The sequence below is a fragment of the Sphingobacterium bovisgrunnientis genome, assembly GCF_009829085.1.
Lineage (GTDB): Bacteria > Bacteroidota > Bacteroidia > Sphingobacteriales > Sphingobacteriaceae > Sphingobacterium > Sphingobacterium bovisgrunnientis.
Genome location: NZ_WUQY01000022.1, coordinates 1 through 57,671, shown reverse-complemented (window position 1 = coordinate 57,671; position 57,671 = coordinate 1). Strand labels below are relative to the sequence as shown.

Annotated in this window: 58 protein-coding genes (1 of these 58 running past the window's edge); 37 read left to right on the top strand and 21 right to left on the bottom strand. The window is 34.8% G+C overall.

Features of this window, described 5'->3' with window-relative positions; genetic code table 11:
• The 8 genes from nusA to GOQ16_RS11400 form a co-directional block, all read left to right on the top strand.
• A protein-coding gene (nusA, locus tag GOQ16_RS11435; protein WP_160069407.1) for a transcription termination factor NusA crosses the window boundary here: on the top strand, positions 1 to 235 show its 3' end. The gene continues 1,007 nt to the left of window position 1, outside the view; only the last 235 of its 1,242 coding nucleotides appear in the window; its start codon lies off the left edge, out of view; its stop codon occupies positions 233 to 235.
• Positions 236 to 342: 107 nt separating this feature from the next.
• Complete coding sequence (infB, locus tag GOQ16_RS11430) at positions 343 to 3,432, top strand: translation initiation factor IF-2 (protein ID WP_160069406.1); 3,090 nt, start codon at positions 343 to 345, stop codon at positions 3,430 to 3,432.
• Between the two features lie 85 nt (positions 3,433 to 3,517).
• Complete coding sequence (locus GOQ16_RS11425; RefSeq protein ID WP_160069405.1) at positions 3,518 to 4,564, top strand: ferredoxin--NADP reductase; 1,047 nt, start codon at positions 3,518 to 3,520, stop codon at positions 4,562 to 4,564.
• A 16-nt stretch (positions 4,565 to 4,580) separates the two neighbouring features.
• Entirely contained in the window at positions 4,581 to 6,251 is a 1,671-nt protein-coding gene (locus GOQ16_RS11420) for a PNGase F N-terminal domain-containing protein (RefSeq protein WP_160069404.1), read from the top strand.
• A 4-nt stretch (positions 6,252 to 6,255) separates the two neighbouring features.
• Positions 6,256 to 7,128: a hypothetical protein gene (locus GOQ16_RS11415; protein WP_160069403.1), complete on the top strand. Its 873-nt coding sequence runs from the start codon at positions 6,256 to 6,258 to the stop codon at positions 7,126 to 7,128.
• Between the two features lie 4 nt (positions 7,129 to 7,132).
• On the top strand, positions 7,133 to 7,939 hold the full coding sequence (locus GOQ16_RS11410) for an alpha/beta hydrolase (RefSeq protein ID WP_192922524.1): 807 nt from the start codon (positions 7,133 to 7,135) through the stop codon (positions 7,937 to 7,939).
• A gap of 17 nt (positions 7,940 to 7,956) precedes the next feature.
• A complete protein-coding gene (locus GOQ16_RS11405) occupies positions 7,957 to 10,281 on the top strand; it encodes a TonB-dependent receptor (protein WP_160069402.1) in 2,325 nt (774 codons plus the stop codon).
• A gap of 2 nt (positions 10,282 to 10,283) precedes the next feature.
• Positions 10,284 to 11,072: a DUF4249 family protein gene (locus GOQ16_RS11400; protein WP_160069401.1), complete on the top strand. Its 789-nt coding sequence runs from the start codon at positions 10,284 to 10,286 to the stop codon at positions 11,070 to 11,072.
• Here GOQ16_RS11400 and GOQ16_RS11395 read toward each other — a convergent pair.
• Entirely contained in the window at positions 11,069 to 11,677 is a 609-nt protein-coding gene (locus GOQ16_RS11395) for a polysaccharide deacetylase family protein (protein ID WP_160069400.1), read from the bottom strand. The genes GOQ16_RS11400 and GOQ16_RS11395 overlap by 4 nt on opposite strands.
• Positions 11,678 to 11,768: 91 nt before the next feature.
• Here GOQ16_RS11395 and GOQ16_RS11390 point away from each other — a divergent pair, with 91 nt between their 5' ends.
• The 3 genes from GOQ16_RS11390 to GOQ16_RS11380 are packed head-to-tail and all read left to right on the top strand — an operon-like array spanning position 11,769 to position 14,028.
• Positions 11,769 to 12,677, top strand: a complete 909-nt coding sequence (locus tag GOQ16_RS11390; RefSeq protein WP_160069399.1) for a ComEA family DNA-binding protein — start codon at positions 11,769 to 11,771, stop codon at positions 12,675 to 12,677.
• Between the two features lie 3 nt (positions 12,678 to 12,680).
• Positions 12,681 to 13,211 (top strand): adenine phosphoribosyltransferase, encoded by a 531-nt coding sequence (locus GOQ16_RS11385; protein ID WP_160069398.1) that lies wholly within the window; start codon positions 12,681 to 12,683, stop codon positions 13,209 to 13,211.
• Between the two features lie 22 nt (positions 13,212 to 13,233).
• A complete protein-coding gene (locus GOQ16_RS11380; RefSeq protein ID WP_160069397.1) occupies positions 13,234 to 14,028 on the top strand; it encodes a TerC family protein in 795 nt (264 codons plus the stop codon).
• Positions 14,029 to 14,087: 59 nt separating this feature from the next.
• On the opposite strand, the gene GOQ16_RS11375 is transcribed toward GOQ16_RS11380, so the two are convergent.
• Positions 14,088 to 15,497 carry an alkaline phosphatase gene (locus GOQ16_RS11375; protein WP_160069396.1) on the bottom strand — a complete coding sequence of 470 codons (1,410 nt, stop codon included), beginning with the start codon at positions 15,495 to 15,497 and terminating at the stop codon, positions 14,088 to 14,090.
• Between the two features lie 129 nt (positions 15,498 to 15,626).
• Between GOQ16_RS11375 and GOQ16_RS11370 the strand changes: the two genes are divergently transcribed.
• Positions 15,627 to 16,931 (top strand): OmpA family protein, encoded by a 1,305-nt coding sequence (locus GOQ16_RS11370; protein ID WP_160069395.1) that lies wholly within the window; start codon positions 15,627 to 15,629, stop codon positions 16,929 to 16,931.
• Between the two features lie 60 nt (positions 16,932 to 16,991).
• Complete coding sequence (locus GOQ16_RS11365; protein ID WP_160069394.1) at positions 16,992 to 17,300, top strand: hypothetical protein; 309 nt, start codon at positions 16,992 to 16,994, stop codon at positions 17,298 to 17,300.
• A gap of 2 nt (positions 17,301 to 17,302) precedes the next feature.
• On the opposite strand, the gene GOQ16_RS11360 is transcribed toward GOQ16_RS11365, so the two are convergent.
• The gene (locus GOQ16_RS11360; protein ID WP_160069393.1) at positions 17,303 to 17,836 is read right to left on the bottom strand and encodes a lipocalin family protein; all 534 of its coding nucleotides are present in this window, start codon (positions 17,834 to 17,836) and stop codon (positions 17,303 to 17,305) included.
• A gap of 78 nt (positions 17,837 to 17,914) precedes the next feature.
• Here GOQ16_RS11360 and GOQ16_RS11355 point away from each other — a divergent pair, with 78 nt between their 5' ends.
• The 5 genes from GOQ16_RS11355 to GOQ16_RS11335 all read left to right on the top strand — a co-directional run bounded on the left by GOQ16_RS11355 (position 17,915) and on the right by GOQ16_RS11335 (position 23,252).
• A complete protein-coding gene (locus GOQ16_RS11355) occupies positions 17,915 to 18,376 on the top strand; it encodes a DUF4268 domain-containing protein (protein ID WP_160069392.1) in 462 nt (153 codons plus the stop codon).
• A gap of 7 nt (positions 18,377 to 18,383) precedes the next feature.
• Positions 18,384 to 19,187, top strand: coding sequence for a S1/P1 nuclease (locus tag GOQ16_RS11350; protein WP_160069391.1), 804 nt, complete (start codon positions 18,384 to 18,386; stop codon positions 19,185 to 19,187).
• A 74-nt stretch (positions 19,188 to 19,261) separates the two neighbouring features.
• Positions 19,262 to 20,812: a glutamine-hydrolyzing GMP synthase gene (gene guaA / locus GOQ16_RS11345; RefSeq protein ID WP_160069390.1), complete on the top strand. Its 1,551-nt coding sequence runs from the start codon at positions 19,262 to 19,264 to the stop codon at positions 20,810 to 20,812.
• Positions 20,769 to 22,067, top strand: coding sequence for an ABC transporter substrate-binding protein (locus tag GOQ16_RS11340; protein WP_160069389.1), 1,299 nt, complete (start codon positions 20,769 to 20,771; stop codon positions 22,065 to 22,067). Before guaA ends, GOQ16_RS11340 begins: the two co-directional genes overlap by 44 nt.
• A 6-nt stretch (positions 22,068 to 22,073) precedes the next feature.
• Positions 22,074 to 23,252: an RsmB/NOP family class I SAM-dependent RNA methyltransferase gene (locus tag GOQ16_RS11335; RefSeq protein ID WP_160069388.1), complete on the top strand. Its 1,179-nt coding sequence runs from the start codon at positions 22,074 to 22,076 to the stop codon at positions 23,250 to 23,252.
• On the opposite strand, the gene GOQ16_RS11330 is transcribed toward GOQ16_RS11335, so the two are convergent.
• Positions 23,249 to 23,710, bottom strand: a complete 462-nt coding sequence (locus GOQ16_RS11330; protein WP_160069387.1) for a universal stress protein — start codon at positions 23,708 to 23,710, stop codon at positions 23,249 to 23,251. The two genes, GOQ16_RS11335 and GOQ16_RS11330, sit on opposite strands and share 4 nt — an antisense overlap.
• A gap of 85 nt (positions 23,711 to 23,795) precedes the next feature.
• Here GOQ16_RS11330 and GOQ16_RS11325 point away from each other — a divergent pair, with 85 nt between their 5' ends.
• From GOQ16_RS11325 to GOQ16_RS11305, 5 genes are all read left to right on the top strand, one after another.
• On the top strand, positions 23,796 to 24,545 hold the full coding sequence (locus GOQ16_RS11325) for a C40 family peptidase (RefSeq protein ID WP_160069386.1): 750 nt from the start codon (positions 23,796 to 23,798) through the stop codon (positions 24,543 to 24,545).
• Between the two features lie 11 nt (positions 24,546 to 24,556).
• The gene (locus GOQ16_RS11320) at positions 24,557 to 25,558 is read left to right on the top strand and encodes a tetratricopeptide repeat protein (protein WP_160069385.1); all 1,002 of its coding nucleotides are present in this window, start codon (positions 24,557 to 24,559) and stop codon (positions 25,556 to 25,558) included.
• 51 nt (positions 25,559 to 25,609) lie between these two features.
• Positions 25,610 to 25,969, top strand: a complete 360-nt coding sequence (locus tag GOQ16_RS11315; protein ID WP_160069384.1) for a YkvA family protein — start codon at positions 25,610 to 25,612, stop codon at positions 25,967 to 25,969.
• Positions 25,970 to 26,036: 67 nt separating this feature from the next.
• Positions 26,037 to 26,471: an FKBP-type peptidyl-prolyl cis-trans isomerase gene (locus GOQ16_RS11310; protein ID WP_160069383.1), complete on the top strand. Its 435-nt coding sequence runs from the start codon at positions 26,037 to 26,039 to the stop codon at positions 26,469 to 26,471.
• A gap of 1 nt (position 26,472) precedes the next feature.
• Positions 26,473 to 27,564, top strand: coding sequence for a serine hydrolase domain-containing protein (locus GOQ16_RS11305; RefSeq protein ID WP_160069382.1), 1,092 nt, complete (start codon positions 26,473 to 26,475; stop codon positions 27,562 to 27,564).
• 25 nt (positions 27,565 to 27,589) lie between these two features.
• Here the strand turns inward: GOQ16_RS11305 and GOQ16_RS11300 are convergent, their stop codons facing one another.
• The 6 genes from GOQ16_RS11300 to GOQ16_RS11275 all read right to left on the bottom strand — a co-directional run bounded on the left by GOQ16_RS11300 (position 27,590) and on the right by GOQ16_RS11275 (position 35,516).
• Positions 27,590 to 28,426, bottom strand: coding sequence for an MBL fold metallo-hydrolase (locus tag GOQ16_RS11300; RefSeq protein WP_160069381.1), 837 nt, complete (start codon positions 28,424 to 28,426; stop codon positions 27,590 to 27,592).
• A 54-nt stretch (positions 28,427 to 28,480) separates the two neighbouring features.
• Positions 28,481 to 29,488 carry an ATP-grasp domain-containing protein gene (locus GOQ16_RS11295; RefSeq protein WP_160069380.1) on the bottom strand — a complete coding sequence of 336 codons (1,008 nt, stop codon included), beginning with the start codon at positions 29,486 to 29,488 and terminating at the stop codon, positions 28,481 to 28,483.
• A gap of 4 nt (positions 29,489 to 29,492) precedes the next feature.
• Positions 29,493 to 31,319: a peptidase MATCAP family protein gene (locus GOQ16_RS11290; protein ID WP_240141021.1), complete on the bottom strand. Its 1,827-nt coding sequence runs from the start codon at positions 31,317 to 31,319 to the stop codon at positions 29,493 to 29,495.
• Positions 31,320 to 31,324: 5 nt separating this feature from the next.
• Positions 31,325 to 32,110 (bottom strand): N-formylglutamate amidohydrolase, encoded by a 786-nt coding sequence (locus GOQ16_RS11285; protein WP_160069379.1) that lies wholly within the window; start codon positions 32,108 to 32,110, stop codon positions 31,325 to 31,327.
• 74 nt (positions 32,111 to 32,184) lie between these two features.
• Positions 32,185 to 34,260, bottom strand: a complete 2,076-nt coding sequence (locus GOQ16_RS11280) for a TonB-dependent receptor (protein WP_160069378.1) — start codon at positions 34,258 to 34,260, stop codon at positions 32,185 to 32,187.
• A 14-nt stretch (positions 34,261 to 34,274) separates the two neighbouring features.
• Positions 34,275 to 35,516: a BamA/TamA family outer membrane protein gene (locus tag GOQ16_RS11275; RefSeq protein ID WP_240141020.1), complete on the bottom strand. Its 1,242-nt coding sequence runs from the start codon at positions 35,514 to 35,516 to the stop codon at positions 34,275 to 34,277.
• A 213-nt stretch (positions 35,517 to 35,729) separates the two neighbouring features.
• Here GOQ16_RS11275 and GOQ16_RS11270 point away from each other — a divergent pair, with 213 nt between their 5' ends.
• On the top strand, positions 35,730 to 36,011 hold the full coding sequence (locus tag GOQ16_RS11270; RefSeq protein WP_160069376.1) for a GNAT family N-acetyltransferase: 282 nt from the start codon (positions 35,730 to 35,732) through the stop codon (positions 36,009 to 36,011).
• Between the two features lie 74 nt (positions 36,012 to 36,085).
• On the opposite strand, the gene GOQ16_RS17925 is transcribed toward GOQ16_RS11270, so the two are convergent.
• Entirely contained in the window at positions 36,086 to 36,784 is a 699-nt protein-coding gene (locus GOQ16_RS17925; protein ID WP_160069375.1) for a LuxR C-terminal-related transcriptional regulator, read from the bottom strand.
• A gap of 285 nt (positions 36,785 to 37,069) precedes the next feature.
• Between GOQ16_RS17925 and GOQ16_RS11260 the strand changes: the two genes are divergently transcribed.
• The gene (locus GOQ16_RS11260; RefSeq protein WP_160069374.1) at positions 37,070 to 37,600 is read left to right on the top strand and encodes a DUF962 domain-containing protein; all 531 of its coding nucleotides are present in this window, start codon (positions 37,070 to 37,072) and stop codon (positions 37,598 to 37,600) included.
• Between the two features lie 81 nt (positions 37,601 to 37,681).
• Positions 37,682 to 38,275 (top strand): LURP-one-related family protein, encoded by a 594-nt coding sequence (locus GOQ16_RS11255; protein ID WP_160069373.1) that lies wholly within the window; start codon positions 37,682 to 37,684, stop codon positions 38,273 to 38,275.
• Here GOQ16_RS11255 and GOQ16_RS11250 read toward each other — a convergent pair.
• From GOQ16_RS11250 to GOQ16_RS11240, 3 genes are read right to left on the bottom strand one after another with little or no spacing between them, the layout of a single operon-like run.
• A complete protein-coding gene (locus GOQ16_RS11250) occupies positions 38,252 to 38,782 on the bottom strand; it encodes a GNAT family N-acetyltransferase (protein WP_160069372.1) in 531 nt (176 codons plus the stop codon). The two genes, GOQ16_RS11255 and GOQ16_RS11250, sit on opposite strands and share 24 nt — an antisense overlap.
• A complete protein-coding gene (locus GOQ16_RS11245) occupies positions 38,782 to 39,639 on the bottom strand; it encodes a prephenate dehydrogenase (protein ID WP_262886256.1) in 858 nt (285 codons plus the stop codon). The genes GOQ16_RS11250 and GOQ16_RS11245 overlap by 1 nt, the downstream gene beginning before the upstream one ends.
• A gap of 4 nt (positions 39,640 to 39,643) precedes the next feature.
• Entirely contained in the window at positions 39,644 to 40,804 is a 1,161-nt protein-coding gene (locus GOQ16_RS11240; RefSeq protein WP_160069370.1) for a pyridoxal phosphate-dependent aminotransferase, read from the bottom strand.
• 186 nt (positions 40,805 to 40,990) lie between these two features.
• Between GOQ16_RS11240 and GOQ16_RS11235 the strand changes: the two genes are divergently transcribed.
• The 4 genes from GOQ16_RS11235 (at position 40,991) to GOQ16_RS11220 (ending at position 45,466) form a co-directional block, all read left to right on the top strand.
• A complete protein-coding gene (locus GOQ16_RS11235; protein ID WP_160069369.1) occupies positions 40,991 to 42,829 on the top strand; it encodes an ABC transporter ATP-binding protein in 1,839 nt (612 codons plus the stop codon).
• Between the two features lie 61 nt (positions 42,830 to 42,890).
• Positions 42,891 to 44,084, top strand: a complete 1,194-nt coding sequence (gene mqnE / locus GOQ16_RS11230) for an aminofutalosine synthase MqnE (RefSeq protein ID WP_160069368.1) — start codon at positions 42,891 to 42,893, stop codon at positions 44,082 to 44,084.
• 15 nt (positions 44,085 to 44,099) lie between these two features.
• A complete protein-coding gene (locus GOQ16_RS11225; protein ID WP_160069367.1) occupies positions 44,100 to 44,723 on the top strand; it encodes a histidine phosphatase family protein in 624 nt (207 codons plus the stop codon).
• On the top strand, positions 44,720 to 45,466 hold the full coding sequence (locus GOQ16_RS11220; RefSeq protein WP_160069366.1) for a menaquinone biosynthetic enzyme MqnA/MqnD family protein: 747 nt from the start codon (positions 44,720 to 44,722) through the stop codon (positions 45,464 to 45,466). Before GOQ16_RS11225 ends, GOQ16_RS11220 begins: the two co-directional genes overlap by 4 nt.
• 4 nt (positions 45,467 to 45,470) lie before the next feature.
• Here GOQ16_RS11220 and GOQ16_RS11215 read toward each other — a convergent pair whose 3' ends face one another.
• Together GOQ16_RS11215 and GOQ16_RS11210 are read right to left on the bottom strand one after the other, a co-directional pair.
• Positions 45,471 to 45,716 (bottom strand): hypothetical protein, encoded by a 246-nt coding sequence (locus tag GOQ16_RS11215; protein ID WP_160069365.1) that lies wholly within the window; start codon positions 45,714 to 45,716, stop codon positions 45,471 to 45,473.
• Positions 45,717 to 45,725: 9 nt separating this feature from the next.
• Complete coding sequence (locus GOQ16_RS11210; RefSeq protein ID WP_160069364.1) at positions 45,726 to 46,577, bottom strand: universal stress protein; 852 nt, start codon at positions 46,575 to 46,577, stop codon at positions 45,726 to 45,728.
• A gap of 59 nt (positions 46,578 to 46,636) precedes the next feature.
• Here GOQ16_RS11210 and GOQ16_RS11205 point away from each other — a divergent pair, with 59 nt between their 5' ends.
• Entirely contained in the window at positions 46,637 to 47,392 is a 756-nt protein-coding gene (locus GOQ16_RS11205; RefSeq protein ID WP_240141019.1) for an RNA polymerase sigma factor, read from the top strand.
• A gap of 11 nt (positions 47,393 to 47,403) precedes the next feature.
• Complete coding sequence (locus GOQ16_RS11200; protein ID WP_160069363.1) at positions 47,404 to 48,741, top strand: hypothetical protein; 1,338 nt, start codon at positions 47,404 to 47,406, stop codon at positions 48,739 to 48,741.
• Positions 48,742 to 48,754: 13 nt separating this feature from the next.
• Here GOQ16_RS11200 and GOQ16_RS11195 read toward each other — a convergent pair whose 3' ends face one another.
• Both GOQ16_RS11195 and GOQ16_RS11190 read right to left on the bottom strand, forming a co-directional pair.
• On the bottom strand, positions 48,755 to 49,360 hold the full coding sequence (locus tag GOQ16_RS11195) for an HAD family hydrolase (protein WP_160069362.1): 606 nt from the start codon (positions 49,358 to 49,360) through the stop codon (positions 48,755 to 48,757).
• A gap of 56 nt (positions 49,361 to 49,416) precedes the next feature.
• Positions 49,417 to 50,607 carry a proline dehydrogenase family protein gene (locus GOQ16_RS11190; RefSeq protein WP_160069361.1) on the bottom strand — a complete coding sequence of 397 codons (1,191 nt, stop codon included), beginning with the start codon at positions 50,605 to 50,607 and terminating at the stop codon, positions 49,417 to 49,419.
• A 104-nt stretch (positions 50,608 to 50,711) separates the two neighbouring features.
• On the opposite strand from GOQ16_RS11190, the gene GOQ16_RS11185 reads away from it, so the two are divergent.
• The 5 genes from GOQ16_RS11185 to GOQ16_RS11165 all read left to right on the top strand — a co-directional run bounded on the left by GOQ16_RS11185 (position 50,712) and on the right by GOQ16_RS11165 (position 54,197).
• On the top strand, positions 50,712 to 50,918 hold the full coding sequence (locus GOQ16_RS11185) for an RNA-binding S4 domain-containing protein (RefSeq protein WP_160069360.1): 207 nt from the start codon (positions 50,712 to 50,714) through the stop codon (positions 50,916 to 50,918).
• A gap of 47 nt (positions 50,919 to 50,965) precedes the next feature.
• On the top strand, positions 50,966 to 52,033 hold the full coding sequence (gene aroB, locus GOQ16_RS11180; protein ID WP_160069359.1) for a 3-dehydroquinate synthase: 1,068 nt from the start codon (positions 50,966 to 50,968) through the stop codon (positions 52,031 to 52,033).
• Between the two features lie 18 nt (positions 52,034 to 52,051).
• On the top strand, positions 52,052 to 52,771 hold the full coding sequence (locus tag GOQ16_RS11175; RefSeq protein WP_160069358.1) for a ThuA domain-containing protein: 720 nt from the start codon (positions 52,052 to 52,054) through the stop codon (positions 52,769 to 52,771).
• Between the two features lie 11 nt (positions 52,772 to 52,782).
• Positions 52,783 to 53,190 (top strand): NUDIX domain-containing protein, encoded by a 408-nt coding sequence (locus GOQ16_RS11170; RefSeq protein WP_160069357.1) that lies wholly within the window; start codon positions 52,783 to 52,785, stop codon positions 53,188 to 53,190.
• A 173-nt stretch (positions 53,191 to 53,363) separates the two neighbouring features.
• The gene (locus tag GOQ16_RS11165; protein WP_160069356.1) at positions 53,364 to 54,197 is read left to right on the top strand and encodes an energy transducer TonB; all 834 of its coding nucleotides are present in this window, start codon (positions 53,364 to 53,366) and stop codon (positions 54,195 to 54,197) included.
• A 252-nt stretch (positions 54,198 to 54,449) separates the two neighbouring features.
• Here GOQ16_RS11165 and GOQ16_RS11160 read toward each other — a convergent pair whose 3' ends face one another.
• The 3 genes from GOQ16_RS11160 to GOQ16_RS11150 all read right to left on the bottom strand — a co-directional run bounded on the left by GOQ16_RS11160 (position 54,450) and on the right by GOQ16_RS11150 (position 57,541).
• Entirely contained in the window at positions 54,450 to 56,570 is a 2,121-nt protein-coding gene (locus GOQ16_RS11160) for a catalase (protein WP_160069355.1), read from the bottom strand.
• Positions 56,571 to 56,655: 85 nt separating this feature from the next.
• Positions 56,656 to 56,892, bottom strand: a complete 237-nt coding sequence (locus tag GOQ16_RS11155) for a hypothetical protein (protein WP_149914128.1) — start codon at positions 56,890 to 56,892, stop codon at positions 56,656 to 56,658.
• 97 nt (positions 56,893 to 56,989) lie between these two features.
• Positions 56,990 to 57,541 carry a lipocalin family protein gene (locus GOQ16_RS11150; RefSeq protein ID WP_160069354.1) on the bottom strand — a complete coding sequence of 184 codons (552 nt, stop codon included), beginning with the start codon at positions 57,539 to 57,541 and terminating at the stop codon, positions 56,990 to 56,992.
• Positions 57,542 to 57,671 lie beyond the last annotated feature (130 nt).

Below are 57,671 nucleotides of genomic sequence, written 5' to 3'. Positions count from 1 at the left end.
GACAGGTTATGAAATCGACGTATACCGCGAAAATGACGAAGTGGAGGAGGATGTGGATATCGAAGAATTCTCAGACGAAATCGACAGCTGGATCATTGATGAATTGAAGCGTGTAGGTTTGGATAGTGCAAAATCAGTTTTAGCATTGTCTCATGAGGAATTAGTACGTCGTACAGATTTAGAAGAAGACACAATACAAGAAATCGTTCGCATTTTAGCTACTGAGTTTGAATAAAACTCAGTAGTCAAAATATGTTACATAGAAAATGTAAATATTTGTTAAATGCGTGCGAAAAAATCATATTTTTGTAAAGAACAGAATTTTTAGAAGGTTAATATTAGATGACAGAAGGTAAAAGCATAAACTTACTTAAAGCAGCAAAAGAGCTTAATATTGGTATTGGTACTGCAGTTGATTATTTGAAGGAAAAGGGATTTGACGTAGAGGCAAAACCTACCACCAAATTAGCTGCGGATATGTACGATGTTCTTTTGCGTAAATTTCAGGGAGATAAAATCGCAAAGGATGAAGCTAAACAAATTGTAATTGGCAAGATTCGTCGTGAAGAAACTCCTTCATCAGGAAGTTCTGCTCCTTCCCAAGAGTCATCTACTTCAAAAAATGATGAAGTTGAAAAAGAAATTTTAATTAAAAGTCCTTTAGTAACTCCTCCAGCGGCTAGCAAAGAAGAGCCTGTGAAAGAAGAGAAAGAGGAATCAAATACCGGTTCTTTAAAAGTTGTTGGCAAAATTGATTTAGATAGTTTGAATAAACCAAAACCTAAAAAGGTAGAGGAACCTATCGCTCAGAAACCAGCAGAAACTCCAGTGACTCCAGTGGTAGAAAAAAAGGAAGAGCCTAAACCAGAACCTATCAAAGAAGAGGTGAAAGAAGAACCAAAAGTAGAGGTGAAACCTGTACCAGTTGAAAAAGTAGAGGTTGTAGCTCCTGTTAAGGAAGAGGTAAAGCCTGTACAAGAAGTTATGGCTCCAAAAGTAGAGTCAAAACCAGTGGAGAAACAAGAGCAAAAGCCGATAGCACAAGTACCAGTTACTCCTGTAGCGGCAGTAACTCCTCCTGTAAAGAAAGAACCTGTAGATGACGTAATTCGTGCGCGCTCAGAAAAATTAGAAGGTCCTAAAGTAATTGGTAAGATTGAATTACCAACTTTTAAACCTAAAGAAAAGCCTGTGGCGTCTTCTTCGAATTCGAATCAAGACAACAAACGTAAGCGTAAGCGTACGAATAAACCAGGTACTCCTGTATCTCCAAATGACCAAAACAACCAGCAAGGTGGTCAAAATAGACCGCAAGGAAGTGGTCCTTATGGTCAAAATAGACAACAAGGTGGTCAACAAGGACAGCCAGGTCAAAATAGACCAGGAGGTCCTCAACAAGGCGGTCCAAGAGGTAATAATAATAACATCAACCGTCCAGGAGGTAATAATCCTGCAAATAGAGGTAGATTTGATAACAGAGGAAAAGGCGGAAGAAATGACGCTCCAAAAGAAGAGTTATCAGAAAAACAAATTCAAGATCAAATCAAAGCTACACTTGCTCGTTTGAGTGGGGCTGGTAAGTCTGGTAAATTTGCGCAACGTGCAAAACTTCGTCGTCAAAAACGTGATGATATAGCACTTTCTGCAGAAGAGGCAGCAATGGAACAAGAATTAATGGCCAAAGTTTTGCGTGTAACGGAATTCGTTACGGCAAATGAATTAGCTAATTTAATGGATGTTCAAGTTACGCAGATTATCGCGACATGTATGAGTTTAGGTATGTTTGTGTCTATTAACCAACGTTTAGATGCAGAAACTTTAACTATCGTTGCTGATGAATTCGGGTATCAAGTTGAGTTTATTAAACCAGAAGATGAAGAAGTTGCTGAATTAGAAGAGGCGGATAGCGAAGAGAATTTAATTCCTCGTGCGCCAATTGTAACGGTAATGGGTCACGTCGATCACGGTAAAACGTCTTTACTAGATTACGTTCGTAAAGCAAACGTAACTAAAGGTGAAGCAGGTGGTATTACGCAGCATATTGGTGCTTATGCCGTGAAATTAGATGATGGTCGTAAAATCACTTTCTTAGATACTCCAGGTCACGAAGCCTTTACTGCGATGCGTGCTCGTGGTGCTAAAGTAACGGATATCGTTATTATAGTTATTGCTGCGGATGATGCTGTGATGCCTCAGACAAGAGAAGCAATTAATCACGCACAAGCTGCTGGTTCACCGATTGTATTTGCTTTCACTAAAGTAGATAAGCCAGGTGCAAATGCAGATAGAATACGTGAGCAATTATCAGCTATGAACATTTTAGTAGAAGATTGGGGTGGTAAATACCAAGCGCAAGAAATTTCTGCTAAGACAGGTGAAAACGTTGATTTATTATTAGAGAAAGTTTTATTAGAAGCTGAATTATTAGAATTAACAGCCGATCCTAAAAAACGTGCTGTAGGTTCAGTAATCGAGTCAGCTTTAGATAAAGGTCGTGGTATCGTGACTACAGTATTAGTTCAAGGTGGTACATTACGTGTGGGTGATGCTATTTTGGCAGGTTCACATTCAGGTAAGGTAAAAGCTTTAACAAATGAACGTGGCGAACGCGTGAAAGAAGCTGGTCCTTCGACACCAGTTCAGATCTTAGGTATGTCTGGAGCTCCGACAGCAGGTGATAAGCTTTATGTATTAGAAAGCGAATCTGAAGCACGTCAAGTAGCGAACAAACGTCTTCAATTACAACGTGAGCAAGGTATGCGTGCAACTAAGCACATTACTTTGGATGAGATCGGTCGTCGTCTTGCAATTGGTAACTTTAAGGAGTTGAATGTAATAGTGAAAGGTGATGTAGATGGTTCTATCGAAGCATTATCGGATTCATTATTGAAGCTTTCAACAGACGAAATTCAAGTAAATATTATTCACAAATCTGTGGGTGCTATTTCGGAATCGGATGTATTATTAGCTTCTGCATCAGATGCAATCATTATCGGTTTCCAAGTTCGTCCGACGCAAAATGCGCGTAAGCTAGCAGAAGCTGAACAAATTGATGTTCGTTTGTACTCAATCATTTACGATGCAATTGACGAATTGAAATCAGCGATGGAAGGTATGTTGGCTCCGAAATTTGAAGAAAAAATTGTTGGTGAGGTTGAAATTCGCGAAACTTTCAAAATTACTAAAGTGGGTACAATTGCCGGATGTATGGTTACAAGCGGAAAAATCACACGTCAAAATGATATCCGTATCATTCGCGATGGTGTCGTAATCCATACTGGTAAATTGGCTTCATTGAAGCGTTTCAAAGATGATGTGAAAGAAGTAACACACGGTTATGAATGTGGTTTGAACATCGATAAATTCAACGATATTCAAGTAGGCGATATCGTAGAAGCATACGAACAAGTAGAAGTAAAACGTAAGTTATAATCTTACACATAATATTATTGTAAAATCCTGACCCTGTGGTCAGGATTTTTTATTTGTCGATATATTTATTTTTATCTTTAAGTCTATGTATGAATTTAGCGTATCAGAGATAATCAGACAGCCAAACGATATTGTATCAATTCGTTTCAACGATCTTTCGGGTAAATATCCGACATATAAAGCGGGACAATTTCTGACTTTAAATTTTCAGTTTGGGGATAGGGAAGTTAGACGGTCTTATTCTTTCAGCAGTTCTCCTTCAGTGTATGAACCGTTAGAAATTACAGTGAAGCGCGTCGATAATGGAGAAATTTCACGATTGCTACATCACAAGCTCGAAATAAATGATATAATCGAAGTATTAGATCCACAAGGATTATTCACGTACGAACCTGAAGTGGATAGTAGTAGAACCGTTTTTCTTTTTGCAGCAGGAGTAGGTATTACACCACTTTATTCAATTTTGAAAACAGCTCTTGTAGAAGAAAAAAATAGTAAAGTCGTATTAATTTACAGCAATTCATCCAAAGAGAAAACTGTTTTTTACGATGAATTACTGGCATGGCAACAACGTTATCCTACACGTTTGCATATTGAATTCATTTGGTCAAATTCTAAAAATTTAGCACATGCGCGATTAAATAGAGAATATTTGATTGCATTAGTTGATCAACATTTACAGTCAGATCATTCACAAGCTCTATTTTATACGTGTGGTCCATTATTTTATATGGATTTAGTACGTTTTACACTTTTGGGTATGGGTTTTCCAGATGAAAATGTACGTAGAGAAACATTTCATTTTCCAGAAGAAGAGGAAGATGATGATGAACGGGAAGAAGAAATTGAGGACACTTCTGAATATAATGTTACCTTAAAATTCAATGGACAAGATTATAATTTATTGGTTCCTGCGAATCAAACTGTTTTAGATGTTGGCTTGTCTCACAAAATCAAATTACCTTATTCTTGTAAATCAGGTATGTGTAGCACCTGTATTTCACAAGTCGTAAAAGGCGGGGTAAAAATGGATTATAATGAAGTCTTGACGGATAATGAAGTAGAGCGCGGAAGATGTCTGATTTGCGTATCTCATCCCATTGAAGATGGAACAATAATTGAAGTCATGTAAACACATTAAAACCACTATGAAAAATTTTCTATTTATCTGTTTTTTAATATGTCTTGCAAACATTGGACAAGCGCAAGTTTACAAAATAACTTATCATACGATCCGCGGCGATCAAGTGGTTGAAACTAATCCAATCATAGTATTCGCAGATAAAAATAAAACTGTAATCACACGTGAAAGTATATTGAATAATAATTTCAGACAAACTGCTGAACAAAGTATTGTTGATTTACCTTCTAAAGTAATATATAGAAAATCAACTTTTCAAAACAGGAAGAGTATATATTCTGCAGATTCCTCCGCTTTTGATAGAAATATATTTACTGAGGCTAATGACCGAAAAGTCATTTTAGGACGAAATACTAAAAAAGCTACAACGTCTATTAATTCCAATGCAATTGAAATTTTTTATACAGCGGAACTACCGATCAAGGCTTCACCTAATGAAATTGGCATAGCAAAAGGTGTGGTACTGGAATATCGTAGAAATGGTAACAGCGGATTTATTGCAGCAAAAATCGAACAGATTAAAAATTTTCCAGCTGGATTTGAAATACCAAAACAAGATCACGTATTGGATATTTTAACATATAGAGATGAAGTTTGGAAAAGTAAATTTATTCAAGTTCCCATTTTTAGCCAAGAAAAAATCTGTTTTGATCCTGATAATTTAAAATCAGATTCTATTTTACGCTTTGCAGCTGGAACTGTCATTTTGAAAAAAATTAAAATACCAGAACTTCTGGAAGAAAGTCAAGCATTTATTGAATTGATTGAAAAATCAAATGGAGATGCATATGACCGTACTGGATCTGTGTTTATGATTGCAACAGATCAACTTGTTACATTTTTTGATGGTATGAAAAACGGGATGTCTACTTTGCCAAAGTATGATGTAGGCGATGGCAAAGATTATATAGGGATGGTACGCACAGATAATTTTTCTCCCGTATTTGAATTAATGCGATTCTTTACCCCTTTTGGTGTTTCTCACTTCAATGATAGATTGAGCTTAAAAGGTAAAACTTGGCAAGATTCAGTGACATATCGTCAAGATATATCCGAGTTTTTGAGCGTGATGTCAGGTAAAGAAGTATATATTGGAACTTATATTGGCAATTACGATAAGGGTGGTCATATCGTAAGTTTAGAGTTAACAATCCATCCAGGCAACTCAAATTATGCTAAAAAAACAGAAGCTCTATCATTGTTTAACACGACAAATGTAATGGAAATGGGAGGACAAACATACCCAACATTATTTGGATCTGATAAAGGTTTGGAATTTGAATTTGAACTAAAAGAAGATGTTAAAAATGCAAGATTGCGCTACATTACTACTGGTCATGGTGGTTGGTGGAATGGAGATGAATTTGTGCCGAAAGTGAATTCGATTTATTTAAACGATCAATTGAAATTTCAATTTACGCCTTGGCGTGTGGATTGTGGTAGCTATAGATTATACAATCCTGTTTCAGGCAATTTTGATAGCGGACTTTCATCATCTGACTTGAGTCGTTCGAATTGGTGTCCAGGGACGATTACATATCCTAACTATATAGATTTAGGAGATTTGAAGGCAGGCAAGCACAAAATGAAAGTTCATATACCACAAGGTCCAGCGGAAGGTGACAGTCAAAGCTTTTGGAATGTGAGTGGCGCATTGCTATATGACAAAAATGATTAAGTGTATGATATTAGTTCGTTTTGTACAACATAAAATTTTAGTTGTTAGCCTTTTACACTTACTGCTGAGCAGCATATCTTATGCACAAAGTCCTCAAAAGCTAGGTAAAGTCACGAGCGCTGCGATAACGGAAATATCTGGCATTGTGCCTTATTATTTTTCAAAAGGATATTTTTGGGTACATAATGACAGTGGTGATGATGCAAATATATACCTAATAGATTCTACTGCTTCACTTAAAGTAACTGTACAGATAGAGGCTGTCAAAGCAATAGATATTGAGGATATTGCGAGGCTTAAAATTGGTAATGATCATTTCTTAATTCTAGCAGATATTGGCAATAATCAGCGCAAGCGAGAGGAACTTTCGTTGTATGTGATTAAAGAACCGAAGATTGATTTCAGCACAAAATTAACCTCTTTAAAGGTTCCTTTATATCAAGAAATTAAAATAAAATACGCAGACAAAAGGAGAGATGCAGAAGCCATTTTGGTTGATCCATTGGATAATCAAGTTTATATTCTGTCAAAGCGAGATTTAGAATCTACCGTTTTTTCATTGCCATTGCATACTAATAATGCGAAAGTTCATGTATTACAACCGATGTTAACATTGCCTTTTACATTTACTACAGGAGCAGATATTTCGGCAGATGGTAAATATATTGTAGCAAAGAATTTGACGACAGTCTTCCTTTGGGAAAGATCTCATTCAGCGTCTATTCTAGAAACATTGAAACAAACTCCACGTAACATTCCATATACCGTCGAACCACAAGGTGAAGCCATTTGTTTCGACCTATATAATCGCTTTTTATATACGATTTCTGAGCGTCCATTTGGTTTGGATTCCTATCTTTACAAATACGATTTTTAAAACTATGAAAAACCTTTTTTTGTTCTCTTTCTTATTTGTTTTACTGTTTACTAGCAAAGGATTTGCTGCTACTGTAGATACTGTAGAAGTATTTTCAGCGAGTATGAATAAAAAGATTAAGACGGTCGTAATCCGTCCAGATAATACAAAAGATAAAGTTATACCTACACTGTATTTATTGCATGGATATGGTGGAAACTATTCCAATTGGGTCGAGAAAGCTCCATATTTGAAAACATTAGTTGACCGCTATAATTATATGGTCGTTTGTCCTGATGGTGGGGTTGGTAGTTGGTATTGGGATACGACTCCAGATTTTCAATATGAAACATTTGTGAGCAAAGAACTTGTGAATTATATCGAATCAAATTTTAAGGTTTGTAAACATAAGACAGGGCGTGCTATCACGGGTTTAAGTATGGGAGGACATGGCGCATTATATCTAGCTATTCGTCATCAAGATGTGTATGGAGCAGTAGGAAGCACAGCTGGTGGAGTGGATATACGTCCATTTCCAGACAATTGGGAAATGAGCAAGCGCTTAGGAGATTATGCGGAAAACAAAGAAAAGTGGAATGAACATACGGTGATTGAAATGCTTCATTTAATCAAACCAAATAATTTAAAAATATTTATTGACTGTGGCTATGAAGATTTTTTCTTTGGAGTGAATGAAGAATTGCATAAAAAATTGTCTTATCTTAACATACCACATAGCTATTTAAAGATGCCAGGGAAACACAATTGGGACTATTGGGCACAGTCTATTGGATTTCAAATGGCGTTTTTTGACCAATTTTTTAGAAATTAAACACTTTATAAATTTATATGTTTCGACAATACGCATTATTTGTTGTTGCTTTTTTGTTTCATGCCAGTTTATTTGCGCAAACGAAAGTCAATGTTAGCGGATACGTGAAAGATGCTTCATCTGGTGAAGTGTTAATTGGAGCTACCGTTCAGTCAAAAGAATCTAATTTGATTGCTAGAACCAATAGCTATGGTTTTTTCTCACTCGAATTAAACGCATCGGATTCGACCTTGGTTGTATCGTATGTTGGTTATCAATCCTTAGAAGAATCGATAAATACATCGGTTCAAAAGCGGTTTAACTTTGAATTGTCGCCAATCGGAAGAGAAATTGAGGAAGTAGTAATTACGGGTAAAAAACAAAATAAGAATGTCACGAGTCCGCAAATGGGTGCTATTAATTTCACCATTGAGGAAATCAAAAATGTACCTGTACTATTCGGAGAACGCGATATCTTGAAAACTATTCAAATGTTACCAGGAGTTGCCAAAGGAGGTGAAGGTTCATCAAGTTTTTTTGTACGCGGAGGTGGTGGTGACCAAAATTTAATTTTATTGGATGAAGCAACAGTTTATAATGCTTCGCATCTACTTGGATTTTTCTCCACTTTCAATTCGGACGCAATTAAAGATGTTGAACTTTTCAAAGGTGGTATTCCTGCGCAATATGGAGGACGTATTTCATCGGTAATGGATATTCATATGATCGATGGAAATAACAAAAAGTTCGCTGCAGAAGGCGGTATCGGCTTGATTGCATCCCGATTAAAACTTGAAGGTCCATTACAAAAAGACAAAAGCTCATTCATGTTAAGTGGCCGCCGCACCTATGCAGATTTATTTCTAAAAGCTTCAAATGATCAAACAGTAAAAGATAGTAAATTATATTTCTACGATCTCAACGCCAAGCTGAATTATAGAATTAACGATAAAAACACAATTTATGCTTCTGGATATTTTGGGAAGGATGATTTGGGTTATGGCGATTTATTTAGTTTTGATTGGGGAAATGCAACAGCTACGGTACGTTGGAATCATATTCTGAATGAAAAATTATTCAGTAATACGTCTTTAATTTACAGTGACTTCACGTACAATGTAAATGTAAACAACGATAACAGTGAGTTTGTGATTGCTTCAAAAATTGAAAATTTCAATTTGAAACAAGACTTTTCTTATTATGCGAATAATAAAAGTACGTGGAGATTTGGTTTGAATGCTTTGAAACAAAAGATTTCTCCGGCAAGTCTTAATGCCAATGCTAATTCTGCAGTAAATTCTATCAATATTGAAAAGAGACACGGAATCGAAGTTGCTGCTTATGTTTCTCACGAATGGAATCCAACATATTGGTTTTCGGTATTGTATGGATTACGCGCAACTGATTTTATGGTACAAGGACCAGGAACATTCTATAATTTCGATGCTGATGGTGAAGCTATTTCAAATGAAAAATATACGGGTTCGGAAATTATTAAACATCATTTAAATATAGAACCGAGACTTTCGGCTTCATTCATATTGGATGATAAACAAAGTATTAAGACTTCGTACAATAGAATTGTTCAAAATTTACATCAATTGACAAATACGACTTCATCTTTGCCAACGGATCAATATGTATTGAGTAGTAAGAATATAAAACCGCAGTATGCGGATCAAGTTGCATTGGGCTATTTTAGAAACTTTGCGAATAATACCTATGAATTTTCGGTAGAAAGCTTCTATAAATATATGGGCAATCAAATTGATTTCCGTAATGGAGCGGATTTGCAAGCTAACGAATTCTTAGAAGGTGAATTGTTGTATGGTCAAGGTCGTGCATACGGTCTGGAACTTTATTTGCGTAAGACTAAAGGAAAATTAAATGGTTGGATTTCATACACTTTAGGTAAGAGTGAAAGACAGTTCAATCAAATTAATGACGGACAATGGTTCAATGCAAGACAGGATCGCACGCATGATGTATCGGTTGTAGGTATTTACCAATTAAGTAATAAATGGAATTTGGGAGCTAATTTTGTGTATTACACAGGAAATGCCATTACATTCCCAAGTGGTAAATATACAGTAGATGGCCGTACTCTATTTTATTACACAGAGCGCAATGGTTACCGCATGCCAGATTATCATCGTCTGGATTTATCAGCAAATTATGAGCCTGGACCAAAAAACAAACGTTTTTCTTCGAGTTGGTCATTTGGTTTGTACAATGTATATAATCGCAAAAATGCTTATATCATTGATTTTAGAGAAAACGAAAATAATGCTAACATCACAGAAGCTTACAAAATTGCTTTATTTGGAATTATACCTTCTGTGACTTGGAACTTTAAATTTTAGACATGAGACTTATATATTTATACGCATTTATAATTTGCTTTGGATTAAGTTCTTGCGAGGAGTTAATTGATGTAAATCTTAATGATGCTGACCCACGATATGTCATTGAAGCTGATTTAACAGACCTCTCGAATGATCAAATAATTAATGTCTCTCAGACTGTGGCTTTTGACGAACCCGTGCGCAACAAGCCAATAAACAATGCTGCTGTGGTAGTAACTGATGATAAAGGCACGATTTATAATTTTAATAGCATTGGCAATGGTGCTTACAAAGCAACCTTCAAACCAAAAACAAATACACGTTACGATTTGCGTGTCACAATTGATGGAGAAGTATTTGAATCTTCATCGTATATGAATGCATACATAGATGTGGATTCATTGGGTATTATTGAAGATGTTATTTTTTCGGACACGGTCTATTCTGTGACATTGAAATTTGTTGATCCAAAGGATCAACCGAATTATTACAAGTATAATATTTCTGTTAATGGGAGTGATTTCAAATTTAGTAGAGTGTTCAGCGATAAGTTCAATGACGGATTGTATGTGACACATCAAGTTTCTGATAACAATAACGATATTGTTATTGGTGATACGATCACGGTAAGAAGACAGATTATTGACCAACCAGTGTTTAATTATTGGAATGAAATTCTATCTATTAATCCTGGGAGTGCTGCACCCGCAAATCCCACTTCCAATATTACAAACGGTGCATTGGGATTTTTCAGTGTAAGTAGTGCGAAGAAATACGGATTTCGAATTCGTTTTAAAGAAGAAGACTAAAGTATTTCAAAGGTAAATCCCTTTGCTAAAAAGTATTCAATCGTTTTGGGTAAAGCGTATTGAACTCGAGGAATGGCTTTAATATTGTCGTGAAAAACAATAATAGAGCCATTTTTTGTATGCCTAATTACGTTTCGAAAACAAGCTTCTGGTGAAAGATTTAAATCAAAATCTCCCGTCAATACATCCCAGTAAATAAATTCAAAATCCTTGCTAAGAACTTTTAATTGTGATTTTTTGGCGCGTGCATAAGGAGGGCGAAATAAATTTGATTTCGTTAGCTTTTGGCAGGCATACACATTATCAATATAATCTTTGTCTGAAGTATTCCAGCCTTTCAGATGATTATAGGTATGATTGCCTATGCGGTGTCCTTCAGCTATGATTCTTTGGAAAATATCGGGGTGCTTTGAAATATTATCACCCACACAAAAGAATGTTGCTTTGATGTTGTAGACCAATAATGTATCTAAAATCCAGCTTGTGATTTCGGGTATTGGTCCGTCGTCGAATGTTAAAAAAAGCTTTTTGTTCGCACGCGATTTATTCCAAATTACTTCTGGATAATACCATCTTAAGAAAAAAGGTGCGTTAACAAAATACATTTTCAATTTACATTAATATTTCGCAAATTTAAGTGAAAGCTTTTAGAATGGGGCAGCCAATTACACTTTAGTTACGTTTCACACTGTTTCGATGAATAATTTTTTCAAATACTTTCAGTTCAATACAGTAGAGCGAAACGGTTTTATTGTGTTGTCTCTGTGTGTATTGCTGGTGAACATTAGTCTATTTCTCTACAAATCATTAAAGTCTTCTGAAGTTATTCCGCATCAAGTTTATGATTTAAACTCTGCTGAATCTTTTGCGACAAAGGAAGTTGAAAATACGCCAGATTATTCTAAACCTTATTCCGACTTTAAGAAGACCAATAAAACAATTACCTATTTTACATTTGATCCAAATACAGCAACCGCTAACCAATGGCATAAATTAGGTTTATCGCCAAAGCAAATTCAGGTAATTCTGAACTATCGATCAAAGGGGGGAAAGTTTTATAAAAAAGAAGATTTACGAAAGATCTACTCAATTTCTGAAAAGGACTATAATAGATTAGAATCGTATATTATTATTTCAACTGCAGACGATAAACCCAAAAAGTCATTTGAAACTAGTGCTTATGAGAAGCGTGAAGTAAAATCAATTGCGCGATCAATTTCTATTAATACAGCAGACACTTCTGAATTAAAACAATTGAAAGGTATAGGTTCTGTTTTAGCAGCTAGAATAGTGAAGTTTCGGGACGCTTTAGGAGGTTTTCATTCCGTTAATCAGATTCAAGAAGTTTATGGTATTTCTGAAGAGACTTTTTTGAGAATAAAGGACAAGCTAATAGTTTCTACTGCCGGAATATTTAAACTAAAAGTAAATGATGCTCAAATCGATCAATTGTCAAAGCATCCTTACATCAGTAAAAAGCAAGCGCAAGCAATTATTAATTACAGACAGCAGCATGGAGCATATGCTAATTTTGAAGCATTGGCACAAAATAAAGCTTTAGATCAAGAATTTTTACGTAAAATTGGGCTTTATTTAGAGTTTTAAAATATGCTACAAGAAAGATTAAATGCGGTAATTCGTGATATTCCTGATTTTCCTCAGCCGGGAGTTGTTTTTAAAGATATTACACCAATTCTTAAAGATGCCAATTTGTGTACTGAAATAGTGGAAGCTTTTGTTGAACAAGTCAAAGATTTGAAGATAGACGTCATAGCAGGAATCGAAAGCCGTGGTTTTTTATTTGGGATGATGCTTGCAAACAAATTGAACATTCCGTTTGTTCCAATACGGAAACAAGGTAAGCTACCGGCAAAAACAATTTCTGAATCGTATAAGTTAGAATACGGTCAAGCAACTATAGAAATACACAATGATGCTTTTGAGTCAGGAACAAATGTATTGATACACGATGATTTGTTAGCGACAGGAGGGACTGTTGTTGCTGCAGCAAAGTTGATTGAAAAACTGGGTGGTCAAGTGGCAGGTTTTTCATTTGTGATTAATCTAGAATTTTTGAAAGGCGAGGGAAGGTTGCATCGTTTCAGTGATAACGTAATTTCTTTAATAAATTATAAATAATTTACACACTTAAAACTACTTTATGGAATGGATAACTGATCCTCAAATTTGGATTTCCTTTTTAACTCTGACAATTTTAGAAATTGTTCTAGGGATCGACAACATCGTCTTCATTTCTATCCAAAGCGCTAAACTTCCAGTAGAACAACAAAAACGAGCGCGACAAATTGGTCTAATATTAGCCCTTGTGATGCGTGTTGGTTTATTGTTTTCGATTAAATGGGTAATGGGCTTGACCGCGCCGCTTGTAAATTTCGCGGAATGGTTTAACATTACGAATGAAGCAGTTGTTCCGTATTTAATATTATCTGGACGTGACCTGATTTTGTTTATTGGTGGTTTGTTCTTGATTTATAAAAGTACAACTGAAATTCACCACAAGGTGGAAGGACATATAGAAGCAACAGGTGTAAATGCGAAAGTTGTGACATTCTCATCTGTAATTATTCAGATCATTATACTTGATTTGGTGTTTTCTTTGGATTCTGTTATTACAGCGGTAGGTATGGTTGACCAAATTGGGGTAATGATTGCTTCAGTGATTGTTGCTGTAGGTATCATGCTCGTATCTGCTGAAGCGATAAGTAGATTCGTGAATAATCACCCAACGGTGAAAATGCTTGCATTGGCGTTCTTACTATTGATTGGTGTATCATTGACGGCAGAAGCATTTGACCAACATATTCCAAAAGGATACATTTACTTCGCAATGGCATTCTCGGTATTGGTAGAATTCTTGAATATCAAAGCGATGAAAAAAGCACAAAAAAGCGCAGATTTGCAAGTCGTAAAAGACAAGGATATTACGAAAAACTAAGAATGATATAAACAAAAATGGTTAGCGAAAGCTAACCATTTTTGTTTATTAGAAATTTATTAGAAATTCAATTGTGCAGCTTGTGCTATTTTTTTAGGGATATCCGTATTATCCATTTTATGATTGAATAGTGTAGCACCTTCGCCAATCGCATATATTGGCACATATGCAGCAGAATGATTGCTTGAAGCCCATCCTACAGAAGCTATTCTGTTTAAGATATTGATACTTAATGAAGCAATTTTATCATCGTTTGCATACAAGCTTTTTGATGTTTCATTTTCATGATTTATAAAGCTTTTTTCATACGCTTCGCGCAAGACTTTTTCATCAGCTTCCGTAATTTTTACTTTACTCCACAAACCTGTATTTTCAGCTATTAGATTTTTAACATCATCCCAAGTTGCGTTAGGTTTATCTTTACGAAGATTTCCCACCAAAGAAGACAAAGTTCCTTGCGATACCTTTTGGTAAGCTAATGCTTGTGTATTTAATTTTGAAGAACCATTACCAATAGCCAAACCACCTGTTTCGTGGTCAGCAGTCACAACGATCAATGTTTCTTTTGGATGCTTTTGATAAAATTCATACGCCAATTGAATAGTTTTATGGAAATCTTGAACTTCACGAATTGTAGTTGCTGCATCATTGGAATGTGAAGACCAATCAATTTTACCACCCTCAACCATTAAGAAAAATCCTTTTTTATTATCCTTAGTTAATGCCGCAATAGCACCTTTTGTAATATCTGCTAGAGCCATATCTGTAGGTTCTTGATCGATAGCGTATTTTAGGGATTCAAATTGCGTAGGTTGGTCGTTAATCCATACTGTTTTCTGACCTTTGAATTTATTTGCATCAAAGCCATTTTTACCACGAATAATTTTATAACCACCTTTTTCGATTACTGCATGGATATCTTCTACTTCTTTCTTGTCAAAAGTCGTAGTTGGTTTTAAGAATCCTGCTCCCGCAAAAAAATCAAAATTTGATTTAAGAATCTCAGTAGCGATTTCATAATAATTGCTACGGCTTGGTTGATGTGCATAGAATGACGCTGGTGTAGCGTGGTCAATACTTACACTTGTCGTAATTCCTACTTTCAAGCCTTTTTCTTTAGCTGCAAAAGCTATGCTTTTGTATGGAATAGTGCCAGTACTATCTGTACCAATATTTCCATTTCTAGTTTTCTTTCCAACAGCTAAAGCTGTACCACCCGCACCTGAGTCTGTGACTCCATGTGAAAGTGAATTTGTCGAAGCAAATCCTACATGCGGAAATTTTGTGAGGATTGAATTTTGGTAGCCAACTTTGTTCTTCGTTTCAGCTTCAAAAATTTCGGTTAGATTGACATGGTTTAGGCCCATACCGTCGCCAATCAAATAAAAAATATATTTTGGCTGTGCAAAACTTGATGTTACACATGCAAAATAAATAAATAAAATGGCAACAATAGATTTTTGTTTCATAGACTACAACTGTTAATTTATAATCAAAGATAAAACATCCATATAAATAAATGGTTAAGTCTTAGATATTTTACAACAAACAAATGTGCTATTAACTTGTTGTGTATTTTGTTAAATAAGCACAAGGAGATGGAAAACAATTTATTAAACAATGTTAAAGCCTACTTCACGGATGAAGTAATTAACAAATTAAGTGCAAATATTGGAGAGTCTTCCGATAACGTACACAAAGGACTCGAACTTTCAATTCCTTCAATTCTTCTAGGATTACAAGGGAAATCTGGAGAAGGTTTGGGTAGTATTTTAAATTCAGCAAGGCATTTATTCAGTTCTTTTGATATTCATAATCTGTTCGGAAATTATTTCGGCACTCCAGCTGGTACTGATAATTCGAAATTTGAAACACAAAACTTATTGAGCTCGATTTTTGGTGACCGCTTGAGTACGGTAGTGGATTCCATATCTTCTTATTTAGGAATGCGTAGTGAGTCTATCACCGGTATATTAGGAGCGAGTCTGCCTGCAGTAATTTCAGCTATTACACATAAAGGAGCAGATTGGAATGCAAATTCAATTGGAAGTTTGTTGAATTCAAATAAATCATCATTTGCAGCAGCATTGCCAACAGGTTTAGGGCTTGGAGCATTTGGTTCATTGTTTGCGCAGGCTGATAGACCCGTTGAATTACCAACGGAAACCACAAGTATACCTGATACACCTGTGTCTACGCCTGTGGAGAGAATTCCGCCTCAGCAACGTGAACCAGTTCATACACATGAACATGTTTCAGAGGAGAAGAAAGGTGCCGGACTGTGGTGGATTTTGATTCCGATATTGCTAATTGGATTGTGGTTTTTATTTGGTAGAGGTTGTAGTGGTGACACTAAAGAAACAATGTTGCGCGATTCCATAGATAATGCGGACACAACTATTGTCATTACGAATCCAGTGACGCAAAGTGAGAAACAGCAAATTGATGTGAAATTGCCAGATGGAGCTTCATTGAAAGCATTTCCTGCTGGAATTGAGGAAAATTTAATTGCTTTTCTTCAGTCAGATTATAAATCAATGACAGACGAGCAATTGAAAGATAAATGGTTTGATTTTGATAATTTAAATTTCGAAACTGGAACGGCTAATGTACTTCCTGAAAGTCAACAACAATTAGAAAATATTGCAGCAATTTTGCGTTTATTCCCTGATGCTAAGATCAAAATTGGTGGTTATACTGATCGTACAGGTGATGAACAAATCAATGAAAGAATTTCCGAAGAAAGAGCTGAAGCGGTGAAAAGCTTTCTAGAAAGTAAAGGATTGGGTAGTCAAGTTGAAGATGGAGAAGGGTATGGTTCTGAATTTGCAACCGTATCAGCAGATGCATCTGATGCTGAAAGAGCAAAGGATAGAAGAGTAGCTGTTAGCGTTCGTAAATAATAAATTACTAATTTTTATTACTTTTGAGGCATATCACAATAGTGGTATGCCTCTTTTAGTATGATTGATTTTGAAGTAAGCAAGCAGTTGGAAAGTGATTTTGAACGGTATATGTTCAAGTTTTATACAAAGTATCAGCGTTTTTCGATTGAGGATTTTGGAAAGTTTGCTAGCAGTATTCTTAATTACAATGTGCAGAATCACCTTATTGACCAAAAAATCAAAAAAGAATATGCGTATTTTTTAACAACGCTTTATAATAAGGGAATTGGTAAAAGAATTACGGAAGAACATCTTCAGGTTATTGCTGAATCTATTTCTTCCGATTCATCAGTTGATTTTACGGTGATTCAAGAACTGTTTGGATAGGATCATTCTTGAATGGTCCACACTAAATCTTCAATTGCATAACCAGCACTTTTCGCATAGTTAAGGTATTTGGTCTGAAGTTCAGCTGATATTGTTTTAGTACGCGATAAAATCCACATATAATCCAAATTTTCTCCGAATATTAGCGCATGTTCATAATCACCATCAATGTGCATAATGTTATACCCCGAATAGAAAGGTCCAAAGAAAGAAACTTTTAACGCACCCTCATTAGGTAGCCCCTGAAATTTTGCTTTCCCAATGCTTTGTTTAGATTTGTTGTCTTTTATTTTTACGCCCGAATTAATAACTTTTATTGAGCCATCTTCGTTTAAGGAATAATTAGCGGTCACATTTTTCAAACCTTTTTCCCAAAAGAAATCCAAGCGAGCAATTTCATACCAATGACCCAAATACTTTTCAAGATCAAAATTAGTGATTACAGGTAAATCTGATTTTACAGGTTTCCAAATATTGTATATAACTGAGCCTGCAGCTGCGGCAGTAAGTAAAAGCAATGATTTTTTCTTATCCATGAATTATCCTTTTAAGTTTAACAAAATAGTGACTGCAAAAGTTTAACCAATTTTTTAATTTTGTAAAAATTTTAAGTTTTGTATTCAAAAGAAGAAGCAAGAAATCTAAAAGAATCATTTTGGACGACATTTGGTCAATATATGTCAGCGGTACCTTCTGCTGATGGCGATAAGGTGAATTGGGTAAATTACAAAACTGGAATTAAACATCTTCACTTTCGCATGGATGCTACCAATAAGACAGCAAGCATTTATATCGAAATTTCGCATCCAGACGATAGTATACGTCTGCTTATATTTGAACAATTCAAAGAGTTGCAACAGGTTTTCAAAGGCATTGTAGATGAAGAATGGGAGTGGGACGCGGAATATTACGATGAGTATGGTAAAAAAACAACTCGCATTTCCACCTCATTGGTTAAAGCTTCAATTTTTAATAAAACACAATGGCCAGAGCTAATTAGCTTTTTCAAACCACGTATAATCGCTTTGGACGAGTTCTGGTCTATGGCAAAATATTCATTCGACATTTTTAAATAATACAAATATGAAAAACAAGTTAAGTGCAATCGTTTTGTTGGTGAGTTGTATGATGTGTAGTCAAATCCAAAAGGTGCAAGCTTGGGGAATGACGGGGCATCGTGTGATTGCAGAAGTAGCAGAAAGACACTTGAGCAAAAAAGCTAAAAAGAATATCCAAAAAGTTATTGGAAATCAGCATATCGCTTATTGGTCTAATTGGGCTGATTTTATCAAATCGGATACCAGTGAAGCCTTCAAGAAGACGGGTTCCTGGCATTTTGTGAATACTTCCGCAAATTTGACTTACGATCAATTCCATGCAGAATTACAACAGTCTCCAGACAACAATTTATATAAAGCTTATTTGAATGTAAAAAAAGAGACAATCGAAAACAAAGATTTGTCTTTAGCACAGCAGCAACAAAATCTATACTTTATTTTACATCTTTTTGCTGACGCGCATCAGCCGATGCACGTAGGTAGAGCAGCAGATTTGGGCGGAAATAAGATTGAGGTAATGTTTTTTGGTCGAAAAACAAATATTCACCGTGTTTGGGATTCTGACTTGGTAGAAAATGAGCAGTATAGCTATACAGAATATGCCTCCGTATTGGATATCCATGACAAGAATTACTATAAAAAATATAACGTTTCATTTGAACAAGCTTTGTACGAAACGCATCAGTTAGCAAATAAGATTTATGCAGATGTAGAATTAAATGCAAACCTGAGCTATACGTATATCTACGATTACAAATATATTATGGAGGAAGCATTATTGAAGGCTGGTATTCGTTTGGCAAATGAATTGAATGAGATTTACGGATAATATAGGTTTATTTTCCGCTTGAATTAGTAAAAATTGACTTCCTAATATTAATATCTAAATTGTACCTTTGCACTATGTCTGAAAAAATTATTATCCTTGATTTTGGTTCGCAATATACGCAGCTAATTGCTCGTCGTGTAAGAGAACTAAATGTATATTGTGAGATTCATCCTTTTAATAAAGTTCCTGAGTTTGATGATAACGTAAAAGGCGTTATTTTCTCTGGAAGTCCGTATTCGGTTCGTCAAGAAGACGCTCCTCAAATTGATTTTAAATCTATCCAAGCACGTTTCCCTTTACTGGGTGTTTGTTACGGTGCTCAATATTTGGCACAACAATCGGGCGGTGAAGTATTGCCATCCGAAATTCGTGAATACGGTAGAGCAAACTTACAATTTGTAGATGATTCGAATGAATTATTGAAAGGCGTTCCTGCACAATCACAGGTATGGATGTCACATGGTGATACAATCAAAGAAGTTCCTGCAAATTTCAAGGTAATATCAAGTACAGACAAAGTACGTGTAGCTGCTTATCAAATAGAAGGTACGAAGACTTATGGTATTCAATTTCACCCAGAGGTAACACACAGTACTGATGGTCAGATCTTGATCAAAAATTTCGTGGTTGATATCTGCGGTTGTTCTCAAGATTGGACTTCAGAATCTTTCGTTGAAACTACTGTAGCACAACTTAAGCAAGATCTAGGTACTGACCATGTAATCATGGCTTTATCGGGTGGTGTTGACTCAACTGTAGCTGCGGTATTACTACACCATGCTATTGGAGATAGATTACACTGTTTCTTTGTAGATCACGGACTTTTGCGTAAAAATGAGTACGAACAAGTATTAGATTCGTACAAAAATATGGGTCTTAATATCAAGGGCGTAAATGCAAAAGACTTATTTTTCAGCAAATTGGCTGGAGTAAAAGAACCAGAGGCAAAACGTAAAATAATAGGTGGAGCTTTCATTGATGTATTTGATCAAGCATCTAAAGATATTCAAAAGGATTTGCCAGAAGGAGCGGAGGCAAAATGGTTGGGTCAAGGTACTATCTATCCTGATATTATTGAATCAATTTCTGTTAAAGGACCATCCGCAACAATCAAATCTCACCATAATGTAGGCGGTCTTCCTGATTACATGAAATTGAAGGTTATTGAGCCTTTGAAAACATTATTCAAAGATGAAGTACGTCGTGTAGGTAGAACTTTAAATGTTGATCCAAACATCCTAAATAGACATCCATTCCCAGGTCCTGGTTTAGGAATTCGAATTTTAGGAGATATTTCAGAGGAAAAGGTACGAATTTTGCAGGAAGCTGATGACATTTATATTCGTAATCTTAAGGAATCTGGTTGGTACGATAAAGTATGGCAAGCTGGAACAATTTTTTTGCCCGTACAATCTGTGGGTGTAATGGGCGATGAACGTACATACGAGCACGTAGTAGCGTTGAGAGCTGTTGGGTCATTGGATGGAATGACAGCAGATTGGATTCATTTACCGTATGAGTTATTAGCTAAGATTTCAAATGAAATAATAAATCATGTTAAAGGAATCAACAGAGTCGTGTATGACATCAGTTCAAAACCACCAGCAACAATTGAGTGGGAATAACAAATTGAAGAAATCTTATTTAATATATGCAGTATCATTACTTTTAGGTGTATCCGCGTGTGCACCTAAAAGTGGTGTTTTGCGCGCTCCGAGCAATCCGGGGCAAGTGAGCACCAGCGCAACTGAAGAAGCCAAAAAAGCAGAAGAAAAAGCTGCTGAAAAGGAAGCTGCCGCGAGAGATAAAAAAGACGCAGCTCAACGTAATATTTCTTTACTATTACCTTTCCAACTGGATCATATCGGCGCTGAAGGTGTGCAAGAGAATGATGTTAAAAGATCTGCTCTAGCACTAGACTTTTATCAAGGATTTCAGTTAGGATTAAATGAGTTAGCAAAAAAGTCCGATTCTTTTAATCTAAAAGTTGTTGATTCTAAGGATAATGCGTATTACAACTCAACTTTAGCTACATCTGAAGACATAAGTAATTCTGGAATAATAGTAGGACCTATATACCCAATTGAGATCAAGGCATTTGGTAATAGTCTTCCAGATAAAGAGAAACTAATTATTAGTCCATTGGCAGCTTCGCCTGCTTCGGAATTTGGCCTAAATAATTTGGTGACAATTACTCCTTCAATTAAATCACACACAAATGGCCTAGCAAAACGCGTTGCCAAAGATTATATAACAGGTGATATAATTATTATTTATAATACTTCAGATAACGACAGTAGACAATTTTTGAATGGTATGCTTGCGTCTATCAAGGAAAACAAAGAAAATGTTAAAATTATCTCTGTTTCTACATTAGCGCAATTAAATGAAAATTTGTCAACTACAGGTACAAATTTGGTGGTGAGTGGTACGACAGATAAAACACAGCTTAATAACCTGATTAGTAATCTTTCGAAGAAAAATTCTGAAGAATATAATTCTATCAAATTATACGGACATCCGCTTTGGGATAGATTCGACTTTAGTATTCATACCAATTTTTACAGTCTGCGTCCTGTGATCACGACAGAAAGTAATTTGAAATCTTGGACTTCAACAACGCGTAATTTTAGAGACACTTATAAGGCTAAGTTCGGCATATATCCTTCGGATCAGTCTTACAAAGGTTATGACGTTGCAGTTTATTTTGGTTCATTGATTAATAAATATGGCGTGGATAATCTGAAGTCTAATTTGACGAAAGAACCATATACTGGACTATTTAATACGTATAAGTTCGATTATAACGAAAAATGGGGATTTACCAATGAGGCTGTTTCTTACAAAGAATACCTTAACGGTTCATTCCAGTTACAATAAAATTTTATGGCAATAAATGAAAAACGTGTAGCACAACATGTTCGCGGTTTTGAAAAAGCATTAAGCGGATATGCACACAATGAGCCTTTGTCTCGCTATCTTACACGATTTTTTAAAGAAAATAAACAAATGGGGTCATCTGATAGAAAGATGACCTCTCGTTTTATTTACAATTATTTTAGGTTGGGTCATGCACTAAAAGAGCAAAATCTTTTGGATAGACTATGTTATGCTGAATTCCTATGTGAATCGGACTCGCCTCTAGTAAGTTTAAACTTTCCCGAATTAGCTGATGAAATTTCAAATCCGTTGATTCAGAAAATTCAACTGCTCGAATCAAAAGTTTCTTTCGATAGCAACCAAATATTTCCTCTTTTGGAGAATCTTTCCGAAAGTATCGATAAGCAAAGTTTTCTGAATAGTCATTTTGTACAGCCAGATCTATTTATACGCATTAAGCGTGGACAGGAAGATTATGTGAAATCTACATTAGATCAACACGATATTGCTTATACATCTTTTAGCTCGAATACATTATCACTTCCAAATGGATTTAGACTTCAAGATTTTCCAAAATTGGAAGGAAAGTATGAAGTCCAGGATTTGTCTTCGCAAAAAACAATTGAATTTATGGAAGCAGCTGCGAAAGAAAATTGGTGGGATGCGTGCGCAGCTTCTGGTGGTAAAGCATTGATGCTATTAGACAAATACCCCAATTTAAATTTGCTAGTGTCGGATATACGTCTTTCTATTTTGCGAAATTTAAATGATCGTTTTGATAAGGCTGAAGTAAGGTCGCCAAGACGTCAGAAAATTCTGGATCTAACTGCAGATACGACTGCAATTTTGGGTAATGAAGAGTTTGATGGGATAGTTTTAGATGTTCCATGTACTGGATCTGGAACTTGGGGACGAACGCCAGAAATGATTCAACAAATGACAAAGGAAAAATTGCAACAGTTTTCTTCGTTGCAGAAAACAATCGCTTCTAATGTCATCAAACACCTAAAAATAGGCAAACCTTTAGTGTACATGACATGCTCAGTCTATGCGGAAGAAAATGAGCATGTTATTCAATATTTAGTTGATCAATTCGGTTTTAAAATCGAAAAAATGGAATTGATCAAAGGCTATGAATACAAAGCAGATAGTATGTTTGCGGCTCGATTGATACGAACACATTAACTGCAATTAATAGGAACAACTAATACAGGACAAATTGCTTTGCGAATAACAGATTCTGATACACTTCCAGAAATAAAATGATCAAACCCTGAACGACCATTGGAACCCATTATGATGAGATCAGCTGACCATTCGTCTGCTAATAATAAGATTTCCTCTTTTATATTTCCAATGCGCGTAAAGGTGAATACCTCATAATTGGAAGAAAATTCCGCTGCGATTTTATCAACATATTGTTCAGCTGTATTTTGTTGGATTTCTGTGATTTCAGGAACAATTATAGGCTGCTGACCGAGTAATGGATCAGCTCCATAAGTAGCAGGACTTGTCGGCGGTACGACTGTCAGTAAAGCTAAAGAAATCTCTTCATGTGAAATAATTTCTTTGGCATAACTCACAATTTTTTCTGTACATGGTGAATCATCAACGGCTAACAGAATTCGACGAAATTTTTTCATAGCAATGAATTTTAGTTGATTTAAAATTATCTTAGTATTCTAAAAACAAACAAAAAGGTGTTAATGTTTTAATCAATAAACGCTTATGAGTATTTCAGCTTGCAACCTCAATATAGTACCCTTAAGAGCAGAATCTTCACATCGGAGTGAAATTGTTTCGCAAGTTTTTTTTGGGGAGACTTTTGAAATCTTAGAAGAAGGAATTGATTTCACACGTGTAAGAATGACTGAAACGAAGTACCAAGGATGGATTCAAAACAATCAGTATGCTCCAGTTATTTTAGCTGGTGTGGAAAAAGGTTCAATAGTCGATTTGCAAGGTGCTAAAGCAGTTTCTAAATCTAAAATAGTTCATTTGCTGCATGGGACATCTGTCACAGGAAATACCATTACTATTGGTGAAGAACAATACCATATTGAAGGGACATTGCGTGAAACCAATCTAACGGATTTCAATGCTGAATTTCCGAAACTTATTCAACACTATAGTAATGCTCCTTACATGTGGGGAGGCAGGTCTATATATGGTATTGACTGTTCGGGGTTTAGTCAAGTGGTTTACAAGCATTTTGGTATATCACTCTTAAGAGATGCATACCAACAAGCTGAAAGTGGCACTACAGTTGATTTCTTGACAGAAATTAAATCGGGTGATTTGGCATTTTTTGACAATGAATCAGGCAAAATTACACATGTGGGAGTGATGATAGATAATGAAACCATCATTCATGCATCTGGTCGTGTACGTATCGACAAGATGGATAGTCAAGGTATTTTTAATGCAGAATTGAACCGTTACACGCACAACCTACGTATTGTTAAGCGTTATTTTTAAACTTTTATTCAATGATTTTACAAGCAAATAACTATTATAATTTAGCTAGTTCCCAATTATTTCCTTTCAGTGCGTCTATTAATGATGCTTTCGCGGAAAATGATGCGCTGAAAATCGCCAAAGAGGCTTATGACTTGGTATTAAGTGAAAAATATGAAGAAGCTATTACAGCATATACAAAAGCGATAACTGTATATCCCGAACAGCCATTTTTTTACGCTTGTCGCTCTATAGTTCATAGTTTCAATGCAGATGATGAAAGTTTTTATTACGATTATCAAGTGGCAAAACGTATGGATTTCAATTACCATCATTATTTAGAATGGTTAGAAAATCAAGGTGAAATGTTAGAAGCAGATGAATTGGTTGAATTAAATCAAGCAATTAATGTAGAACCCGAAAATCCACAACTACTAATTAATCGTGCAATGTTGCAAGTTCAGCACTTTAATTATGCAGATGCGATCGCTGATTATTCGAAAGCTTTTGTGCTGAATAATGATGTGAAAATTCTTATTTCCAGAGCTGCAGTTTATATGTATGTTTTACAATATGATAAGGCACTTGCTGATCTGGACGTAGTCATTGAAACTCAACCTTTAGTTGAAGCGTTTTTATATCGTGCAAAGTTGTATATGGCTATAAAAGAGTTTGATAGTGCATTGCAAGATTTTAATGCTGCCTTAAAATTCGATCATCGAAATAGTTCTGTTTTAGAAGAACGGGCACAGCTATTTGAGCAATTAGAAGAGTTTGACAAAGCAATAGTAGATTATTCCGCTATTATACAATCAAATCCCGAAGATTTTTACCCATATGTGTTGCGTGCGGATGTTTACGAGAAAACCGAAAATTGGGCTAAAGCAATTGCAGATTATTCTGAAGCTATTCGTTTAAATCCTTTTTATTCAGATTTATACCAATACCGTGCTACCATTTTAGAAAAGATTGGTGATAACGCAGGCGCTGAAGCAGATTACGCAAAATTCGAAGAGTTGGAGAAGGAAGATTAAGAATTAAACTATTGATTAATACGTAAGTCCAAGACAAAAATAATTTGGTAAATGAAACAAACTTATTTAAAGAAAGCGTTTAAGTTGTTCGGTGGGTACAAAGCACATAAATTGACTACAGACGATTTGAACAAGGCCGATGCAAAGGCAATGCACTTGGATGATAAGATGAGTGATTTCAAAGTGTTGGTGAGTATGGCCAAGGATATTATGGCTGGCAGATTTAAGGTCAACACCTGGAACGCTTCCGTTATTGTCGCTACTATTATTTATGTGGTGTCGCCTATTGATGCTATTCCAGATTTAATTCCAGTATTGGGCTGGTTGGATGATGTTACTATTGTAGGTTATGCATTGAGCAAACTTTCAGAAGAATTAAAGCGTTATAAAGAATTTAATACGCAATTTTGAAGATAAATACTTCTTAATTTGGCAAGCCGTATATGAACTATACGGCTTTTTGTTTTATTTTTACTTTATGTCTAAATCAAATAGCTACCTTAAAAAAATTAAAGATCTTGCATCCAAAAATTTACTTGAAGGAGAACAGTTTCTTAAAGAAAACGGTGAAAGAGAACAAGTAATTGTTTTGCCTTCTGGATTACAATATGAAATTGTACAAGAAGGAACTGGAAAGATTCCAAACAAAAAGGATAAAGTTTTGTGCCATTACAAAGGAAAACTTTTGAACGAAGAGGTTTTTGATAGTTCTTATAAAAGAAAACGTCCTGAAGCTTTCTTCGTACATGAACTCATAAAGGGTTGGCAAGAGGCTTTGACATTAATGCCTGTCGGGAGCAAATGGATTTTGTATGTCCCGCCTAATTTAGCATATGGATTTGAGGCATTGACTCCAACAAGTGGCGGAAATTGTACACTTATTTTCGAAATGGAATTAATCTCAATTTTGTAAGATGCTAAAATTTATCCAAATTATTTTGAGTGTAATTATATGTACAGTTGTATTCGGACAAGAATCTAATAACACATTAAAAAAAATTTATGCAAATCAACACTCTCCAGGCGGAATTTTGTTGATAAAGAATAATTCTGAAGTAGAAATTACAGCTACAGGACTTGCCCATGTCGAACAGAATATTGCGATTAGCCCAGAAACAAGATTTAGAATGGCTTCAGTCAGCAAGCAATTTACAGCGATGGCCGTTTATTTACTCATTCAAGATAGAAAAGTAGATTTCGAAACACCATTAAAAGATATTTTACCCGAACTTCCACAAAAAGCTTCTTCGGTGAAAATTAAACATCTTTTAAACCACAGTTCGGGATTAGTTGATTATGAAAATTTCATTCCTGAGGATCAAAAACAACAATTGACAGATAATGATGTACTACATTTAATTCAAGATTTGGATTCTGTACATTTTGAATCTGGTACACAATTTAGATATAGCAATACAGCGTATTGTTTATTGTCGTTAATTGTGGAACGTATTACAAATGAGAGCTATGAAGAATTTTGTAAAAAGCGCATTTTCGATACGCTAATTATGACATCCGCTCAAATATCTGCTCCAGAAACTTTTCTAGATAGAGCTTTTGGTTACAAGCCAAATCAATCTGACTTCCAATTTGCAGATCAAAGCATTACATCAGCTACTAGAGGCGATGGTGGAGTGTATATTTCAGCTCTTGATTATAAAAAATGGATGGACAAAGGCAATTCGCTTTTCACACCTCAGTTTTTCAAAGATTTAGAAAAGTATAAAATTAAGGTTAAAGATGGCATTTATTACAGTTTAGGTTTATTTTTAACAATAACTAATGATGGTAATTTAACATTATTCCATTCGGGCGAAAGCACAGGTTTTCACAATATTTTTATATTCCAACCGCAACACAATTACGGAATTTCATTATTTACAAATCGTGATGATTTGCTAATTTCCGATATTTTTGATGAAATAATGAAACGTGAGAATATTGCTATTCCAAACTTAAATAAACCCCTATTTGTTTGGTTAAGTAAAGTTTATAGCAATGAATAAAGGAAGGCAAATTTGCTTTCCTTTATTATATTTCTGATAATTTGAAGATGTCTTTGACACGAATACCTTTTTCTGTATGTTGTAAAGTACAGCATTCATTTACAGGATCATGTTCGAAGAATAAGATATATTCCTTATCTACAGCTTCCTGCCAATACGATTTTCGTTCTTCCATCGTGACCAGCGGACGTACATCATAACTCATCACATAGGGGAGTGGAATATGTCCTACAGACGGCAATAAATCCGCCATATACAGAATAGTTTTTCCTTTGTACTCGATTTGAGGCAACATCATCGCCTCTGTATGTCCGTAAGCATATCGCACACTAATATTGGTATCATAATTTTGATCTTCAGTAATAAAATTCAATTGACCAGATTCTTGAATAGGCGAAATGTTTTCTTTCAAAAAAGAAGCTTTTTCTCTTGGATTAGGATTAACATTCGCCCATTCCCAATGTTTTTGGTTACTCCAGAATTTCGCATTTCGAAATGCAGGGACAAATTTATCGCCTTCTAGTTTTATTGCACCACCGCAATGATCAAAGTGCAAGTGCGTCAAAAACACATCTGTAATATCATCCCTATGAAATCCAAATTTTGCTAAGGATTTATCCAGTGTATCATCTCCATGAATGAAATAGTGCCCAAAGAATTTGGCATCTTGCTTATCACCCAAAGCGGTATCAACAAGTGTTAATCTCTTTCCATCTTCAATCAATAAAAGTCGATTTGCCCAAGTACATAGATTATTTTCATCCGCTGGATTGGTGCGTTGCCACAAGGATTTAGGAACAACGCCAAACATTGCGCCACCATCTAGCTTAAAGAAACCTGTATCAATAGTATATAAATTCATTGTAGATTTTATCTGTAGTACTATTTCAAAGGTATTAAAATTAAAACTGAGCTATTACTTTGCGTAATAGTTTTTTGCTTTTTCTTCTACATCTTGAATCAAATAGGCTATATAATCCACTTCATTCAAACTACTAGCAGCACTCAATGCGCCTGGACTGAATACATTAATCTCCATAATTTTATCACCTACAATATCCAAACCAACAAGATACATACCATCCGATCGCAGTTTAGCAGAAACTTTCTTGACTAAGGCTAATACATCTTCAGTGACGTTGGCTACCTCAGCTTTAGCACCTTGGTGAATATTGCTGCGAATTTCACCTTTAGGTTGTACGCGTTGCAAAGCTGCATATTTTCCATTTATCACAATTGGTTCACCATCTAGTAAGAAAAAACGCATATCACCCTTGGTAGCTTCTGGCAAATATTCCTGACCAATGACGTAACCATCTCGTGCAATGACTTCCACTGTTTGTTTTAAGTTATGCAATTCATTAGGACTAATCATAAAGACATTTTTACCACCAGAACCTTTGAGTGGTTTTAAAATTATTTTATCATTTTGGATATTCATAAAATCCAAAATATCTCCATAATTACGTGTTACGACAGTTTTTGGACGAATTTCTCTTGGAAAGTTTTCCAAGTAAAGTTTGTTGCTCGCTTGAATCAATTCATCAGGGTCATTGATGACAAATCGACCTAATTTCTTCAACAATTGAGCGAATTGCAACCCCATTGCTGGAGCCCAAGGTCTATTAAGCATATCCATTACTGGATCAAAGCGTAACCATAATACGTCTACGTCCAACATTGAAATACGTTCTTTCTGCTGTTTTTTTAATTTTTCCAACAGATCTTCGTTATCCAAAACAGTTTCATTAGGATGGATTTGTCGTACATGTGCATCGATATGAGTATCATCAACGTATACAAAATCGGACAAACCAATATACATAATTATATGTCCACGCCTCAAGGCATGCAAAGCCATCCAAGTAGTAGTGAAATATGCTTCCTCTTTGTGTGTTTGATTAATTAAAAATGCGATTTTCATATAATTATTTTATAAGTTTAAATATGGACCCTTCTTTTCTTATTAGTTCCAAACGTGATGAATATACATCGGATAAATAGCGAGGAATAATTGCTGGTGATCGTAAATATCCTCTCTGAATCAAATCCTGTATAATTGGGATATAATCTTTTCGAATTTTACCAATAGTCAAAATGTTAATATCGTTTCCAGCTCTTAGGTATTCTAAAAGTTCTATCAGCCCTTGTAGATATACAGCATCCTTCGTCAAACCACCACCTCTATATACACGCATTGTAATCAAGAATGCAATTTCATCTGCAAAATCATATTGCTCGACAAGCATGGAAAACGTATCTATAAAAGAATTACCCATCAACATGTGTCGAACGCAAATCACACGTGCAGCTAAGATTCTTAAACGTTCATTGTTTAGACCATCAACCATGTATTCAGCAAATACAGCTAAACCTTCTTGTAGTTTTTCATAGCCTGGTACGCCTTGACTAAACAATTGCAATAATTGAGATTTACCATTGAAGTAGGTGGCGATATGCGTACCAACCTCATGCTGAATCAATGCTTCCGCTCTTTCCTTCGAAACTTTATAATTTGAACTGATATTTAGTACTCCACGATTTACCATCACACCTGATACGTCATTACGAACACGCACAGTCGTATTTAGTTCAGGATATTGTAATTTTAAATACTCAATTTCTTGTGTAGCTAATTGTGCAAATTGTTGCGCATTTAATTTTTCTTCACCTTTCGGGGTATTTGTTTTATTATTGTCGATAACTGTAATGATGGCTTCTGCCACATGCATCAGCTTGTCGCTTACATTTCCAAAAACTTGTAGACTTCCATGCACGAAATCAGGTGTATTGCGATCTGCCAACATACTCATCATTTCATCCAATTCTCGTCTTTTGTCACGAAATAAATAAGCAATATTTGGATCATAAATATCTTCAATCGGAAGGTTGTAGAGATTGCGTTTTACCAAATCGGGATCTATAGGCATGGGCCGATATTGAAATACAGGATTCTTTGCGTACCGTGAGTTTTTAAATGTTTGCCATGCTTCTTGCACATTGGTAGGCGTAACGAGCATCAAAAAATCAAATCGTTGACTTTCTGCCAATAAAGCTTTGTCAATTTCAAAAATATTGGATGTAATTTCCTTGTGTACATTTAATTTGAACTTAGCAGGATTCAAATTTGTATAAAGCCTTAGGTATTCAAAGAAAGTTCTAGAAAGCGCTTTGCTCATCGATTCTCTGAAGTGTCTTTCTAATAAGGGCAGAATACTTCCTGCAGTATTAATAAATGTATTTTTGGTGCTTATACCAAGCAGGTATGTATTATCTTCTTGAAGTTTATTAAGTGAAAATAGTGGTTTGTAATCTGGATTATGCGGCGTTTTGCGTTGTTTTACAATAGAAGAACGTAAATCAGGCGCTTCTGTTCTTATGTTTTTATGAATGTATTCTGCTAAAGGTAAAGCAACTTTTTGGGCGATATGAATCGAAATATCATCTTCTTTGTCATTGTCAGTCCAAATTTCAATGATTAAACAACTCCCGAATTCTGATTTTAATTCTTGTGCAATTTCTTTGATCCAATTGTCGACATTCTCATCATCATATTTGAAAATAATACTTGATAATTGCGATTTAGCTAAATCAGAAATCATGCGCTGTTTTGCAACAGAGCCAACTGTACGGTATAAGAAAAAATAGGGAACGATTTTATTGAATACTACTTTGCCTACATTAGGAATCTGCTCATGAAAAGATTCTCTATTGTGTATACATGATTTAATATGTTTCAATAATTTTTCTTCCACTAATACTATACTTGAATTTTCTGTAGATATAAATTCATAGACTGTAAAACGTTCTTTAAAAGTTGATTATTCAGCGCAATCTTATCGAGATAGGGTTCTCCAGTCCACTCATCCATAAAATCCTTTCGAAATTCTATAGATAGCACACAACCTAATGCGCCATATTGATTTATAATATGTTGTGCGAGATTTCCACCTTTAAATTTCACGTTTTCTCTTACATCAATATCTTCATTATTTAAGTGTAGTTTCTGTATTGCTGCTACAAATTCATCGATAAAATCCCGCCACTTGTCTTGGTTGTAATATGTTCCAAGATTAATTTGTGGATTCGCCTCTTTGTCTACGATTTGATTGCTACTTTCTCTCTTGGCATTGTAACTGTGAATATCCAAAATGACGAAGTAACCGTATTTTTTAATTGTAGTCGAAATATGTCTTTCAATTGTATAATAGATAGATTGATGTTGTCTATATAGTTCTAACAAATAATTTGAAGGAAGGTTTGAACGAAAAACATTTAAACTCCAAGCTTGATCAGGGTGTAGATAAACTGAATTTTCTACATCTCGATTTAGATCCAGCTGAAATCTAGAGGTGTGAACAATAAATTGGTTTACAGCTAGGTCGCCGATTTTTGCAGTAAAGGGATCTTCTTCTCGAAGTCTTTGCGCTTCAGAAAGGGCAATATAAGGTTTTAACTCTTCACTGATTTGATGACCTTCGTGGATAGCAAATACCCAAAAAGGGCTATCCTCATTTTTAATTTGATATAGAATTTCTAAAGACATTGTGCACGTAAGTTGATTTATATAATGAACAAACGTTTGCGAAAAAAGTTTTAGAGACTATACATTAAAGTTAATTAATTGTTTTCAAATGAAAATTTTAGACCCGTGTAATAATTGCGTGTAGCAGCAGCATTATAGAATCTTCCGCCGAAAGCATTGATATCATTTCCTAAACTATATTTTTGATTCAAAACATTATCAATTCCGATGAAAAATGTAAGTCTAGAATTAAGATTAGGTAGGCGTGTACTCCAGTTTAATTTGGCTTGAACCAAATCGTACGCATCCGAAAAGAATGTATTTGCATCATCAAGCGGTATTGTAGATGTATGGTTGTGGTAAATATTTAATTGAAATTGTTTAGGAAACACCAAGAACAGTGAGTTTGAAAGCGTCCAATCAGGCACAGACGTTATTTTATTTCCACTAAAGTTTGTCGTACCATTTATGTAATTACCGAATCTATAATGGTTATATGCCAATGCAATATTAAATTGAATTGATTTTACGATAGAAGTATTGAGTTCATAATGCGACCAAAACGATAATTCAGCACCTTTTTGTTTAATTTCGCCAGCATTCGCATAAAATTCTACTCCTGCATCATTAAGATTGCGCACAATACCGCTATCCATATTGTATTGATATATACTTAAATCCAAAAGCCAGCGTTTGTTTTTGCCTTGAATTTTGTAGCCTAATTCATAATTAACACCGCTTTCTGCTAATAAATTTGTATTTATGGTATTATCTGATGATCGAACTTCTGCCAAGGTAGGAGTAGAGTAGCCTTTTGAAATTGAGGCACGAATTGCCATTGTGTTGGCAAGCTGATATGAAGTTGCCATACGCGGCATCCAGACGTCTTTAAACGCTATATCACTCTTAGTAATATTCTCTGTAGGATAGAGGGTTTCATATGTAATGCTATTTTTATTCCATCCTAGTGATCCCTCAATCATCCAATTTTTTGTGAGATCAATTTGTGCACGGGAGAAGATATTTAATTGTTGATTATCAAGGATATCATTCGCTTGCGGATCGCCAGCAATACCTTTATTATTGTCAAAATTATCAATCTTGTTCCAAGCATTTTGAGCTTCTAAACCAATTTGGAATTGAAATGGTATGGATTTGTCACTGTCTTGATATGATAGGAAAGTTCGTGCGCCTAAATTTTTCTCCGTACGAAATTCGTAATTGGTAATGAATGGATTTTCAAAATCAGTGTGCGATCCAAAAATACCGACAAAATGTGAAAGATTGTTTGAGATTTGATATTCGTGGCTAATTCCACCGTAAATGGTTTTGTTATATATTGTCGCTTGCTGTTCTTCAGCACTCGGATTCGGTCCAGCTGCTGGTCTTGCAGCTTTTGGGTTTTCTTCGTATTGTTTTAGCGTTAGACCGCCTGGTGTTTGGTAATCCAAATCCGTGTACAAAGCAAATAGCTTTAATGCTCCTTTTGAATTATATTGGTATTGTTGGGCTGTTTGAAAAGTTTTCCGTTGGAAAGCGGAATGATCTCTATAACCTTCCGAAGTCAAATAAGATTGATTGAATGCCAGATTATATTTATCACTTATTTTCTGCTTAATACCTAAATTTTGTTGGAATAGACCAAATGATCCAGCAGATAATTGTAAATCCACTGTGTTATTAGTCTTGGAATAGCCGTAAGGATTTATACGTATTACTCCACCAGAATTAGCGCCAAATAAGGATCCATCCGGTCCTTTAATAATATGTATCGCATAAAGGGAATTGGGGTCCAATAAATTCAAGTAAGTATTACCTCCAGCATCCGTCAACGGCAATTCATCTATATAAATCTTTGTATTTCGAATACCAAAAGGTGAACGTACTAAGCTACCTCGCATTCCTATACGGTATGAACCTGGTGATCGCTCTTCCATTCGAATCCCTGCAACGGTGTTTATTGCGGATGTTAGAGCTACAGGGCTTTGTGATTGCAATACTGATCTAGAGATAGTATGTGCGCTATTTGTTAATTGCAAGACTGCTTGCTTGCTGAAATATTGTTTGACTTCTACGGGTTGCAATTCAATATTTTCATTATTTAAGGTATCTGTCTGGGCAAATAATAAGTGTGAAGAAGTAAGTAAAATACTTAATAAACAATATTTCATAAATAAATTTTAAATTAGAAAGCTTCGTTAAGGCCTAAAAATAAACCTTTTTGTCCAAATTTACCGAATGCATAATCGATACATAAGTTGGTTCGTGTCAATTTATTGAATAATACACGCAGTCCTACACCACCCGCAGGCTGCCATTGTCTGAACAGCTTGCTGCCAATTTTGTCGTCTATAGTTTGAATATTTCCAAATACAACACCGCTTAAGAATTGATTACGCAGAATGGGGAATCTATATTCCAATTCGCCATAGGCATAGGATTTACCTTTGAAGTAACCATTGGTATAACCGCGTCCTGATCTTGCATAGGGATCTTTTCCTGTTCCGGGTAAATCCAAATACCCTAGGTCTCCACCCACATTATAAGATCCATAATACCAAAATGCCAATACGTGATTTGGTGTTCTTTGTGATAATTGCCAATATTTTCTAAAATCGGTTAACAACTGAAATCCTTCTTGTGAACTCCCTAACCATGTTTGATTGGCACGGAGCACTACATCCGTGTAGATACCTTTATATGCACTATTTGGATTATCACGAGTCATATATTGCAAGTTCACCATCAATCCATTATTGTTATTCATTTCTGGATTGTAGCCATATTTTACACTGTATGCTTCGAGCGGATTGTTTTCAGATCCACCTACTGTTCGAATATTTCTTTTCAAATCGAAGTAAACTCCTGCGCCAAGGAATAGATTATCAGATAATTGTCTATAAATCCGTTCGCTAAACCCATATACTGTGTAATTGTTGACATATCGTGTCCTTTCGGGATTAGTCAAGATAACCTCTTCATCCGTAGGATTCTCTATTGGTACTCCCATTCCGAGACCATAATCTAGCCCAACCATCTTCGCAATATGCAAACTCCCTTTAAGGTTCCAATTATTTTCTCGTGTATAGGTGTCATGAAATAAATAGCCTACTATGATTCCTTGCGTGGTATAGTTCAAGGCTGTAGCAAAAACAGACATACTCGTGTTTTTCTTATCTCCAAAATAAACACCGCCTACAGCTTTTACACCGATTTGAAATCCTATACTTGGATTATAATTTATATTTGGTAAATATGAAATTGGTGAACGTTTTTTTGAAAAATTTTCTTTACTTTTATTGCGTATAGGATTTATATCTTTAAATAAATCTACAACATCGTAAAGAGTATCAGGGATTTGTAGCGAATCTATAACCATTAAGTTTATATTTTTCAATGTATCTAATGGTGGATTATTCTCTATCATTTGAGCCTTGGCGGTAGATAAACCAATTATAAGAGTTAAAATTAGTGAGTTTAATATATTGCGGTAAAGTTTCAATGTCATTGGATGTAAGTGCTGATTGTATAGATACTAATCGACAAAAATAGTAGAATCCTTTGTAAATCACTATTAAGTGTATAAATAAAACAATTATAAAGTGATTATTGTTGTATATGATAACGGATAATTAGAGCTATGGTAATAAAACAAGAAGAAATCGGTCACAAAGGATCATTTACGGCAATAGAAGAAGGAAAAAAAATAGGTGAAATGACCTATTCAAAAGCAGGATCTGATAAAATAATAATAGATCACACCGAGGTTGATGAAAATCAGAAAGGTAAAGGAATAGGGAAAATTCTTTTATCTAAAGCGGTAGATTTCGCACGAGAACATAATATTAAGATAGTTCCGTTATGTCCATTTGCCAAAACGATGTTCGATAAAGATATCGATATTCGGGATGTGCTAGGATAAATTTTTTATGTAATTTGGGATTAGTAGAGTTCTTGAAAGAAATTTCAAGAACTCTTTTTATTTATAAGCCTTATTTATGCTTGTGAAAGTTTTCTTATCAAATCGATAAAGTTGTTTGAATTCGTTTTGTTAAGAATATTTTTACGATGCGTATCTACCGTATATTTACTTGTACAAAGTTTATCTGCGATTTCTGTACTGTTGAGACCATCTTGAACTAATCTCAATATTTCTAACTCCCTTTTAGTTAACTTATAGCAATTCTCTGTATCGAGAAAAATATTTCTAGTTTTATCGTAAATTCTATGGTCATTTATCGGCTTATCTACATACTCATTAATGCGCTGATGTATTACGAGTGTTTTTGTTAAATCACCTTTATTATTAACTTCTAATGCCTGGCAAGTTTGTTTAATTGTAATATAATATCCCTCAATAGTTTTTATCCTGTACGTATAAGAATATAAATAATTGAAATGCTCATTGAATCTTAATTTATTTTTAAATAACAAATCTTTCTCTTCGCATTCGAAAAAATAATTTTTATCCTCAGGATGAATAATTTCAATCAAATCTTCGACCGTGAACGTGGATGCATTATAACCAGTGATGATATGAAATGCTGTATTCATAAATGATATAAAATTTGTTTGGCAGTCAAAAATAAAATAGTAACTGTCGACTAATGATTTGTTCTCTTCTTCTGTAGTTGTTTTAGAACTTTGTTTATCGAAGAGATTTTTCCATTTTTCATTTTTAATTTCAATAGACATATTATAGGGTAGTTGTTTGGTAAGCCAAATATACCTATAAATAGTGCTTTTTATTATTTTTAGTGTAAAATTTTATTGGTTTGCAATAAATATCATAATGAGATAATTAGTTTCTCTGTTGTGATTGGAATTTTGTTCAAAATAAAATATTTAAGATTTAGTTTTTTGTTTTAGGATGACTAACTTGCAGCTTAAACTATTTAAGTTATTAGTTGCAGCGCTTATAAAAATGCTTTGTAAAAAAATGCATACAATTAATTTTGCAATAATGTTTAGATTTGCTTTATGAAAAAAATAGCAAAGAAAAACGAAAACAAAGATGCCAACAATATACAGCGAGAAGTAGATATTCAATTCAAAATTTTAGATAATACCTTTCAAGGAAATAAATCTCTGTATGCTTTTTTTCTTACACTTGCTTTTTTTGGTGTAATGGGGCTAGTATGGATGATTCCATTTCCACAATTGGAATTTCTTAAGAAGATGAACGCACAGACTTTTTTAAATTGGGGGTCATTTTATATTGCTATTATCGTTTATTTTTACTTGAAATTAGCACCTACTTTATCGTATGCGGCATTATTTTCTATTGCAATCATGAGCTTTTTTATCGTACAATTGGAATATGTAGAACGTGACGGTGGACCAACTGTTATTTTGGTTTGTTCCATTATTGCAATAGTAGGATTACTAGGCTTATGGGTTTACACTAAAAAGGAAAAATCTGTATCAGGTAAGGATTTTTGGAGCTTACTCATAATAGGTCCAATTTGGTTGTGGTCAAAAGTATTTGATAAGTTAAAATTTAAGTATTAGATATTATATTTTAAAAATGTTAATCCCGAACATCACAATGTTTGGGATTTTTTATATTTTGTCAATTGAAAACTGATAATTATGACGCCATATAATTACCCGCTGAGTTTTAAATTTAAGATTGGTACATTATCAAATGATTTTGAAGCTAAAGATGCCTTAGGAAATACGCTTTTCTATGTGCGTGAAAAGATTTTGACGTGGAGAGATCAAATGAAAGTATATAGCGATTCTTCTAGAAATGAACTGCTGTATGAAATTAAATCTAATAGACTCATTGATTTTCAGCAGACTTTTACCATAACAAATACACAAGGAAATGTTGTAGGTTCGGTGAGAAGAAAAAGTATTCGATCGTTTTGGAAAGCTACATTCAAATTGATGAATGAGCAGGAAAATCATGATAGCACTATTCAAGAAAAAAATGCTTTTGTCAAAATGTGGGATGGAATCTTTGGTGAAATTCCAATAATTGGAATGCTATCAGGCTATGTATTTAATCCTTCTTATATTCTGTCTACAACAGAGGGAGAAGCTTTGTTTGAAATCAGAAAAGAACCTTCATTTTTTGGAAGAAAATTTACAGTAGAAAAATTAACTACAAGCGATGTCAACGAAGAAAGATTTGTGCTAAGTTTGGCTTTAATGGTTTTAGTGGAGCGCGGAAGAGGTTAAATACTCTTTTTTATCGATCCCATATACATATTGAATACTATTTGGATCACTTGGTAAGGGGTATTCTTTTGTTTTGCGTGCACCGGTTTTATGTAAAGCAGCTTGTGATCTGAAATTAGTGGATCGAACATGAAAAATTATTTGGTTTACATACTGGAAAGCATAATCAATCATTAACTGTTTCATGGACCGATTGAATTTACCACCTCGATGCGACATCGCTAAAAACGTGTAGCCAATAGCAATGCTTTTTTCTTGAGGATTATGCTCATAATAAGATGTAGCACCGATAACTTTATTTGAATTCTTATCGATAACTATCAATGGATAATTCGTATTTAGTAAGTGTTCAAAATATATTTTAAATCCTTCTGATGTATATCGTGTAAAATCGGGATGATCTTTCCAAATAACAGGATCAGAAGCCACTTGAAAAAGTGCATCAAAATCTTTTCTCTCTAATTTTCTTAAAGAAACAAGCGCATTTTCAAGTGGCGTAAAGTGCATTATTTGATAATTCGTTTAATTTTATTTGACTTTTTAATAAGCTTATGAAGACCATCGTAATCCTCTTTCTCAAGTTTATTGTGCAATTTCTGCAGCTGTTTGATATGTTCTTCTAACACTTCCAATACATTCTCTCTATTTTGTTTGAAAATAGGTGTCCACATATCAGGAGAAGATTTTGCCAAACGGACAGTCGACTCAAAACCCGAACCCGCTAATTCAAAAATCCTACCTTGTGATTTTTCCTTTTCTAATACCGTTAACGCTAATGCAAAAGATGTCAAGTGCGAAATATGCGACACATATGCCGTATGTACATCATGCTCTTCCGCATTCATAAATAGAGATTTCATCTCCAAGGAATCCGTCAAAGCATCTGCCAGATCAAAAGCATCTTCATCTGATTTGAATGCTTCTACATACACCATGTTCTTGTCTTTAAACAAGTTCGGCAATGCAGCTTCAGGACCAGAATATTCAGTACCAGCCATTGGGTGCGCTGCTACATATCGACCACGATTCGGATGATCCGCAATTTTTTGCAAGATATTGATTTTTGTAGAGCCCATATCAATGACTACCTGATCGGTAATTTTGTCCAAAATATAGGGAGCCAATTGCATAATGGCATCTACAGGAGTTGTCAAAACAATAATTTTACAAGATGCAATTGCATTATCTAAGTCTTGAATTTCGTCAACCAACCCCAGTTGTAAAGCTTTGTTTTGATTGATTTCGCTTTTATCCACACCGATGACTTTTTGCACGAATCCAGTTTCCTTAAGTCGGAGAGCAACAGAACCACCTATCAAACCTATTCCGACGATAGCTATATTCATATTTTTATTATTTCTAATCGTGTTAAATATTTGCCTTAATTCGAGCTATGGCTTTTTCTAAAGTTTCATTATTTGCACATAGACTTATGCGTATAAATTGCTCACCAGCAGTGCCAAATATACCACCTGGCGTAATAAAAACTTTAGCATCATAAAGAATTTTATCGCAAAGTTCATAGGAGTTTTTGAAGCCTTTTGGAATCTGTGCCCAGACGAATAACCCAACTTGATTCAAATCGTATGTGCAATTTAACAAATCCATGATTTCAAATACTGTTTTGCGACGCTCAGAATATTCATCATTTAGCTGTGTATACCATGATTTGTCTAAACTCAATGCTTTTGCGGCAGCTAATTGCATGGGTAAAAACATCCCTGAATCCATATTGCTCTTGAAACGCAGAATCTCTCCGATACGTGCTTCATTTGCCACCAACATTCCAATACGCCATCCAGCCATATTGGATGATTTACTCAGAGAATTCAATTCTATCGCCACATCTTTCGCGCCTTCCACAGACAGAATACTTTCTGGAGAATCATTTAAGATAAAGCTATACGGATTGTCATGACAAATTAGGATATTGTGTTTCTTACCGAAAGCTATTACTTTTTTGAAGAATTCTTTATTTGCTAATGCCCCTGTAGGCATATGCGGATAATTAATCCACATCATCTTGACGTTCGATAAATCACGTTTTTCCAATTCTTCAAAATCTACCAACCAATTATTTTCTAAGGTCAGTGCATATGGAATAGGAGCTGCACCAGTCACGCGAACCGCGCTTGTATATGCGGGGTAGCCTGGATTTGGTATTAAAACTTCATCACCTTCTTGAAGATAAGTCATGCAGATATGTACAATTCCTTCTTTGGAACCGATTAATGGTAAAATCTCAGTATTTGAATCAAGAGTCACACCATAGTAGCGCGTATACCAGTCAGCCATAGCTTGACGAAGGACAGGAGCGCCTTTGTAATTTTGATAGCCGTGTGTATTGTTTTGTGCCGCTTGTTCGCTCAACACTTTTATCACTTCAGGATGAGGCGGTAAGTCAGGACTTCCTATCCCAAGGTTAATCACTTGAGCACCTGCTTTATTCATCTCATCTATCTCTCTTAATTTCTTCGAAAAGTAATATTCTTCTGTATGTTGTAATCTTTTCGCTACTTGAATTTCCATTAAAATAAATATTTGGTGCTAAATTTATAAAAAGTTAATCGCTTTGTTGAATTATTCATTCATAAAAGACTATATTTTTTATATACTTTAATCTTTATCACTTATATGCAACATTTTGAGTGTATATTTCGATTATCAATTAATTGACCGTCATTTTTACTATTTTTGCTTATTGAGAATTTGTGAATGAAAACATACTTTAGATTATTATCTTTTGCCAAGCCTATTGAAAAATATGCTATACCATACATTATCTGTACAATTATCACTGTAATTTTTGGAACGTTAAATTTGGCCTTACTCGTGCCGTTATTACAAGTTCTTTTCAAAGGTACAGGCGATGCAGAGATTCAAGCTCCTGCTGTTGTTACAAAGCCTGAGAGTTGGTTAGAGTTTGGTGATTGGTTCACGTATTATGCGGATAGATTGTATTTTGATTTAGGGCCTTACGAAGCACTAAAATATGTATGTGTTGTTATTATTATTTCTGTATTTATCAGTAATCTTTTTCGCTATCTTTCCCAAAGAATAATGGAAAACCTACGCATACATACCTTATTAAATCTTCGTAAAGCGGTATTCAATAATGTGATGAATTTGCATACAGGCTATTTTTCGAATCAAAGGAAAGGTGATATTATTTCCAAGATTGCATCTGATGTTCAGGTGGTACAATTTTCAGTTACAGGTACTTTACAGGTTGTATTTAAAGAGCCACTTCAGTTGCTTGCATATATTGTTGTATTATTTTCATTGTCTGCAAAATTGACGTTGTTTTCGATTTTAGTTATTCCAATTTCTGCTTTTGTGATTTCTCGGATAGTGAAAAAATTAAAGTCGCAAGCTAAGGAAGGACAAGAATCTTATGGTAAAATGATTTCAAATTTGGATGAAGCATTGTCAGGTGTCAAAATCATAAAAGCTTTTAACGCATCGACTTTTATCAAAAACAGATTTAATCAAGAAAGTGAAAACTATTCCAAAATTATGCGTAGAATGGTTCGTAGACAACAAATGGGTTCTCCAGTTTCAGAGCTTTTAGGTGTTGCTATGGTGGCCATCATATTGTTGTACGGGGGTAGCTTAGTGCTTAATGGTGAAGGGGATTTGAAAGCTTCTGAATTCATCGGATATATCGCAATATTTTCTCAGGTGATGCGTCCTGCAAAAGCTTTGACAGATTCTTTTTCTAATGTCCATAATGGTATTGCGGCTGGTGAACGTGTGTTGGAATTGATCGATGAGAAAAACAATGTGGAAGATGTTCCAAATGCGGAAATTGTGACAGCATTTGATTCAGATATTACTTTTGAAAATGTTGATTTTTCTTACGGTGAGAAACAAATTTTGCATAATATCAATCTGACTATCGCAAAGGGACAGACCATTGCATTAGTCGGACCTTCGGGGGGAGGTAAATCAACATTGGTTGATTTAATTCCAAGATTTATGGATGTTACAGGTGGAGAAATTCTTTTTGATGGTAAAAATATTAAGTCATTTAATCAAGATTCGCTACGTGGGATAATTGGAACAGTTAATCAAGAGTCTATCTTATTTAACGATACCATATTCAATAATATCGCGTTTGCCAATGAAAATGCAACCCAAGAAGAAGTTGAAGCTGCTGCAAAAATTGCGAATGCTCACGATTTTATATTAACAACTCCAGAAGGTTATCAAACGAACATTGGTGATAGAGGATCTAAACTTTCGGGAGGACAGCGTCAACGTATTTGTATTGCGCGTGCAGTGCTTAAAAATCCACCTATTATGTTGTTGGATGAAGCAACTTCAGCGTTGGATACAGAATCCGAAAGATTGGTTCAAGATGCGTTGTATAAGTTGATGGAGAACAGAACAACAGTAGTTATAGCACACCGTTTAAGTACCATCCAAAATGCCGATAAAATTGTAGTATTGGAGGCTGGGAAAATTGTGGAAGTTGGTTCGCATTTGGAGCTAATAAATCAAAACGGGTTATATAAAAGATTGATCGACATGCAACAATTTGTGGAAGCTTAAGAGCATTATGTTTTAAGGGTTTCACATTGTTTTTGATATATTTGAACAGAAGGAGTAATATATGAATGCAGAGAGGAAGCTTACTTTTATAATCAATAATCCGAATTTGGACACTGATTTAAAAAGAATTGCTGAAAAGGTACTAGCTGAAGAACGTATATCGTTTGATGAGGGAGTAATATTATACACAAAGGGAGAACTTAACTATTTAGGTGTTCTTGCTAACTATATACGCGAAAAAAAACACGGAAATTACACTTTTTTCAACAGAAATTTCCACATCGAGCCTACGAATGTGTGCGTGTACGATTGTAAATTTTGTTCATATTCGCGCATGATAAAGGAACGTGCAGAAGGTTGGGAAATGGACATAGATGGTATGCTTGATATTGTCAAAAGATACGACAATGAGCCTGTTACCGAAGTGCATATCACTGGTGGGGTGGTTCCAAAACAAAATCTCGAATTTTACGCTGAATTTTTCAAACGGTGTAAAGCACATCGTCCTGATTTACACATCAAAGGGTTGACTCCTGTGGAGTATTACTACATCTTCAAAAAGGCTAAACTATCGCATTATGACGGTATGAAATACTTGAAAGAATGCGGTTTGGATTCTATGCCGGGAGGTGGTGCCGAGATTTTTCATCCTGAAATCAGGGAACAGATTGCGCATGATAAATGTACGGCGGAACAATGGCTGGACATTCACGAACAAGCGCATAAATTAGGAATGCATACGAATGCTACGATGCTTTATGGACATATCGAAGAATTTTGGCATAGAGTAGATCATATGGAGCGTTTGCGTTCTTTGCAGGATAAAACTGGTGGATTTCAAACTTTTATTCCATTAAAATTCAGAAATAAAGACAACCAAATGGCGCATGTGCCTGAAGTTTCTGTTATTGAAGATTTAAGAAATTACGCCATCGCACGTATCTACATGGATAATTTTCCACATATCAAAGCCTACTGGGCGATGATTTCGCGCGATACTGCACAATTGTCATTGGCATATGGTGTTGATGATATTGATGGCACATTGGATGATACTACAAAAATATATTCTATGGCTGGTGCAGAAGAACAAACACCAGCAATGAGTACACAAGAATTGGTTCAGCTTATCAAAAATGTAGGTCGTCATCCGATTGAGCGGGATACATTATATAATGTTGTTACGGATTATAATGATGTTGTATTTGAAGAGGATAAGTCAAAGAAATACTACGCTTTACCTGTTGTCAATTAAATAAATTGTTGGGTAGTGAAAAAGACTTTTTATTTTATAAGACACGGACAAACTGATCTCAATTTGAAAGGAATTGTGCAGGGAAGAGGTGTGAACACTTCACTAAATGATAACGGCAGAAAACAGGCGGATGCTTTTTTCAATGCATACAGACATATTCCCTTTGACAAAATATATACTTCAACACTTGTTCGTACGCACGAAACCGTCGTACGTTTTGTCAATGAGTTAGGCATTCCACGCGAGGATTTAATTGGTTTAGACGAAATTTCGTGGGGTATTTATGAAGGAAAAGTTCAAGATGAGACGATTATGCAAGGTTTCAAAGAATTAGTTTCTTCGTGGAAAAATAACGAATTAGATGTCCGAATTGAAAACGGTGAATCCCCAAATCAGCTTGTTCAAAGGCAGAAAGAAGCTATCGCCTATATCTTGGAGCATGAGGATGAAGAAACTATTTTAGTATGTATGCACGGTAGAGCATTGCGTATTATGCTTTGTCATCTCACAGACACGTCAGTTTGCAATATGGAAGACTTTCGCCATACCAATACAGCTTTGTATGTATTAACATACGAGAATGGAAAATTTACTATAATTGATTATTATAATACGGCGCATTTAGAGGAGTTGGAATGAGTAAAATAAAAGTTTCGGCGGTAAGTTATACCAATACATTGCCGTTTTTACAAGGGATAAAAGAATCTCCTAAGCTTTTAGAGCAAATTGATTTAAGTGTAGATGTGCCAGCAGAATGTGCTCGAAAAGTTATTCAAAATGAAGCAGATTTAGGCATAATTCCTGTAGCTGCCTTAACTAGAATTCCCGATTATCATATCGTAACAGATTACTGTATTGGTTCAGATGGTGCTGTGGATTCGGTATTTATTTTTTCCACAAAGCCTATCGAGCAGATTCGTAGTTTACGATTAGATCCCCAGTCTCGTACCTCCAATGGTTTAGCACGCATTCTTCTTAAGCATCACTGGAAATTGGACGTTGAGGTTGTAGTGGATGGAGAAGCTGATGCATATGTTTTAATTGGAGACCGTACTTTTGGACAAAAAGATACTGTACCATATGTCTATGATTTGGGCGAAATTTGGAAGGATTTTACAGGTTTACCTTTTGCTTACGCGGTGTGGGTTTCAAATAAAAAATTACCTGAGGATTTTATTTCCGATTTTAATATAGCATTGAGAAAAGGTGTTTCACATCCATTAGATGTAATTACCGGATTACCTTCTTATCCAAATTTTGATTACAAGATCTACTTGACAGAAAATTTGGATTTTAATCTTGATAATAGAAAACGCGAAGCTATCTCAAAATACTTAAAGTTATATGAATACTTGGAGGAAATAGATTTTAAAGGTGTTTAAGTCGTCATTTCAGGATAATAATTTCCTTTCGCAATAGTAAGTTTTTGTATGTGACTTTGGATTCATCTTTCAAAAAATCTTGATGCGAAGGAGCAGGAATCACAATTTTTATTTCTTTACCACCAAGCGGTACAAAAAATAATGCTCCTTGCTCTATCATTTTATCATCGATTAGCAACGTATACTTTTGAATTTTGCTATCCAAAAGTTGCAGCGCTTTCAATTTATCTTGAATTATCTGAATATTCATCGTCCCAAACTATTTCGATTCATGAAATACGAATATAGGTATTTCCGAATGAAATGTGAGTTTGGTAGATAAACTTGAGCGCATCAATCGATCAAAAAAGTTTCTGTTGCGCCGTACAATAGCAAGTACGTCTATATCATTATCTAAAATAAATCTATTAACAGTCTCTTCAACAGAATTTTCTTTTTCAAGAAACACAAATTTCAACTCTTGATCCTTAAAACTTTTAGTCCATTTTTCTGCATTCAACAGTACTTCGGAAGGACTACTTGCTTCAGTTTTGACGTTAACACAATATACTTTAGCGTCTACCAAAGAACTTATCTCAACGATTTGCTCCAAAGCATGAAAATCCTTTTCTTTAAATAAAGTAGTAAAACCTATTTTCTGAATTGGATTGTATTTCGCTTGTAATGGTATAGCTAAAACTGGTAATGTTACATTGCGAATGACTGTCGTCGTATTACTACCCATAAATTCTCCAGCAAACCCAGAAGCACCATATACGCCCATTACAATCAAACTTACTTCTTGATTCGCTATAGCATTCTTCACCCCACCAAGTACCGTTCCATGGTCAAATAGAAACTCTACATTTGTGGTATCTATATTTTGCGCAATGGCCTTTTGCATCAACTCTTTATTCTTACGCAAAGAAAAATCTTTGCGTGAATTTTCAATTTCCTGATAAACGGTGTTGAGCATTTCAGGCTGACCGGCATGTGCTGCTGATAATACAGGAGGTATATACGAGAAGAGTACATACAGCTTAACACCAAATTTGTTGGCTAAATGTAAAGCATAGAAAAACGCATTATTAGCATGGTCTGAATAATCCGTTGGCAATAATATATGTTTCATAGCAGAATCTCCTTTCAATTAAATATAAGCAAATATCAGCTGTTAATCAATAATAAAAATTGACCGTAATTATTTTAGAATATGATGTAGCATACATATTAAAAGGTACGTTATACCTGTATAATGACAGAGCAAAAGTGATTATCAATAATAATTCTTTAACTTTAGAAATACAAAAAAGACAAAGTTCAACTGCACGAGTGAGTATAGTTTCCAGATATTTCAAAAGAAATAGTCCATTGACATTGAAGTCTGCTTTGGAAGATTGTCTAGTACAACAAAGTGCACGTAGCCAATCTTTCTTGTATAAGCGGTTTTATGGTTATATGATGGCAGTTTCTCTTCGTTACGTGAAGAATGAAATGGAAGCAGAGGATATAGTCAACGAAAGCTTTGTCAAGATTTTCAAAAAGTTATCCAATTTTGAAATTCTTAGTGATGAATCTGCATTAGAGAAATCATTTAAAGGTTGGATTGCTCGTATCACTGTCAATACGTCTATCGATAAATTAAGAGCACAAAAAGTTACACTCGATATTGATGATATAAATGAGATAGAAATAGAGAATAATTCTGTTTCATTATCAAGCAATTTAGAAGTGAATGATATTTTAGCTTTGTTAAATAAATTACCAGAAATTCAACGTACAATATTCAATCTATATGAAATTGAAGGTTATTCACACGATGAAATTAGTAAAAAGCTTAATATTCCAGATAGTACTTGCAGAACTTATCTAACTCGTGCTAAATCCAGATTGAGAATATTGTATCAAGAGCAATTTGAAATGTTGAATAAAATTAAAGTTGGTTAATATCTACATATATGAATAATAAAGATTTAATAGAAGATATTAAGGCTAAATTAAAGGCTTCGCAAGAACTTCCTTATCGTGAGGGGGCTTGGGAAAGATTTGCAGCGCAACAAGGTAAGGCTGGAAATACTAACGTCATATCATTTAAACGTTTGGCAACTATTGCTGCAATCGGTCTATCGGTTCTAGCTGTATCGTTATACATATATCGTTCGCAAGAAAATGATATTACAGTTGATACCCAAATAGCTAAATCTAGTCCAACTATTTCAGACACAAGCTCTTCGAATATATTAGAAAATTCTCGGAATAGACACACTTTAACTTTAGAGTCAACAACAATCGCATTGAACGATTCAGATAAAGGCGCAAACTCGTCTAGGTTAAAGTCTCATTCTAAGTTACCATATTCTTCAAGTGTTACCATTGAAGGTTTAGATAATGAATTGAATGTAATTCAGCCCACACTGACCTCACTATCTATTGCTAATTTGAAAAAGGTGGAACCTAAAATTTTACCAATTTTAGAAACTACAGATGAGGAATCATCATATCCAGAATTAATTCTTCCAAATGTAATTACGCTTGCTTCTCAAGCTGTGAATATGGGCGTGACAAGGAATTTAGCTCCTATTAATAACGAAAATAAAATGTCATTAGGTGATAAGTTTCAACTGGGATTATACGTTTCTCCGCACCGTACGGCAGACAAATTTGATGTAGGTGCAGGTTTCTTAGTATCTTATGCTATTAATTCGAAAATAAGTTTACGTACAGGAACATCCTACAATTCATACTCTGTTGGAGTTATTAAAGATCCTATGGATATGGCATATTCGGAGAAAATAAGTATGGAAAATTCTTACCAAAATTCACCGCTAGCAGGAGAATTAAATTTCTCAAACAAACAGCAAATGATTCTTCCGAATGTTAATGCCGTTATGGGTAAGGTGGAAGCACTAGAAATACCTTTGGATGTGACCTATAATTTTAATAAGGGATTCTACTCTTCAGCAGGAGTTTCATATTCAGCTATTATTAATCAGCAGCGTGAGGCGCAATACATTGAAAATGTTGGTGTGTCTTCTCTTCAGGATAAAGAATCATTAATTCCTAATGCCGCACAAAGCTTAAATAAGACAAAGGTTAAAACAGTTAAATCTCTTCAAGATAATGTTAATCCAAAGGGTTTTAGCGGTTTTGCAAATTTTTCACTAGGTAAAAAAGTTAATATGAATAAGAAAATGTCCCTTTCTGTTGAGCCTTTTGTTAAGGTACCGTTGGGACAATTTCGCAAATCTGATTTGGATTACACAAATAGTGGTATTCGAATAATTACTACTTTTTAAGAAGTATTATTTTTTATAATTGGTCAATCCTTACCCAGCCCATTCCTGCTGCAATAGCACCTTGTACTCCAGGATCACCGTCTTCGAATACAAGACAGCGATGTGGATCTACTTCTAATTGTTCTGCACAAAGTAAGAAAGGTTCAGGAGAAGGTTTACCATTAATTGTGTCGCCTGCACAGACAATCGCTTGATATTTCCCATTTACATCTATGAGCTCTAGGGTTATATTTAAAGTTGATCTGCTGCCTCCAGACACAATGCCGATTTTTTTCTTGCCAACATTTTGAAATAAAATCTGCCTAACATACTCAATAGGTTGCGTTTGTTGAATGAATTCATCAATAAAAATTTGAGATTTTCGCTTTGAAAATACTTCCACATCAAATTCCACCTTGTATCTCTTACAAATTTCACGGGCAACAGCAACTGTCGGCCAACCTGCTGTTTCGTCGATGAGTTCAGGGTTCAAATCTACACCGTATTCTTTTGAAACTGCCACATAAGCGGCTTTATGTGCGTGTATATTGTCCGCTAAAGTCCCGTCTACGTCGAATAATAAAGCTTCGTAGGGTTCAGCTATGCTTTGGAGCTTATTTATTTTTTCTTCTAAATGCATGGAGGTTTAGGAATTGTTTTAAACAAATAATGGCTGTAAAGATACAGCCATTATTTTTATTTTTTCAACGATTTACGACGTTGTTTTTCTTTAATTATTAAGCTCAACTCTCGTCCTGTTTGTCCAGCAGCTGAAGAATTCTCTTGAGCTCTACGGAACAAGTAAGGCATTACAGCTTTTACTGGCCCATATGGCATATATTTCGCAACATTATAGCCAGCAGCACCTAAATTGAAAGAAAGATTATCCGACATTCCCAATAACTGCGCAAAGAATACATGCGAATGATTGTGTGCAATGCCGCGTTTGTCCATTTCTTTAGCCAAAAGCATACTGCTTTGGTCATTGTGCGTACCGGCCATTAATCCGATGCGATCGATGTGATCTAAACAAAATAATATTGCTTCATTATAATCAATATCTGAGGCATTCTTCGTTGCTTGAATAGGAGATGGGTAGCCATTTTCAGCTGCACGTTCGCGTTCAATTTCCATATAAGCACCACGTACTATTTTAGCACCCAAATAAAAACCTTGTTTTTCTGCATAGGCTAAATCCGCTTTTAACGAGGCTAATTTGTCATGTCTGTATAATTGATACGTATTGTACACAATTGGTTTCTCTTTGTTATAGCGTTCCATCAATTCGCGCGCAATATCATCAATTGTATCTTGAATCCATGAATGTTCTGCATCAACTAACACAGGAATTCCAGCTTCATAACATGCTTTGCAGATTGCATCACAACGTTTTAATAGTCTCGTAAATTCCGCTTTTTCATCTTCACTAAGTGATTGTTTTACATCAATTTTTGCTAATAAATCAAATCTTCCAACTCCCGTAGGTTTGAATACACAGAATGAAATCAATTTATTTGTTCGTGCATATGCAACACTTGCTAGTACTTCTTTGCAACAAGCATCAAAACTTTCTTCAGAATCTTCTCCTTCAACAGAATAATCTAAAATTGTGGTTACATTACCTTTACCAAGTTCCGCAATAGCAGATGCACAGCCTTGTATAGTTTCGCCGCCACAAAACTGCTTGTAGATAGTATTGCGAATAATTCCCTGAACTGGTAAACCAATATTTAGAGAAAAATTCGTTATTGGAGTTCCAATTTTAATTAACGTACTTGACGCGACCATCTTGAAAAGCCAATAGGCTCTTTCTAAGTCTTTGTCACTCTTATTTTTAAATGCTATTTCCGTATTTTCAAAGTTCAATAGGGTTTCTTGCAATGCCATCTTCTCTAATTGTTATCTAAACAAAAGTACTCTATAATAAATATATTTTGCACTTTTTTACACGATATGGATAGAATTGGTATATTTTTGGTTTATTTTTGTTTATGCAAACATTCAAGTTAGAAGGAGAATTTATTCCAATGATTCAATTATTAAAAGCATTGAATTGGGTAGAGCATGGAGGCATGGCTCAGCGTATGGTAGACGAAGGATTAGTCGTATATAATGGAGAGGTTGATTACCGTAAAAGATTAAAAGTTCGTAAGGGAGATATTGTTGAATTTGACGGAATGAAAGTCCAAATCATCTAATATTATTTCTATCTTTACCCATAGAATAACACTTATAAAATAAGAACATGCAACCAATCCAAAGTTTAGGATACAACGTATATTTTGAAGAAGATTTAGCGTCACTTTTACCATTCATCGAGGAGCGTGGCTATTCACAGATTCTCGTTTTAGTCGATAGAAATACCAACGATAATTGTTTACCCGTATTACAAAATGCTATTCCAGATTTGATTCATTACGATATCATCGAAGTTGATCCTGGAGAAGAAAATAAAAACATTGATTTCTGTATCGGGGTTTGGAAAACTATGTTAGATTTTGGTGCGGATCGCAAAGCTTTAATGATAAACTTAGGTGGTGGTGTGGTGACGGATATGGGTGGATTTGCTGCTTCGACATACAAAAGAGGGATTGATTTTATTCAGATTCCAACAACCTTATTGTCGCAAGTAGACGCATCAGTAGGTGGTAAAACAGGTATTGATTTGGATAACGTTAAAAATATCATTGGTACCTTTACACAACCTCAAGCTGTTTTCATCAGTACCCAATTCTTGCAGACATTGGATGACCGTCAATTGTTATCAGGCTTTGCAGAAGTGATTAAGCATGGCTTAATTCAGGATAAATCATTGTATGAGACCTGTAAATCAGTGGACTTGGAAAATATTTCTGCGGATATAATTTATAGATCCGTTGAGATCAAAAATTCTGTTATTACCCAAGATCCGACAGAAAAAGGTCTTCGTAAAATTTTGAATTTCGGACATACAATTGGACACGCAATTGAAGGATATTCCTTATTTAACGACGAAAGACCACTTTTGCATGGCGAAGCAATTGCGATAGGCATGATTTGCGAAGCTTGGCTTTCAAATAAATTTACGGGCTTAACAGATGAAGCTCTTACCGATATCACTAATACATTCCTTTTAAAATATCCAAAATATTCTTATACGCAAGAACAATATCATGTGTTTGTGGATTTGATGAAGAATGATAAAAAGAACGAAGACAACAAGATTGGATTTGCTTTATTAAAAGATATAGGAAACTGTACGTACAACATTTACGTCGAAGAGGATGACATCAAATCTGCTTTAGACTATTATTCAAAAGTATCCCAATTATAATTTAAATAATACCCTCACATGAGAAATTTATATTCTATAATCTTTATCCTATTCGGAATTATGACTTATGCGAAAGCTCAAACTGGAAAATCAGTTTTGATATTTTCTAAAACTAATGGCTTTAGACATGCTAGTATTCCAAAAGGTGTGGCTACAGTTTCTAATTTATTGGACAAACATGGTATAAAGTTTTTGCATACAGAAGATTCAGTTCATTTCCATGTGGATAGTCTTAAAAAATATGATGCAGTAATTTTTTTGAATACGACTGGTGATATACTTGACAAAACGCAAAAAGAAAATTTTCAAAAATTCATTCAGTCTGGCAAAGGTTATGTAGGCATCCATGCTGCATCAGATACCGAATACAATTGGCCTTGGTATGGTGCATTGGTTGGAGGGTATTTTGTGAGTCATCCCGAGGTGCAAGAGGCTCGAATTGATGTACTAAACCGTACACATCCATCAACTTCACATTTACAGCAAACATGGATTCACCGCGATGAGTGGTATGATTTCAGAGATGTAAAAGATGGTTTAAATATTTTAATGACACTTGACGAGACTTCATACAAAGGTGGTAAGATGGGGAAGTTTCATCCAATAGCATGGTTTCAAGAGTTTGATGGGGGCAGAGCATTCTATACAGGTCTTGGCCATACAGACGAATCTTATGATTCTGAACCATTTCAAAAACACATAATTGGTGGAATAAAATACGTACTAAAAATAAAATAGTTAAGACTATAATGTCTCAGAATAAAATAGTTATTGCATCTGCATTATTATTAAATGCGGATAATGATTTATTAGTTGTACGAAAGAAGAAGTCAACATTTTATATGCTGCCAGGTGGAAAAGTTGAAAGTAACGAATCTTATAAAGATGCTCTTTTGCGTGAATTGAAAGAGGAACTAGAACTTGAGTTTACTTATGATGATTTTGAATATCTAGGTAAGCACGAAACGCAAGCTGTAAATGAGAAAAACACAATTGTCCAAGGGAATATATTTCTACTAAAGACACCTTTAATACACCTTCCCAACTCGAATGCAGAGCTAGAAGAAGTTAGATTTGTAAGTAAGGTAACTCATGAAAAATTTCAATTAGCAAATCTGTTGAAAGAATTCGCTTTGCCGATTTGGATGAATCTATAATTATATTAGTTTATGATTTAAATAAAAATCTAGGTCTGTATTAGTAAAATATTGTATTAATAAGATAAAATTCATATTTTGTGCCTGTTAATAAAATTACCTTTAATTAGGTATTACGAAGTGGCGAAATATTCGCCATTTTTGTAACCATTATCTACCTATAAAAATAATTTATGTTTTGTGCTAAGTATTCAGTTAGAATAAAAATTGTAGCTCTATTCTTTTGCTATTTATTTCTCTCTGTTGATTTGGCAATGAGCCAACGCACAATAACCCAAGCAAATCTCCTTAAATGCTCTAATAAAACTTTACCCGCAATTTTATCAAATGAATTCACGGATATATCCGAATACATAAATGCTAATAAGAAATATCCGTTGAAGCCATTGCTGTATGGCAAAAAAAAAGGTGAAGTAATTGTCAGTTATGTAATAACATCTTCTGGTAAAATTAGAAATCAGCGCATTATTAAAAGTAGCGATAAATCATATAGTAAAGAAGTTTTTAGATTGCTAAATAATATTTCAGATTGGTCTCCAGCCTCATTGGACGACAAAAACGTAAATGTTAAATGTACTTTAAAAGTAGAATTTAATGCCCCATTCGAATCGAATTTAAATTTAAGAGATGCAGTGGTAATTTATAATGGAATTCAACTACCTAAAAATAAAATATGGTATATGGCTGATCATATTTATTTAGATCAAGTAATCCTTTTAGATACTAAACAATCTCAGGCACTATTTGGCAATCCTAAATCAAATCCTAATACGATTATCGTAAATTCTGAGGAGAATGCAAGAAGTTCTAAGCTAATTTATTCTAAATTGAAAAATATAGATTCCAATTTTTATAGTTTATATGTTGATGATGAAAAAGTTAATATTGATTCTTGGAAACAAGCATTAGTAAAACCAGATATTAAAAATTTTATAATAGAGAAAGATACTTCTTCAGATCAAAAATTAAAAGCACGACTAGTCACAAGTCGTACTCTTCTAAAATAATTTAAATTTTGCTGGTCAAATATTATTGTAATATCCTCTCAAATAACACGGTAGGATATACACTACAGTGTATAATTAAAAAAAATACAAAACTTTAATTAATGCAATCTATTTTTTTATTATTGTACCATAATAAAATTTTTGATTAATTAATATCAAAAATGTTAAAATAGAAATCACACACTATCTATTTATTTATAATTATATAACAGCTTCTCAATTTTGAAAAGCTGTTAATATTATGTTTAATTTCTAAACAGCTACTTTGCGCGCTTTTTCGCGGTCCCAGATACGATGTCCTTTCATTACATGAATGAAATCTTTAGTCAAATCTTTTTTAGATTCTAAAATAATTCCATCATCAATATCTTTTATTAATGTATCCTCCATGAGCTCTTCGGCTCCTTTTGCAAAAGCTATCGCTTTACAATGCCTATATGCTTCGTTTATAAATTGAAAATAGTCTGGTTCTGCTGCTAACGTTTTAACCGAATCACCTTCTGGCGTGTAGAAAGCATCGTAACATACTGAAGCTTCTGTCAAATACGTAAATTGAATATCCTCTTCTCCGCCTTCTTTAAATTTTACTTTTCCTACCTTAGTACTTATTAACACTGCTTCTGCACCTTCAGCTTCTAAAGCTGATTTCATTTTATCAATACTCGCTTTACTTACGCCATTATCCACCAAGAAAGCAACTTTTCGTGTTTCAATATTACCTTCGCCAGGTTTTATCTCCATGCTTAATGCTTTAGATGTTGTAACCTCAGGCTTAGGCGCTTTGATTGGATATTCAGGGTGATTGTGTCTTGCAAATTGCACGGTCAACTCATCCAATTCCTTTGGTGGCTCGATTCCCAAATTATCACCGACAGCTTTGGCAAGCTTATCATCAATTTGATTTAATATAGCCAACTCTCTTCGGCGTATGTCCGGACTATTAATTTTCGATAATTCGAAACTATATGCTGAAATTATATGTTCCTGCTCGGCTGGAGACTGCGATTGGAAGAATAATCTAGCTTGTGTGAAGTGATCGGCAAAAGATGATGAGCGGCCTCTGATTTTCTTTGCATCTATTTTTTCAGCATGCGATTCGAAGCCAGATTCTCCTTTAAGCATCGCATGATAGGGGCAACCTCCACCCAAACTATTTGGAAAATAAGATACATTTCCTTTAAGAATATCATGTCTACCAAAACCGTCTTTTTGATTGTTGTATTTTCCATTTACAGGTCTATTAATAGGTAATTCATGAAAGTTGGGACCTCCCAATCGGTAATTTTGCGTATCTGCATAGGAGAAAACACGCCCTTGTAATAGCGGATCATTACTGAAGTCAATACCAGGCACTAAACGTCCAGGATCAAAAGCGATTTGTTCCGTTTCTGCAAAGAAATTTTCGGGATTACGATTTAAGGTCATAGTTCCAATAATCTGAACTGGAACAATCTCTTCTGGCATAAGTTTTGTTGGGTCTAGTATGTCAAATGAATATTTTAACTCATCTTCTTCTGGGATTAATTGTACACCAAGATCCCATTGCGGATAATTTCCTTTGTCAATGGCTTCCCACAAATCCCTCCGGTGAAAATCTGCATCATACCCCGAAATCTTTTGAGCTTCTTGCCAAGCCACTTGGTGAACACCTAATTTTGGTTTCCAATGAAATTTCACAAAAGTTCCTTTGCCTTCGTCATTGACAAACTTAAATGTATGCACGCCAAAACCTTCCATCATACGTAATGAACGCGGAATAGCACGATCCGACATTGCCCACATCACCATATGTGCCGACTCGGGCATCAAGGATACAAAATCCCAAAAAGTGTCATGTGCTGATGCAGCTTGTGGCATTTCATTGTTTGGTTCTGGTTTCACGGCATGTACCAGATCCGGAAAATTCATAGCATCTTGAATGAAAAATACGGGAATATTGTTTCCCACTAAATCATAATTACCATCTTCGGTATAAAATTTAACTGAAAAACCGCGCACATCTCGCGCTAAGTCAGTAGAACCTTTAAAACCAGCTACTGTGGAAAATCTTAAAAACAATGGTGTCTTAGTGCCTTTTTTCAAGAACTTAGCCTTTGTATAGTTAGATACATCTGCTGTGGCTTCAAAAATTCCATGTGCTCCAGAACCACGAGCATGCACAACACGCTCTGGAATCCTTTCCCTGTCAAAATGCGCTAATTTATCTTGGTATATGAAATCTTCTAATAGGGATGGACCACGTTCGCCAGCCTTTAGTGTATTATTATTATTATGTATATGCACACCATCATTTGTAGTTAGCGGTTTGTTCGCGTTATCTACAGTATGCTTATTAATCATATCAATTTTCTTATTGGATCTTTCCTCTTTCATAATCTAATTAGTGTTTTAATGGATAATAAATATCAAGCTGAACTAAAAGCTTTAGTTCAGCCAAATTCATGATTGAGACAGGGATTTAATCGTGTCCTTCGGTTTTGACGATTTTATTATAAATGCCTAGCAACAAAAAAGGTGCTACCCACTGACCGACAAATAATGCGTCTTTATCATCCTTGCCGCGTGCACACTTTAATGCTGCAGATACAGCCATGGCGCCTAATGCTGCGCCAAGAAACAAGATAGATGGAATTTTTGAGGTTTCTTTTTCGACCGCTTTGGTAACTTGGTCTTCATTTCCCGTTGATAGTGCCATAATTATATTTATTTTAGTTATGCTGTAATAACATCATAATTAAAATAAATGTTTTTGCGTTATTGAATATTAATATTAACTAACATCTATTTTATATTTATTTTACAAAAGGGTTGTCCATATTATGTTCTATCCAGATTAGATCATTTGTATCGTAGCCAAATTCTGTGGCAATTTTCAAATATTCTTTTTTAATATTTTCTGGAACAGATTTTTCTCTGGATAAAATCCATAAATAGTCAAAATTTTTGCCTCCAACCAAAGCATATTTATAATCCTTATCTACCGCAAAAACATTATAACCCGAATAAAAGGGACCAAAAAAAGAAACTTTCAAAGCCCCTTCATTTTCATTACCTCTGAATTTGGCATTTCCCACGGCATTTTTCCATTCTTGTTTTACATAATTGTAGCCTGAGTTAACCACTTTTATATCCCCATTATTTTTTAAAGAATATTGCGCAATGGTGTTATTGAGATTTCTTTCTTGTTTAAAATCTATACGTGCAATTTCGTACCAAGTTCCAATATATTGTTTAGCGTCAAAATTTTGGACTACTTTAGCACCTTTCGGAATAGATTGGCAGCCTACATAAGAAAGTGATAGCAGTAAATATGTAAATAGTGAGAAATTGTAGAAGTTTTTCATGTGCAATAAATTTATATCTAAAACAAGTAAGTATAAATAATGTTCATAATTCAAATCACAGCTGTCCTAAATAAATTTAGGGTGTAAAAAAATCTGCCCTCTTCTATTAATTAGGAAAGCTTTTTGTGAA

Bases quoted from the DNA above. Each gene is read 5' to 3' on its own strand.
- GOQ16_RS11310 (WP_160069383.1), top strand. From the start codon at position 26,037: ATGTCTAAATCAAATAGCTACCTTAAAAAAATTAAAGATCTTGCATCC.
- GOQ16_RS11240 (WP_160069370.1), bottom strand. From the start codon at position 40,804: ATGGAAATTCAAGTAGCGAAAAGATTACAACATACAGAAGAATATTAC.
- GOQ16_RS11335 (WP_160069388.1), top strand. From the start codon at position 22,074: ATGGCAATAAATGAAAAACGTGTAGCACAACATGTTCGCGGTTTTGAA.
- GOQ16_RS11270 (WP_160069376.1), top strand. From the start codon at position 35,730: ATGGTAATAAAACAAGAAGAAATCGGTCACAAAGGATCATTTACGGCA.
- infB (WP_160069406.1), top strand. From the start codon at position 343: ATGACAGAAGGTAAAAGCATAAACTTACTTAAAGCAGCAAAAGAGCTT.
- GOQ16_RS11280 (WP_160069378.1), bottom strand. From the start codon at position 34,260: ATGAAATATTGTTTATTAAGTATTTTACTTACTTCTTCACACTTATTA.
- GOQ16_RS11390 (WP_160069399.1), top strand. From the start codon at position 11,769: ATGAATAATTTTTTCAAATACTTTCAGTTCAATACAGTAGAGCGAAAC.
- GOQ16_RS11405 (WP_160069402.1), top strand. From the start codon at position 7,957: ATGTTTCGACAATACGCATTATTTGTTGTTGCTTTTTTGTTTCATGCC.
- GOQ16_RS11190 (WP_160069361.1), bottom strand. From the start codon at position 50,607: ATGGCATTGCAAGAAACCCTATTGAACTTTGAAAATACGGAAATAGCA.
- mqnE (WP_160069368.1), top strand. From the start codon at position 42,891: ATGAATGCAGAGAGGAAGCTTACTTTTATAATCAATAATCCGAATTTG.
- GOQ16_RS11160 (WP_160069355.1), bottom strand. From the start codon at position 56,570: ATGAAAGAGGAAAGATCCAATAAGAAAATTGATATGATTAATAAGCAT.
- GOQ16_RS11330 (WP_160069387.1), bottom strand. From the start codon at position 23,710: ATGAAAAAATTTCGTCGAATTCTGTTAGCCGTTGATGATTCACCATGT.
- GOQ16_RS11350 (WP_160069391.1), top strand. From the start codon at position 18,384: ATGAAAAACAAGTTAAGTGCAATCGTTTTGTTGGTGAGTTGTATGATG.
- GOQ16_RS11370 (WP_160069395.1), top strand. From the start codon at position 15,627: ATGGAAAACAATTTATTAAACAATGTTAAAGCCTACTTCACGGATGAA.
- GOQ16_RS11305 (WP_160069382.1), top strand. From the start codon at position 26,473: ATGCTAAAATTTATCCAAATTATTTTGAGTGTAATTATATGTACAGTT.
- GOQ16_RS11295 (WP_160069380.1), bottom strand. From the start codon at position 29,488: ATGAAAATCGCATTTTTAATTAATCAAACACACAAAGAGGAAGCATAT.
- GOQ16_RS11235 (WP_160069369.1), top strand. From the start codon at position 40,991: ATGAAAACATACTTTAGATTATTATCTTTTGCCAAGCCTATTGAAAAA.
- GOQ16_RS11325 (WP_160069386.1), top strand. From the start codon at position 23,796: ATGAGTATTTCAGCTTGCAACCTCAATATAGTACCCTTAAGAGCAGAA.
- GOQ16_RS11255 (WP_160069373.1), top strand. From the start codon at position 37,682: ATGACGCCATATAATTACCCGCTGAGTTTTAAATTTAAGATTGGTACA.
- GOQ16_RS11200 (WP_160069363.1), top strand. From the start codon at position 47,404: ATGAATAATAAAGATTTAATAGAAGATATTAAGGCTAAATTAAAGGCT.
- GOQ16_RS11420 (WP_160069404.1), top strand. From the start codon at position 4,581: ATGAAAAATTTTCTATTTATCTGTTTTTTAATATGTCTTGCAAACATT.
- GOQ16_RS11395 (WP_160069400.1), bottom strand. From the start codon at position 11,677: ATGTATTTTGTTAACGCACCTTTTTTCTTAAGATGGTATTATCCAGAA.
- GOQ16_RS11410 (WP_192922524.1), top strand. From the start codon at position 7,133: ATGAAAAACCTTTTTTTGTTCTCTTTCTTATTTGTTTTACTGTTTACT.
- GOQ16_RS11385 (WP_160069398.1), top strand. From the start codon at position 12,681: ATGCTACAAGAAAGATTAAATGCGGTAATTCGTGATATTCCTGATTTT.
- GOQ16_RS11415 (WP_160069403.1), top strand. From the start codon at position 6,256: ATGATATTAGTTCGTTTTGTACAACATAAAATTTTAGTTGTTAGCCTT.
- GOQ16_RS11360 (WP_160069393.1), bottom strand. From the start codon at position 17,836: ATGGATAAGAAAAAATCATTGCTTTTACTTACTGCCGCAGCTGCAGGC.
- aroB (WP_160069359.1), top strand. From the start codon at position 50,966: ATGCAACCAATCCAAAGTTTAGGATACAACGTATATTTTGAAGAAGAT.
- GOQ16_RS11400 (WP_160069401.1), top strand. From the start codon at position 10,284: ATGAGACTTATATATTTATACGCATTTATAATTTGCTTTGGATTAAGT.
- GOQ16_RS11365 (WP_160069394.1), top strand. From the start codon at position 16,992: ATGATTGATTTTGAAGTAAGCAAGCAGTTGGAAAGTGATTTTGAACGG.
- GOQ16_RS11250 (WP_160069372.1), bottom strand. From the start codon at position 38,782: ATGCACTTTACGCCACTTGAAAATGCGCTTGTTTCTTTAAGAAAATTA.
- GOQ16_RS11155 (WP_149914128.1), bottom strand. From the start codon at position 56,892: ATGGCACTATCAACGGGAAATGAAGACCAAGTTACCAAAGCGGTCGAA.
- GOQ16_RS11380 (WP_160069397.1), top strand. From the start codon at position 13,234: ATGGAATGGATAACTGATCCTCAAATTTGGATTTCCTTTTTAACTCTG.
- GOQ16_RS11150 (WP_160069354.1), bottom strand. From the start codon at position 57,541: ATGAAAAACTTCTACAATTTCTCACTATTTACATATTTACTGCTATCA.
- GOQ16_RS11260 (WP_160069374.1), top strand. From the start codon at position 37,070: ATGAAAAAAATAGCAAAGAAAAACGAAAACAAAGATGCCAACAATATA.
- GOQ16_RS11340 (WP_160069389.1), top strand. From the start codon at position 20,769: ATGACATCAGTTCAAAACCACCAGCAACAATTGAGTGGGAATAACAAA.
- GOQ16_RS11165 (WP_160069356.1), top strand. From the start codon at position 53,364: ATGTTTTGTGCTAAGTATTCAGTTAGAATAAAAATTGTAGCTCTATTC.
- GOQ16_RS11185 (WP_160069360.1), top strand. From the start codon at position 50,712: ATGCAAACATTCAAGTTAGAAGGAGAATTTATTCCAATGATTCAATTA.
- GOQ16_RS11175 (WP_160069358.1), top strand. From the start codon at position 52,052: ATGAGAAATTTATATTCTATAATCTTTATCCTATTCGGAATTATGACT.
- GOQ16_RS11320 (WP_160069385.1), top strand. From the start codon at position 24,557: ATGATTTTACAAGCAAATAACTATTATAATTTAGCTAGTTCCCAATTA.
- GOQ16_RS11220 (WP_160069366.1), top strand. From the start codon at position 44,720: ATGAGTAAAATAAAAGTTTCGGCGGTAAGTTATACCAATACATTGCCG.
- GOQ16_RS17925 (WP_160069375.1), bottom strand. From the start codon at position 36,784: ATGTCTATTGAAATTAAAAATGAAAAATGGAAAAATCTCTTCGATAAA.
- GOQ16_RS11425 (WP_160069405.1), top strand. From the start codon at position 3,518: ATGTATGAATTTAGCGTATCAGAGATAATCAGACAGCCAAACGATATT.
- GOQ16_RS11210 (WP_160069364.1), bottom strand. From the start codon at position 46,577: ATGAAACATATATTATTGCCAACGGATTATTCAGACCATGCTAATAAT.
- GOQ16_RS11285 (WP_160069379.1), bottom strand. From the start codon at position 32,110: ATGTCTTTAGAAATTCTATATCAAATTAAAAATGAGGATAGCCCTTTT.
- GOQ16_RS11300 (WP_160069381.1), bottom strand. From the start codon at position 28,426: ATGAATTTATATACTATTGATACAGGTTTCTTTAAGCTAGATGGTGGC.
- guaA (WP_160069390.1), top strand. From the start codon at position 19,262: ATGTCTGAAAAAATTATTATCCTTGATTTTGGTTCGCAATATACGCAG.
- GOQ16_RS11170 (WP_160069357.1), top strand. From the start codon at position 52,783: ATGTCTCAGAATAAAATAGTTATTGCATCTGCATTATTATTAAATGCG.
- GOQ16_RS11215 (WP_160069365.1), bottom strand. From the start codon at position 45,716: ATGAATATTCAGATAATTCAAGATAAATTGAAAGCGCTGCAACTTTTG.
- GOQ16_RS11275 (WP_240141020.1), bottom strand. From the start codon at position 35,516: ATGATAGAGAATAATCCACCATTAGATACATTGAAAAATATAAACTTA.
- GOQ16_RS11315 (WP_160069384.1), top strand. From the start codon at position 25,610: ATGAAACAAACTTATTTAAAGAAAGCGTTTAAGTTGTTCGGTGGGTAC.
- GOQ16_RS11375 (WP_160069396.1), bottom strand. From the start codon at position 15,497: ATGAAACAAAAATCTATTGTTGCCATTTTATTTATTTATTTTGCATGT.
- GOQ16_RS11195 (WP_160069362.1), bottom strand. From the start codon at position 49,360: ATGCATTTAGAAGAAAAAATAAATAAGCTCCAAAGCATAGCTGAACCC.